Origin of the sequence: Tateyamaria sp. (assembly GCF_039945315.1) — a bacterium.
Taxonomy (GTDB): Bacteria; Pseudomonadota; Alphaproteobacteria; order Rhodobacterales; family Rhodobacteraceae; genus Tateyamaria.
On sequence record NZ_JBDUXB010000062.1, the window covers coordinates 1 to 57,525 of the forward strand.

Annotated in this window: 53 protein-coding genes and 1 tRNA gene (1 of these 54 only partly in view); 29 read left to right on the forward strand and 25 right to left on the reverse strand. The window is 58.2% G+C overall.

The features are described 5' to 3' along the window. On the forward strand, positions 1–123 hold a 123-nt coding region (locus ABJD00_RS20465), incomplete at its 5' end, for an IS3 family transposase (RefSeq protein ID WP_413830632.1). Positions 124–811: 688 nt separating this feature from the next. Here the strand turns inward: ABJD00_RS20465 and ABJD00_RS20470 are convergent. The 4 genes from ABJD00_RS20470 to hisF all read right to left on the reverse strand — a co-directional run bounded on the left by ABJD00_RS20470 (position 812) and on the right by hisF (position 5,941). Next, positions 812–1,258, reverse strand: a complete 447-nt coding sequence (locus tag ABJD00_RS20470) for a hypothetical protein (protein WP_413830642.1) — start codon at positions 1,256–1,258, stop codon at positions 812–814. Between the two features lie 14 nt (positions 1,259–1,272). Then, a complete protein-coding gene (locus tag ABJD00_RS20475; protein ID WP_413830913.1) occupies positions 1,273–4,719 on the reverse strand; it encodes a pyruvate carboxylase in 3,447 nt (1,148 codons plus the stop codon). Between the two features lie 155 nt (positions 4,720–4,874). Beyond that, positions 4,875–5,183 carry a phosphoribosyl-ATP diphosphatase gene (locus tag ABJD00_RS20480; RefSeq protein ID WP_413830644.1) on the reverse strand — a complete coding sequence of 103 codons (309 nt, stop codon included), beginning with the start codon at positions 5,181–5,183 and terminating at the stop codon, positions 4,875–4,877. Next, entirely contained in the window at positions 5,180–5,941 is a 762-nt protein-coding gene (gene hisF, locus ABJD00_RS20485; protein WP_413830646.1) for an imidazole glycerol phosphate synthase subunit HisF, read from the reverse strand. The genes ABJD00_RS20480 and hisF overlap by 4 nt, the downstream gene beginning before the upstream one ends. Before the next feature lie 264 nt (positions 5,942–6,205). Between hisF and ABJD00_RS20490 the strand changes: the two genes are divergently transcribed. Beyond that, on the forward strand, positions 6,206–6,661 hold the full coding sequence (locus tag ABJD00_RS20490) for a DUF302 domain-containing protein (protein WP_413830648.1): 456 nt from the start codon (positions 6,206–6,208) through the stop codon (positions 6,659–6,661). 3 nt (positions 6,662–6,664) lie between these two features. On the opposite strand, the gene hisA is transcribed toward ABJD00_RS20490, so the two are convergent. Next, entirely contained in the window at positions 6,665–7,384 is a 720-nt protein-coding gene (gene hisA, locus ABJD00_RS20495; protein ID WP_413830650.1) for a 1-(5-phosphoribosyl)-5-[(5-phosphoribosylamino)methylideneamino]imidazole-4-carboxamide isomerase, read from the reverse strand. Positions 7,385–7,518: 134 nt separating this feature from the next. On the opposite strand from hisA, the gene ABJD00_RS20500 reads away from it, so the two are divergent. Further along, a complete protein-coding gene (locus ABJD00_RS20500) occupies positions 7,519–7,908 on the forward strand; it encodes a DUF2147 domain-containing protein (RefSeq protein WP_413830652.1) in 390 nt (129 codons plus the stop codon). A 69-nt stretch (positions 7,909–7,977) separates the two neighbouring features. On the opposite strand, the gene ABJD00_RS20505 is transcribed toward ABJD00_RS20500, so the two are convergent. The 3 genes from ABJD00_RS20505 to rlmB form a co-directional block, all read right to left on the reverse strand. Next, on the reverse strand, positions 7,978–8,451 hold the full coding sequence (locus tag ABJD00_RS20505; protein WP_413830654.1) for a CoA-binding protein: 474 nt from the start codon (positions 8,449–8,451) through the stop codon (positions 7,978–7,980). 221 nt (positions 8,452–8,672) lie between these two features. Next, a complete protein-coding gene (locus ABJD00_RS20510) occupies positions 8,673–9,011 on the reverse strand; it encodes a hypothetical protein (protein WP_413830656.1) in 339 nt (112 codons plus the stop codon). Further along, the gene (gene rlmB / locus ABJD00_RS20515; protein ID WP_413830658.1) at positions 8,989–9,765 is read right to left on the reverse strand and encodes a 23S rRNA (guanosine(2251)-2'-O)-methyltransferase RlmB; all 777 of its coding nucleotides are present in this window, start codon (positions 9,763–9,765) and stop codon (positions 8,989–8,991) included. Before rlmB ends, ABJD00_RS20510 begins: the two co-directional genes overlap by 23 nt. Before the next feature lie 121 nt (positions 9,766–9,886). Here rlmB and ABJD00_RS20520 point away from each other — a divergent pair. Next, positions 9,887–9,970, forward strand: a tRNA-Tyr gene (locus ABJD00_RS20520). A 312-nt stretch (positions 9,971–10,282) separates the two neighbouring features. On the opposite strand, the gene ABJD00_RS20525 is transcribed toward ABJD00_RS20520, so the two are convergent. From ABJD00_RS20525 to ABJD00_RS20555, 7 genes are all read right to left on the reverse strand, one after another. Then, positions 10,283–11,764, reverse strand: a complete 1,482-nt coding sequence (locus ABJD00_RS20525; RefSeq protein ID WP_413830660.1) for a mannitol dehydrogenase family protein — start codon at positions 11,762–11,764, stop codon at positions 10,283–10,285. Then, positions 11,764–12,528 carry an L-iditol 2-dehydrogenase gene (locus tag ABJD00_RS20530; protein WP_413830662.1) on the reverse strand — a complete coding sequence of 255 codons (765 nt, stop codon included), beginning with the start codon at positions 12,526–12,528 and terminating at the stop codon, positions 11,764–11,766. The genes ABJD00_RS20525 and ABJD00_RS20530 overlap by 1 nt, the downstream gene beginning before the upstream one ends. Beyond that, on the reverse strand, positions 12,525–13,529 hold the full coding sequence (locus tag ABJD00_RS20535; RefSeq protein ID WP_413830664.1) for an ABC transporter ATP-binding protein: 1,005 nt from the start codon (positions 13,527–13,529) through the stop codon (positions 12,525–12,527). The genes ABJD00_RS20530 and ABJD00_RS20535 overlap by 4 nt, the downstream gene beginning before the upstream one ends. 20 nt (positions 13,530–13,549) lie before the next feature. Beyond that, positions 13,550–14,383 (reverse strand): carbohydrate ABC transporter permease, encoded by an 834-nt coding sequence (locus ABJD00_RS20540; RefSeq protein WP_413830666.1) that lies wholly within the window; start codon positions 14,381–14,383, stop codon positions 13,550–13,552. A gap of 12 nt (positions 14,384–14,395) precedes the next feature. After that, positions 14,396–15,334 (reverse strand): carbohydrate ABC transporter permease, encoded by a 939-nt coding sequence (locus ABJD00_RS20545; protein ID WP_108837426.1) that lies wholly within the window; start codon positions 15,332–15,334, stop codon positions 14,396–14,398. A 174-nt stretch (positions 15,335–15,508) separates the two neighbouring features. After that, on the reverse strand, positions 15,509–16,789 hold the full coding sequence (locus ABJD00_RS20550) for an ABC transporter substrate-binding protein (protein WP_413830669.1): 1,281 nt from the start codon (positions 16,787–16,789) through the stop codon (positions 15,509–15,511). A gap of 908 nt (positions 16,790–17,697) precedes the next feature. Continuing rightward, positions 17,698–18,072: a hypothetical protein gene (locus ABJD00_RS20555; RefSeq protein WP_413830670.1), complete on the reverse strand. Its 375-nt coding sequence runs from the start codon at positions 18,070–18,072 to the stop codon at positions 17,698–17,700. Positions 18,073–18,150: 78 nt separating this feature from the next. Between ABJD00_RS20555 and ABJD00_RS20560 the strand changes: the two genes are divergently transcribed. The 6 genes from ABJD00_RS20560 (at position 18,151) to araD (ending at position 26,913) form a co-directional block, all read left to right on the forward strand. Further along, positions 18,151–18,915, forward strand: a complete 765-nt coding sequence (locus tag ABJD00_RS20560) for an alpha/beta fold hydrolase (protein WP_413830672.1) — start codon at positions 18,151–18,153, stop codon at positions 18,913–18,915. A gap of 67 nt (positions 18,916–18,982) precedes the next feature. Continuing rightward, the gene (locus ABJD00_RS20565; protein WP_413830674.1) at positions 18,983–20,230 is read left to right on the forward strand and encodes a class I SAM-dependent methyltransferase; all 1,248 of its coding nucleotides are present in this window, start codon (positions 18,983–18,985) and stop codon (positions 20,228–20,230) included. Between the two features lie 125 nt (positions 20,231–20,355). Next, positions 20,356–20,724: a hypothetical protein gene (locus ABJD00_RS20570; protein WP_413830676.1), complete on the forward strand. Its 369-nt coding sequence runs from the start codon at positions 20,356–20,358 to the stop codon at positions 20,722–20,724. 199 nt (positions 20,725–20,923) lie between these two features. Next, complete coding sequence (gene carB, locus ABJD00_RS20575) at positions 20,924–24,256, forward strand: carbamoyl-phosphate synthase large subunit (RefSeq protein WP_413830678.1); 3,333 nt, start codon at positions 20,924–20,926, stop codon at positions 24,254–24,256. 155 nt (positions 24,257–24,411) lie between these two features. Further along, positions 24,412–25,104, forward strand: a complete 693-nt coding sequence (locus tag ABJD00_RS20580; protein ID WP_413830680.1) for a dimethylsulfonioproprionate lyase family protein — start codon at positions 24,412–24,414, stop codon at positions 25,102–25,104. Between the two features lie 78 nt (positions 25,105–25,182). Further along, entirely contained in the window at positions 25,183–26,913 is a 1,731-nt protein-coding gene (araD, locus tag ABJD00_RS20585) for an L-arabinonate dehydratase (protein ID WP_413830682.1), read from the forward strand. A 6-nt stretch (positions 26,914–26,919) separates the two neighbouring features. Here the strand turns inward: araD and ABJD00_RS20590 are convergent, their stop codons facing one another. Next, on the reverse strand, positions 26,920–28,599 hold the full coding sequence (locus ABJD00_RS20590; protein ID WP_413830684.1) for an adenylate/guanylate cyclase domain-containing protein: 1,680 nt from the start codon (positions 28,597–28,599) through the stop codon (positions 26,920–26,922). Positions 28,600–28,815: 216 nt separating this feature from the next. Between ABJD00_RS20590 and ABJD00_RS20595 the strand changes: the two genes are divergently transcribed. The 9 genes from ABJD00_RS20595 (at position 28,816) to ABJD00_RS20635 (ending at position 38,125) form a co-directional block, all read left to right on the forward strand. Then, a complete protein-coding gene (locus ABJD00_RS20595; protein ID WP_413830688.1) occupies positions 28,816–29,718 on the forward strand; it encodes a peptidoglycan-binding protein in 903 nt (300 codons plus the stop codon). A gap of 136 nt (positions 29,719–29,854) precedes the next feature. Next, positions 29,855–30,226, forward strand: a complete 372-nt coding sequence (locus ABJD00_RS20600) for a hypothetical protein (RefSeq protein ID WP_413830690.1) — start codon at positions 29,855–29,857, stop codon at positions 30,224–30,226. Next, complete coding sequence (locus ABJD00_RS20605; protein ID WP_413830692.1) at positions 30,223–31,287, forward strand: Rieske 2Fe-2S domain-containing protein; 1,065 nt, start codon at positions 30,223–30,225, stop codon at positions 31,285–31,287. Before ABJD00_RS20600 ends, ABJD00_RS20605 begins: the two co-directional genes overlap by 4 nt. Then, the gene (locus ABJD00_RS20610; protein WP_413830694.1) at positions 31,284–32,054 is read left to right on the forward strand and encodes a hypothetical protein; all 771 of its coding nucleotides are present in this window, start codon (positions 31,284–31,286) and stop codon (positions 32,052–32,054) included. The genes ABJD00_RS20605 and ABJD00_RS20610 overlap by 4 nt, the downstream gene beginning before the upstream one ends. Continuing rightward, entirely contained in the window at positions 32,051–32,314 is a 264-nt protein-coding gene (locus ABJD00_RS20615) for a hypothetical protein (RefSeq protein ID WP_413830696.1), read from the forward strand. The genes ABJD00_RS20610 and ABJD00_RS20615 overlap by 4 nt, the downstream gene beginning before the upstream one ends. A 70-nt stretch (positions 32,315–32,384) precedes the next feature. Further along, a complete protein-coding gene (locus ABJD00_RS20620; protein ID WP_413830698.1) occupies positions 32,385–33,395 on the forward strand; it encodes a hypothetical protein in 1,011 nt (336 codons plus the stop codon). Positions 33,396–33,513: 118 nt separating this feature from the next. After that, positions 33,514–33,942: a hypothetical protein gene (locus tag ABJD00_RS20625; protein ID WP_413830700.1), complete on the forward strand. Its 429-nt coding sequence runs from the start codon at positions 33,514–33,516 to the stop codon at positions 33,940–33,942. 151 nt (positions 33,943–34,093) lie between these two features. Then, complete coding sequence (locus tag ABJD00_RS20630; protein ID WP_413830702.1) at positions 34,094–35,386, forward strand: O-acetylhomoserine aminocarboxypropyltransferase/cysteine synthase family protein; 1,293 nt, start codon at positions 34,094–34,096, stop codon at positions 35,384–35,386. Positions 35,387–35,494: 108 nt separating this feature from the next. Next, positions 35,495–38,125: a hypothetical protein gene (locus ABJD00_RS20635; protein ID WP_413830704.1), complete on the forward strand. Its 2,631-nt coding sequence runs from the start codon at positions 35,495–35,497 to the stop codon at positions 38,123–38,125. Between the two features lie 51 nt (positions 38,126–38,176). On the opposite strand, the gene hppD is transcribed toward ABJD00_RS20635, so the two are convergent. Continuing rightward, complete coding sequence (hppD, locus tag ABJD00_RS20640) at positions 38,177–39,271, reverse strand: 4-hydroxyphenylpyruvate dioxygenase (RefSeq protein WP_413830706.1); 1,095 nt, start codon at positions 39,269–39,271, stop codon at positions 38,177–38,179. A gap of 139 nt (positions 39,272–39,410) precedes the next feature. Here hppD and ABJD00_RS20645 point away from each other — a divergent pair, with 139 nt between their 5' ends. Both ABJD00_RS20645 and ABJD00_RS20650 read left to right on the forward strand, forming a co-directional pair. Next, entirely contained in the window at positions 39,411–39,866 is a 456-nt protein-coding gene (locus tag ABJD00_RS20645; RefSeq protein WP_413830915.1) for an Lrp/AsnC family transcriptional regulator, read from the forward strand. Between the two features lie 149 nt (positions 39,867–40,015). After that, positions 40,016–41,905, forward strand: a complete 1,890-nt coding sequence (locus ABJD00_RS20650; protein ID WP_413830708.1) for a cation:proton antiporter — start codon at positions 40,016–40,018, stop codon at positions 41,903–41,905. Positions 41,906–41,974: 69 nt separating this feature from the next. On the opposite strand, the gene cobT is transcribed toward ABJD00_RS20650, so the two are convergent. Beyond that, positions 41,975–42,982, reverse strand: a complete 1,008-nt coding sequence (gene cobT, locus ABJD00_RS20655; protein WP_413830710.1) for a nicotinate-nucleotide--dimethylbenzimidazole phosphoribosyltransferase — start codon at positions 42,980–42,982, stop codon at positions 41,975–41,977. Between the two features lie 74 nt (positions 42,983–43,056). Here cobT and cobS point away from each other — a divergent pair, with 74 nt between their 5' ends. After that, positions 43,057–43,821 carry an adenosylcobinamide-GDP ribazoletransferase gene (gene cobS, locus ABJD00_RS20660; protein ID WP_413830712.1) on the forward strand — a complete coding sequence of 255 codons (765 nt, stop codon included), beginning with the start codon at positions 43,057–43,059 and terminating at the stop codon, positions 43,819–43,821. A gap of 129 nt (positions 43,822–43,950) precedes the next feature. On the opposite strand, the gene ABJD00_RS20665 is transcribed toward cobS, so the two are convergent. The 5 genes from ABJD00_RS20665 to ABJD00_RS20685 all read right to left on the reverse strand — a co-directional run bounded on the left by ABJD00_RS20665 (position 43,951) and on the right by ABJD00_RS20685 (position 49,033). After that, positions 43,951–44,463: a CarD family transcriptional regulator gene (locus ABJD00_RS20665; RefSeq protein ID WP_413830714.1), complete on the reverse strand. Its 513-nt coding sequence runs from the start codon at positions 44,461–44,463 to the stop codon at positions 43,951–43,953. Between the two features lie 304 nt (positions 44,464–44,767). Then, positions 44,768–45,103: a ferredoxin FdxA gene (gene fdxA, locus ABJD00_RS20670; RefSeq protein WP_413830716.1), complete on the reverse strand. Its 336-nt coding sequence runs from the start codon at positions 45,101–45,103 to the stop codon at positions 44,768–44,770. 52 nt (positions 45,104–45,155) lie between these two features. Then, positions 45,156–45,542: an RNA-binding S4 domain-containing protein gene (locus tag ABJD00_RS20675; protein ID WP_413830718.1), complete on the reverse strand. Its 387-nt coding sequence runs from the start codon at positions 45,540–45,542 to the stop codon at positions 45,156–45,158. After that, positions 45,543–48,356 (reverse strand): helicase-related protein, encoded by a 2,814-nt coding sequence (locus ABJD00_RS20680; protein WP_413830720.1) that lies wholly within the window; start codon positions 48,354–48,356, stop codon positions 45,543–45,545. 32 nt (positions 48,357–48,388) lie between these two features. Continuing rightward, positions 48,389–49,033, reverse strand: coding sequence for a tetratricopeptide repeat protein (locus ABJD00_RS20685; RefSeq protein ID WP_413830722.1), 645 nt, complete (start codon positions 49,031–49,033; stop codon positions 48,389–48,391). 14 nt (positions 49,034–49,047) lie between these two features. On the opposite strand from ABJD00_RS20685, the gene ABJD00_RS20690 reads away from it, so the two are divergent. The 7 genes from ABJD00_RS20690 (at position 49,048) to ABJD00_RS20720 (ending at position 56,365) form a co-directional block, all read left to right on the forward strand. Continuing rightward, positions 49,048–49,338, forward strand: a complete 291-nt coding sequence (locus ABJD00_RS20690; protein ID WP_413830724.1) for an SCP2 sterol-binding domain-containing protein — start codon at positions 49,048–49,050, stop codon at positions 49,336–49,338. Further along, on the forward strand, positions 49,338–50,279 hold the full coding sequence (locus ABJD00_RS20695) for an alpha/beta fold hydrolase (RefSeq protein ID WP_413830726.1): 942 nt from the start codon (positions 49,338–49,340) through the stop codon (positions 50,277–50,279). The genes ABJD00_RS20690 and ABJD00_RS20695 overlap by 1 nt, the downstream gene beginning before the upstream one ends. Positions 50,280–50,317: 38 nt before the next feature. Further along, a complete protein-coding gene (locus ABJD00_RS20700) occupies positions 50,318–51,316 on the forward strand; it encodes a ligase-associated DNA damage response exonuclease (RefSeq protein WP_413830728.1) in 999 nt (332 codons plus the stop codon). Next, positions 51,313–52,905, forward strand: coding sequence for an ATP-dependent DNA ligase (locus ABJD00_RS20705; protein ID WP_413830730.1), 1,593 nt, complete (start codon positions 51,313–51,315; stop codon positions 52,903–52,905). The genes ABJD00_RS20700 and ABJD00_RS20705 overlap by 4 nt, the downstream gene beginning before the upstream one ends. Then, entirely contained in the window at positions 52,898–53,755 is an 858-nt protein-coding gene (locus ABJD00_RS20710; protein ID WP_413830732.1) for an amidohydrolase family protein, read from the forward strand. The genes ABJD00_RS20705 and ABJD00_RS20710 overlap by 8 nt, the downstream gene beginning before the upstream one ends. 159 nt (positions 53,756–53,914) lie before the next feature. Next, a complete protein-coding gene (locus ABJD00_RS20715; RefSeq protein WP_413830734.1) occupies positions 53,915–55,735 on the forward strand; it encodes a M3 family oligoendopeptidase in 1,821 nt (606 codons plus the stop codon). A gap of 453 nt (positions 55,736–56,188) precedes the next feature. After that, the gene (locus tag ABJD00_RS20720) at positions 56,189–56,365 is read left to right on the forward strand and encodes a hypothetical protein (protein WP_413830736.1); all 177 of its coding nucleotides are present in this window, start codon (positions 56,189–56,191) and stop codon (positions 56,363–56,365) included. 47 nt (positions 56,366–56,412) lie between these two features. Here the strand turns inward: ABJD00_RS20720 and ABJD00_RS20725 are convergent, their stop codons facing one another. Both ABJD00_RS20725 and ABJD00_RS20730 read right to left on the reverse strand, forming a co-directional pair. After that, a complete protein-coding gene (locus ABJD00_RS20725; protein ID WP_413830738.1) occupies positions 56,413–57,318 on the reverse strand; it encodes a Hint domain-containing protein in 906 nt (301 codons plus the stop codon). Positions 57,319–57,322: 4 nt separating this feature from the next. Continuing rightward, positions 57,323–57,525, reverse strand: the final stretch of a protein-coding gene (locus ABJD00_RS20730; RefSeq protein ID WP_413830740.1) for a toxin-activating lysine-acyltransferase. The gene runs 313 nt beyond the window's last position; only the last 203 of its 516 coding nucleotides appear in the window; its start codon lies off the right edge, out of view — the gene reads right to left on this strand; it ends in the stop codon at positions 57,323–57,325.

Consider the following 57,525-nt stretch of genomic DNA (forward strand, 5'->3'; position numbering starts at 1 on the left):
CGGGACGTGTTCGAATACATCGAGATGTTCTACAACCCGACACGCAAGCACACCAACAACGGTATGCTGTCGCCGGTTAACTATGAAATCAAACAGAAGAAGATGAACGAGGCAGGCGTCTAGGAAACTAGGGGCACCTCAATGGTTGGCTCAAACTCAAAAGAGTTTGGCCGACTTTCTCAATATGGCAGGACAAGCCGCCCTCATATCTAAGCTGGTTAGGCAGACTGGTTTAGTGGTTCCTTTTTGGGTGGGGGGTCTGTCTGATCACGAGGCGCGGCAACGGCAACTCGCCCCAGATGTTTGCTGCCCGCGTCTCGACTGCAAACCGAATGAAGGGGACCCAAGATGAAACTGGAATATAAAACTTCCAAAGAAATAATGGAAATGTATCAGAACCGGATCGGTTCATCGGTTGATACACTAGATTCCAATGGGTGTTTGACCCCCACCTACAAAACGTCAGCAGAGTTACTGAGAGACATTCATCGTCGCGCGGCGTAGCCTGTGCAATGGATTTTCAGTTTCGCGTAGCATCGGTGCACTTTGGGCCCTGAGTAATAATTAGCTACAGCTTGCATAATCGTCTTCGAAGGGCTCCACTCAGACATCTGAGCGTGTGTCTCTGACTACCGATTGGCCGCGCAAGTCGGTCACCATTCTTCATCCGGGTGAGATGTTTGGCAGCGAATAGCCGCTTCCACTATCAAAGTACGTGCACCAAAATTCAGGCTATCGCCAAAATACCGGCCAAAAGTCCGTCAACTTAAGAGACATAATGTGCGGGGCATTTGAGCCTCCGCCCATCAGGTCAACGCATAGCGCTCAAGTTGGCAATAAGCATGTCGCGCTTTTGATCCATCTGCTCTTGAAGCTTGTGGACTAAGTCTGCCTCCGGACCGCAACATACGACGGCGGTTTCCTTCAATTCGCGATGCGTTCGGTGAGAAGTGTCGAGCATCGCCTTTTTGACGATCCCCAGGATCTCCCCCTTCTCATCCACCGGAAGATCGGAAAGAGCCTTATCCATTTCCTTCGTCACTCTCTCAATAAGATTTTCCAAATTCATCGAGTGGTCTCCAGTCTCTGTCAGGGTTATTCGGCGCGATTGCAGCCGACAGTGTTGCACCTGCATATCCCATCCACCCGGACTCGCCAACAGCCAAGGCAACTCGGCCTGATTGCGTGGATGCGGGTTTTGAGAAATGGCGAGAATCGCTTTAGGCTCACAGCCGCGTTGGGTTGTGTATCCCCACAACGCCTCTCTTCACTTCACTCCAACTCGACAAGCAGGTCCTTGGCATCAATCTGCCCACCGGGGCCTACGTGCACAGCCTTGACCGTCGCATCGCGTTCGGCATGGATCCCGGTTTCCATCTTCATCGCCTCGATGGTCAGCAGCAGATCGCCCTCGCTGACTTTCTGGCCCGCCTGCACGCCCACGGACGCGACCACGCCGGGCATCGGCGCACCAATGTGATCGGCGTTGCCTGCTTCGGCCTTTGGACGCTGCACCGTGGTTGATTTCACCATACGGTTGGGAACGCGAATGACGCGCGGAGCGCCGTTGAGTTCAAAGAACACCTTGGCCTCGCCGTCCTCGTTGGTCTCCCCCACGGCTTGAAGGCGGATTTCGAGGGTCTTGCCGGGGTCAATCTCGGCCGTGATTTCTTCACCGGGCTCCATGCCGTAAAAGAAGGTCTTGGTCGGTAGTACCCGGACGGGACCGTAGGTACGATGGCGGCCCATGTAATCAAGGAACACCTTGGGATACATGAGGTAGCCCGACAGGTCCTCATCATCGACCTCCCTGCCCTCCAACTGTTTTCCGAGGTCTGCGCGCGTGTCATCCAGATCAACTGCCGGAACATCGGCACCGGGGCGTTGCGTATTGGGCGCTTCACCTTTCAGGATTTTCAGCTGGATCTCAGGCGGGAAGCCTCCGGGAGGCTGACCCAAATTGCCGCGCATCATGTCCACAACACTGTCGGGAAAGGCGACGTCTTTTTCCGGGTCCTCGACCTCGTCCCGGGTGAGGTTCTGGCTGACCATCATCAAGGCCATGTCCCCCACAACTTTGGAGGATGGGGTCACCTTGACGATATCGCCAAACATTTGGTTCACGTCCGCATATGTCCGCGCCACCTCATGCCAGCGTTCTTCCAGACCCAGCGAGCGCGCCTGCGCCTTGAGGTTGGTGAACTGACCGCCGGGCATTTCGTGCAGGTAAACCTCGGAGGATGGAGCCTGCATCCCGCTCTCGAACGCGGCATAATGATCCCGCACCGACTCCCAGTAATCCGAGATGTCGCGGATCGCATCGACCGACAGGCCTGTGTCACGGTCTGTGTGCTGCAAGGCGCCGACGACGGTGCCCAACGTTGCTTGAGACGTGTTGCCCGACAGGGCGTCCATGGCACAGTCCACCGCATCTACACCCGCTTCAGCCGCCGCCAGAATGGTGGCACAGGCGATGCCTGCGGTGTCATGGGTGTGGAAGTGGATGGGCAGGCCCACCTCTTGCTTAAGCGCCTTAACCAGCACGCGTGCGGCGGCGGGTTTCAACAGGCCTGCCATGTCCTTCAAGCCGAGCACATGCGCGCCCGCGTCCTTCAGCTGGTTTCCCATGTCGACATAGTATTTCAGGTCGTACTTGGCGCGATCCGGGTTCAGGATGTCACCGGTGTAACAGACCGTGCCTTCACAAATCTTGTTGTTCTCTATGACCGCGTCCATGGCTACGCGCATGTTCTCGACCCAGTTCAGGCTGTCAAAGACGCGGAACACATCGACTCCAGTGGTGGCGGCAACGCGGACAAACTCCTGCACGACGTTGTCAGGATAGTTGGTGTAACCCACCCCGTTGGCGCCGCGTAGCAGCATCTGGGTCATAAGGTTCGGCATCCGCTCGCGCAGATCGCGCAGGCGCTGCCAAGGGCACTCCTGTAAAAAACGATAGGCAACATCAAAGGTCGCCCCGCCCCAACACTCGACCGAGAAGAGCTGTGGCAAGTTGGCCGCGTAGGCTGGGGCCACATTGATCATGTCATGGCTGCGCATCCGGGTGGCCAGCAGCGACTGATGTCCGTCGCGCATGGTGGTGTCGGTAATCAGCAACTGTGGCTGTGCCTTCATCCAGTCGGCAACAGCTTGAGGGCCCTTCTGTTCCAGCAGGTTGCGGGTGCCCATCTGGTGCGTCGGGTCAGCTTGCAAAGCTGGCGGTTTGGGCGCCTTAAGGTCCGCACGCGGTTTGGGGCGGTCTTTGACCTCCGGGTGCCCGTTCACGGTGATGTCTGCGATGTAGGTCAGCACCTTGGTGCCGCGGTCGCGCCGCTTCTTGAAGGTGAACAGGTCCGGCGTCTCGTCGATGAACTTGGTGTGGTAAGTATTGTCGAGAAAGGTCGGGTGCTTCAGCAGATTCTCAACAAAGGCGATGTTGGTGGACACGCCACGAATACGGAACTCGCGCAAGGCGCGGTCCATACGGGCGATGGCCATCTCAGGCGTCGGGGCCTTGGCCGTCACCTTGGTGAGCAGGCTGTCGTAGTAGCGGGTGATCACACCACCCGCGTAGGCCGTACCGCCATCCAGACGGATGCCCATGCCGGTGGCTTCGCGGTAGGCGGAAATGCGGCCATAATCGGGAATGAAGTTGTTTTGTGGATCTTCGGTTGTGATCCGGGTTTGCAGGGCGTGGCCCGTCAACACTACGTCCGCCTGAGACGGCTTACCGGTGGCGTCAGCGATGGTCTTGCCTTCGGCTATCAGTATCTGAGCCTGCACTATGTCGATGCCCGTCACCTCTTCGGTCACGGTGTGTTCGACCTGCACACGCGGGTTCACTTCGATGAAGTAGAATTTGCCATCGGCCATATCCATCAGGAATTCGACAGTGCCCGCACATTCATAATTCACGTGCTTGCAGATCTTGTGGCCCAGCTCGCAGATCTCGGCCCGTTGTTCTTCAGTCAGATACGGTGCGGGCGCACGTTCCACCACTTTCTGGTTGCGCCGCTGGACCGAGCAATCACGCTCAAAAAGGTGGTACATGCCACCATGCTTGTCGCCAAGAATTTGCACCTCGACGTGGCGGGCTTTGAGGATCATCTTTTCCAGATAACCTTCACCGTTGCCAAAAGCCGCCTCAGCCTCGCGCCGCCCTTCCAGCACTTTTTCCTCGACCTCGTCCTCGGACATGATCGGGCGCATGCCACGCCCGCCTCCGCCCCATGACGCTTTGAGCATCAGGGGATAGCCAACCTCTTTGGCCTCTTTTTTGATCGCCGCCATGTCATCGCCCAGCACCTCGGTTGCGGGGATGACAGGTACGCCCGCTTCGACCGCGACGCGGCGGGCGGACGCCTTGTCGCCAAGGGCGCGCATCGTTTCAGCGCGCGGACCGATAAAGGTGATGCCGTTCTTCTCGCAGGCATCGACAAAATCAGGGTTTTCCGACAGCAGACCATAGCCGGGATGGATCGCGTCTGCGCCACTTTCCCGGGCGACGCGGATCATCTCTTCGATCGAGAGGTATGCAGCCACTGGCCCGAGACCTTCACCAATGCGGTAGGCTTCGTCCGCCTTAAAACGGTGTAGGCCCAGCTTGTCTTCTTCGGCAAAGACAGCAACCGTCTTTTTCCCCATTTCATTGGCCGCGCGCATAATGCGGATGGCGATCTCACCGCGGTTTGCGATGAGGATTTTCTTGAAATCGGGCATGGCAGGGTCCCCCAGGGCAGTCATTTGGCAGCCCTTGGGGGCTGCATTGTGCAGTTGCAGCAATTCATATGACGTTTGGGTGACGTGAACAACACGTAGTTCTGGGTAGGGCGCATCTGGATGCGCCTTGCTGTGAGGCGAACGGGCCGTGCGGCCTAGCTGCGCGCCGCCTTTTCCGCCAAGCCCGAGGTCCCCTGCCTACGCGCAAGTTCATCCAGAACATCGGACAATTGGACATCTCGCGCAGCGAGCATCACCAGCAGATGATACAGCACATCCGCAGCCTCGCTTGTCAGGCCGGCATTGTCGCCTTTGACGGCCTCAATTATGGCCTCGACCGCCTCTTCGCCAAACTTTTCCGCACATTTCTCAGGTCCCTTGGACAGCAATTTGGCGGTCCAGGATGTGTCAGGATCAGCGCCTTTGCGGGCCTCAATCGTTGCAAACAACTCGTCCAGTGTCATGTCAGCCTCATCGGTATGCCAGCAGCGGCCATATGGGCCTTGGCTTCGGCAATCGTGTAGTCACCAAAGTGAAAGATGGATGCAGCCAACACAGCGGATGCACCGCCTTGGGTCACACCATCCACAAGGTGGTCCAGCGTGCCGACCCCACCTGACGCAATGACCGGGATCGGCACCGCGTCCGATATGGCGCGGGTCAGAGGCAGGTTGAACCCTGCCCGCGTGCCGTCGCGATCCATAGAGGTCAGCAATATTTCCCCTGCCCCTTTGGCCGCCGCCGTGCGCGCGAATTCGACTGCATCGATCCCCGTTGGCTTGCGCCCACCATGGGTGAAAATTTCCCAACGGCCCGGCTCAACGGTCTTGGCATCAATAGCGCACACAATGCACTGACTGCCGAACTGATCAGCGGCACGCGCCAAAACGTCCGGGTCCGCCACGGCCGCAGAATTAAACGAAACCTTGTCCGCGCCTGCCAGCAAAAGGGCGCGCACATCCGCCACGGTGCGCACCCCGCCCCCGACGGTCAGAGGAATGAAACATTGCTCTGCCGTGCGTTGCACCAGATCGAACATGGTGCCGCGGTTTTCGTGGGTGGCGTGAATGTCGAGAAAGCACAGCTCGTCTGCACCTGCCGCGTCATAGGCTTGCGCTGCCGCGACCGGATCGCCTGCGTCGATCAGGTCGACAAAGTTCACGCCTTTAACGACGCGGCCATCGGCCACGTCCAGACAGGGGATGATGCGGGTCTTGAGCATACACGCCTGATAGTGCGCTTTTCGGGCTTAGGAAAGGGGCTGTGCCCCTCGTGCCGGAGGCGCGGCTAAGGAAATGAGGGGCGCTGCCCCTCGCCCTGCGGGCTCACCCCGGGATTTTTAAAATCAGAGAAGAAGATTGGCTTGGGCCATTGTGAAAAGTGAGGACATGCCCACAATCGGCGCCGTTCCACCGATCACGGGAAGTTTTCCGGTGCCAGTCGCGGGATGCGCCATCATCCGAAGCACTTCAGGAGGAATGGATGTATGAAATTATTGGCAACGGCGGCAGTAATTGTCGCGATGGCGGGGGGCGCTATGGCCGGTGACAGCGGCATTGTCCGCAAAGAGGCCACAGGCGGCGTAACGGAAACCGTCGACGCTTTGGTGGCGACACTGGAAGGCGCAGGCCTGACCATCTTTGCCCGAGTGGATCACGGCGCCGGTGCGACATCGGTGGGCGAGGATGTGGGCGCGTCGCAACTGCTGATCTTTGGCAGTCCCAAAGTCGGTACGCCCGCGATCAAGGACGACCCGGTGTCGGGTCTCTACTTACCCCTCAAGGTGCTGGTCTATGAAGATAGGACCGGCAAGACCATGATCGCCTATGAGGACCCGACTGAAATGCTGTCGCCGTTGGGCGGTGTGTCCGAGGACGCGCCCTACCTCAAAGTCATGACAGGGGCGCTCGCCAAATTCACCGGGACGGTGGCTGCCGAATAAGGTCTAGCCTTTGAGCATTGAAAGCGCGGCGGCCAGATCAATGGCCCCGTCATAAAGAGCGCGGCCCGAAATAGCGCCCGAGATTACGCCCGTGTCCTTCAGGGCGGTGAGGTCGTCCAGCGATGAAACGCCTCCCGAAGCAATCACGGGGATCGTAACTGCCTGCGCCAGTGCCTCAGTGGCCGGGATGTTTGGGCCGCCCATGGCGCCGTCACGGTTGATGTCGGTGTAGATTATCGCCGCCACCCCTGCGTCCTCAAACGATTTGGCGAGGTCTGTGGCGTCGACATCCGTCTTGGTCGCCCAGCCCTTGGTCGCCACCTTGCCATCGCGTGCGTCGATGCCAACCGCGACATGGCTGGGAAAGGCGCGCGCGGCTTCACGCACGAGGTCCGGGTTCTCCACAGCAACCGTGCCAAGGATCACCCGCTCCAACCCTTTACTCAACCACATCTCGATCGTAGCCATGTCGCGGATGCCGCCGCCCAGTTGTGCCGGAACAGGACAGGCCTTGAGGATCGCTTCAACCGGGGCGGCGTTGACAGGTGTGCCCGCAAAAGCACCGTTGAGGTCAACCAGATGCAGCCACTGGCAGCCGGCGTCGACAAAGGCACGCGCCTGTGCGGCAGGGTCATCGTTGAACACGGTGACCCGGTCCATATCTCCGTGCACAAGGCGCACTGCCTGTCCGTCTTTGAGGTCGATTGCGGGGTAAAGGATCATTTTAGGGGCCTCATTCAGTGTCGTGCGGCATCTGTCACCTTGCGTCACAAATTGCAACGCGACCTTGCGTCAGTATTGTGTGGGCAAGGTGGAATGCAGCACTGTCCGGCTCATACCTAGGGAGGACACCAATCATGAAATTCACATCGACACTCGCGTCGCTTCTGCTACTCGCCAGCCCGGCGCTGGCCGATCCTGTGCATGGCACCTGGAAGACCGCGGCAGATGACAATGGCAACTATGGTCATATCCAGGTGACAGATTGCAGCGGCAAAGTCTGCGGGACACTGGTGAAGTCATTCGATTCAAGTGGTGCTGTTCTGGAGTCTGAAAACACAGGCCGTCAAATCATTTGGGATATGGAATCCGATGGCGGCGGCGCCTATTCGGGCGGCAAGGTTTACTCGCCGGACCGTGACAAAACCTACAACTCAAAAATGAAGCTCAACGGCAACCAACTGGCCGTGTCCGGTTGCGTGCTGGGGATTTGCCGCGATGGTGGCACATGGACACGGTTGAACTGAGTAAGTCTGACCAAAGCTGAGACCAAAGCCCGCGCCCAAAGCGCGGGTTTTTCGTTTTGGGCAGTGCGCCTAAAGCCTCGACGAAATGATACCGGTGTTAAAACCGCCCATGCGCAACTCTCCAAACAGACGCTGATACTCGATCTTGGGGCAACGATCCTGCACGACGGTCACGCCCCGCGCGCGGGCTTTCGCCGCAGCCTCGGGATGGGTGACGCCAATCTGCATCCAGATGGTCTTGAGGTCAGGCAAGGCGTCCAGGGCTTCATCAACCACTTCCCCAGCCGCCTCCGAGCGGCGGAAAATATCGACCATATTCACCGGCACTGGCAGGTCGGCAAGGCGAGCCACCACAGGCGCGCCGAACAACTCCTGCCCTTCATAAACGGGGTTCACAGGATACACTTGGAAGCCTTTGAGGCTCAGATAACGCGCCACAAAGTAACTGGGTCGCACGGGATTGGCCGACACGCCGACCAATGCCACGGAAGACGTCGCGCGCAGAATGTCGCGCAAATGCTGGTCTGAATAGGTCTCGCTCATGGATGCCCCCTTGTCTCAACGGACGCCATGACAAAAAAACGCCCCGATCGCAAAGCGAAAGGGGCGTTCAGGTGCGGAACGAGGGACAGTGCTTAACCTGCAGGAGTTCCAACCCTGCGGTTCACAACACGAGATAAGAGTTTCTCGCCTCGGAAAAAGGTGTCTCTCAAATCTGTGAACGAATCTATAATGCGGGTCGGCAAAATTCCGCGCGCGGTAAATCAGTCGAAAATGTCTTCGATGATATCAAAGGCGTCTTCAAACAGATCACCCCAACGCGATTTTTTGCGCTTGGCCTTTTTCTTGGCAGGCTTGGGCAATTTGGTTTTTTTGGACCCCTTTTGGCGTAAGGCAGACGGCTTCACCAATTCGCGATCCCCACGCGTGTCACGCGGGAGCATTTTGAGATCATGCAGTGGCGCACCACAATTGGAACAGGCCAGCTCGTGACGGCCATCCCGGGCCATCACCAAAGCCGCACGGGTGCCGCAATAACAGCAGGTCGCAATTTTGGTTGGATAGGCGATGACTGGCCCCTTAGCTGTGGTCGTTCGATGCATATAGGGCAATTGCCGCAGCATTTGAGACGTTGAGTGACCCAAATGCACCGCCCGCGTCAATCCGCACCAACATGTCACATGTCTGCCGGGTCTTTTCGCGCAATCCCGGCCCTTCGGCTCCCAGAACCAAAGCCACAGGGCGATCCTTTTGTCCCTGAAGAGCAGTTTCGATGGTCTGTTCGGCCTCTCCGTCCAGACCCAGCACAAGATAGCCCATGCCCTGCAGCTCGATGATGGCATCCGCCAGATTGCGCACACGCAAATAAGGCTGACGTTCCAGAGCGCCCGAGGCGGTCTTGGCTAACGCGCCTGTCTCGGGGGCCGCGTGATGGCGCATCCCGATCACAGCAGATGCCCCCAGCACCTCGGCCGAGCGCAGGATGGCACCAACGTTATGCGGATCGGTGACGCGATCCAGCAGGACGAGGCGCGGTGTGTCAGCCCCGATCACCACATCCGCCAGGCTGCCCCACTCGAGCGGTTTGACTTCCAATGCCGCCCCCTGATGGACCGAGCCCGGATCAAGCGGTGCATTGAACTTGCGTGCATCGACAACGTCCGGGGTGATTCCAGATGCTTCGATTGCGTCCGCCAATTTGCCTTGCGCGTTCAGAGTGACGATCAGTTTCAACTTGGTGCGGGCCGGGTTCATCAACGCATCGCGCACCGCATGCAATCCAAAGAGCCAAACGGTGGCGGACGCATCTGCCTTTTTCGCCTGCTCTTTCTGCACAACCCATTTGGGTTTTTTCATGCTGGCCTCATCTTGGTTTTGCGCAGGTTGGGTTTGCGCGAATTTTCTAGCTTGACCCTTGAATTGGGGGGCGATACTCACGCGCTCACGCTGCTTGGGGCTTTGTCCTTAATGGCGCAGTGGGCGACAGGCCGCAAGGTGTGGCAGGGGACTGTAACTCCCTCGCGGAGACGCACGCCTGGTTCGATTCCAGGGTCGCCCACCACTCTCTTCCTTTCCAGTTTAGTAGCATATGCGTTGTTCGTGCGAACGAACGTCCGACGCAATCGATACCGCAGACCAACCGTGCCGGCAAAATACGTGGCAGCAGCCACCAACCGTTCCCTCGCCAAGACGCACGCCCAGTTCGACTTCAGAGTTGCCTACGATTCATTTCAATGTTTCAAAACAGAACCATCCGCTGGAAGGTTCAAGGAATTTGGATGGCATTCGAACCCGCGGCGGACACACCACCGCTTAACGCAGTGCTGACACACATGCTCTGATCGACCGCTCACATCATTCCGCGTACAATCCGTTAGTCGCGCAGATATTCCCGCAATGCCGCCTCAACGCCCTCGCCCCAGATCAAAGTCAACTGTCGCTCGAAACTCTCTCTAAAGACTGCGTTTTCCGCCAGATCGCCATAAAGATCGCGCTGCGCCAACCATGCGCCCGGATCAGTTCGCGCGGTCTTGGCCACTGCGTTCAAACTGTCCCAGATCGGATCGTTAGGGGCGATGGAAGACCCGTCCTGACGGGTGCCTTCGCACATGCGTGCCCAGATCGCCTGAGACAGGGCCAGTCCTTCGACAGGCGCTCCATTGGCAAGCGCATCCCGCAGCGTGGGCAGAACGAACCCGGTTTGACGAGATGAGCCGTCAAAAGCCACGCGGCGGACCGTGTCGATGATCTCCGGGTTGGAGAACCGCCGGTCAATCAGATCGACGTAATCCAGCGGCGCCATACCGGGCACGGGCTGCACTTGTAGGGCAACCTCGGACTTGGCCACTTTGCGGAAATAGTCGCCGATCAGCGGGTGCGCCATACAATCCGCGATGAATTCCACAGACAAAACCTCGCCAGCATCCGCAATCAACTGGTGACCGCCATTCAGAATGCGCAGCTTCACCGCTTCAAAGCCGTGAACATTGTCCGTGAAGGTCGCCCCTGCCTTGTCCCAATCCGGACGGCCAGCGCAAAAATCGTCTTCAATCACCCATTGGCGAAAGTTCTCATGCGTGACGGGGGCAGCGTCCTCAATGCCAAAACTTTTGACCAGCTCAAGCTCTTTGGGCCCGGTCGCCGGGACTATGCAATCGACCATTGCATCCGGGAAGGTACAGCTGGCGTCAATCCAGTCGGCCAGATCCGGGTCGGACAGACGCGCAAGGGATACAACGGTCTGGCGCAGAATCGCGCCATTGCCCTGCAGGTTGTCGCAGCTTTGCCCCGTGAACGGCCCCGTTCCAGCGTCGCGGCGCAGACGCAACGCGGCGATCATCGCACCAAAGGCACTGCGCGGCGCGTCCGGATGGGCGGCATCATAAACAATATCCGGATGGTTTGCGTCAAAGGCCTTGGTAACCGGGTCGATGTAGTACCCCCCTTCTGTCACCGTCAGCGCCACGATGCGAATGTCGGGGTCCGCCATCTGCGCGATCAGGGCTGCGTTGTTCTCTTCAACCGGGACAAAGCCGATCATCGCACCGGTCACTTCGGCAGAGCGGCCCGCCGGATCCAACTCGATCAGCGTGGTCAGATAATCCTGCGCAGCCAGACGCTTGCGTTGGGCCTCATCCCCAGCGCGTACGCCCGCACCGATGATGCCCCAATCCATGGCGTCACCCTGTTGCATCAGCCGATGCAGATACCACGCCTGATGGGCGCGGTGAAAATTGCCAAGTCCGATATGCACGATTCCCGGACGGATCGCACTTCGGTCATATCTGGGGCCAGTTACACCTTCGGGCAGATCGCCCAGGGCCGCGTTTGAGAGTTTTAGTACAGCGTCCAACATCAGTTCATCCAATTGCCGCCATCGACGTTCAACGTCTGGGCGGTGATATACCGGGCCGCGTCAGAGGCAAGAAACACAACCGGGTCGGCGACATCCCGAGGATCGCCCATGCGACCCAACGGGACAGCCTGCCCCACTTCACGTTTCTTCTGGCCCAACGGCTTGTTTTCATAGGTTGCAAATTGCGCGTCCACCACGTCCCACATGGGCGTGTCGATCACTCCCGGTGCGATGGCGTTAACGCGAATGTTGTCGCCTGCCAACTCAAGGGCAAGCGACTGGGTGACGGATATGACGGCGGCCTTGGTCGAACAATAGACAGCGATGTTCGGCTCGCCCCGACGCCCCGCCTGCGAGGAGAAGTTGATGATTGAACCACCACCGCGCCGGATCATGGAGGGAACCACGGCCTGACAGGCAAAGATCGTGCCGCCCACATTCACATCATACTGGCGGCGGTAGTCTTCCGGCGTGATCTTGTCGATCGAAGCCATATTAAAGATGCCCGCATTGTTCACCAGTATGTCGACGCCACCAAGGGTTCGCTCAACTTCGGCCACCCCCGCCGCGATATTGGAAAAGTCAGTCACATCCATCTCAACGGCAATGCCGCCGATGGCCTGAGCGACCTCGCCAGCATCGGAGCGACTCAAATCGGCGACCGCGACCTGCGCGCCCGCCTCTGCCATTGCAACGCAGATCGCGCGGCCTATGCCGCGCGCTCCACCTGTTACGATGGCAACTTTTCCATCCAGCGGTTTCATTCCATTCGCAACCCGTCTGCACCAAACTTGTGGATCTGGGTCGCATCAGGCGTGAGGTAGATGGTGTCGCCGTGGCGCACCTCGACATCACCACTGGCACGCACCGTCATCGGATCACAGCCATCAATGCCGTGGATGTGGATGAAGGTATCAGACCCCAAACGTTCGGCCACACCGACCGTGCCCTGCCACAACCCCTCGGTGGTGGAAACCTCGATATGCTCTGGACGAATGCCGATGGTATGAGCGTCATGTTTGGCGGCCTCTGCGCCCTCGATGAGGTTCATCTTGGGGCTACCGATGAACCCGGCAACAAACTTGTTGCGCGGCCGGTGATACAATTCCAGCGGGCTGCCCACCTGTTCAATCACACCAGCTTGCAGAACGACAATCTTGTTAGCCATGGTCATAGCTTCGACCTGATCGTGGGTCACATAGATCATCGTGGTCTTCATGCGCTCATGCATCTCGGTGATCTCAAGGCGCATACCAACCCGCAAGGCGGCATCGAGGTTCGACAAAGGTTCGTCAAACAGGAACGCCGACGGATCGCGGACAATCGCGCGACCGATTGCAACCCGCTGACGCTGACCACCCGACAACTGGCCTGGCTTGCGATCCAGATAGTCGGTCAGGTTCAGTGACGCAGCTGCAACCTCGATGCGCTTGTTCTGCTCATCCTCAGGCATTCCAGCCATCCGCATCGGAAAGGCGATGTTTTTGCGCACAGTCATATGCGGATAAAGCGCATAGGATTGGAACACCATGGCCAGCCCGCGTTTGGACGGCGAAATCTGGGTCATGTCCTCACCGTCGATGAAAACCTTACCCGATGTGCAGTCTTCTAACCCTGCAATCACCCGCAACAATGTCGACTTGCCGCAACCGGAGGGGCCGACAAACACGGCAAACTCGCCGTCTTCGATGGTCAAATCCAAGGGCGGGATCACTTGTGTCTCGCCGAAACTCTTGGTCACATTTTCAAGTACAATACGTCCCATGATCTTTTCCTATTCTTGAATTACTTGACCGCACCAAAAGACAGGCCTTGGACCAGTTGTTTTTGACAGAACCAGCCCAACACGACGATCGGGCCAACAGCGGCCGCCGAGACAGCAGAGAGGCGTCCAAAGAACAGACCTTCCGGCGCACGGTTACCTTCGATGAGCTTAGAGAGCGTTGCCGCTTCCGTGGTGGTCAGCCGTACAGTCCAGTAGGCCTCGTTCCAGCAGAAGATAAAGCAAAGCAGTGCGGTCGAGGCGATGCCGCCCCAGGCAAGCGGGATGAGGATTTCCTTGATCTCGCCCCATGTGTTCACGCCGTCCATCTGACCGGCCTCGATGATCTCTTTCGGAATCTCCTTGAAGTAGGTGAAGAGCATCCAGATCACGATCGGCAGGTTGATAAGACACAAAACCACAATGACCATAAAGTGGGTGTCAAAGAGACCGAGGCTCTTTGTCAGGAAGGTCATCGGGTAAAGAACAGCCGCCGCTGGCAACATCTTGGTCGACAGCATCCACATCAGCACGTCCTTGGTCGCCCGGCTTGGGTTGAATGCCATGGCGTAAGCACATGGGATACCAACTGCGAGCGCAAAGATTGTGGCAAAGACCGACGTAATGACCGAGTTGGTCGCAAAGCGCCAATAGTCATAGTTCTCGGTCATGTTGGTGTAGTTCTCTAGCGTAGGCGTGAAGAAGAACAGAAATTCCGGCTTCACCGCGTCTGCATCCGTCTTAAAGCTGGTCAGGACGAGCCAGAAGATCGGAAAGAAGAACAAGAGACCAACTGCCCAGGCCAGGATGGTGCGGCCCGTTTGTCCATATTTTGAATTTTCAGCAACAATTGCCATTGGTTGGTCCTCCTATTCCATCAGTGTCTTGCCAATCATGCGCAGCAGAAAGATTGCTACGATGTTGGCAAGGATGACTGCGAAGATACCGGTGGCACTGGCAGCACCGATATTGTTGTTGGCGAATTCGCCGATCAGATAGGGCAAGTTCTTGTTGCCGTTGCCACGGCTGACAATCTCGATCTCGGCATAGAGCGACAGGTGGAAGATCGCCTGGATCATCACCACAATTGCAATAGGCCGTCCCAGATGCGGTAACGTCAGGAACCGAAATTGCGACCAGGTACTCGCACCATCAAGGATCGCCGCCTCTTTCTGCTGCTGATCCTCTGATTGCAAAGACGTCATAAAGATCAGGATTGCAAAGGGTGTCCATTGCCAAGTGACCATGATGATCACGGCATAGGCAGAGGTTTGCGTCGCTCGGAAAGAAATCGGATTGAATTCGGGCCAAAGTGAGAAGAACCCGCCTAATACCGGCATCTCTCGCAACCCGGCCACCATCTCGTTCAGACCAGCGACGGCGATACCTTGCAGACCCAGAACCGGGTCAAGGATCATGTTGATCCACAGGACCGCATTCACCGCCGGCATCACGAAGAAAGGCGAGATCAGAAGAACCCGGACGATTCCTTGGCCCGGGAATGACTTGTTGATCAACACAGCGATCAGAACGCCTAGGATCACGGTTAGGAAAAGAATGCTGCAGACAATCAGCAGGCTGTTCTGAATGGCAAAAAGGAAATCTTTAGACTTGAGAACAAACTCGTAGTTGCCAAAGCCGCGCCAGTTGCTCAGTGCAGGTGTCGTCCACTCTGGTCGGCGCAAATTATTCAAGACGTATCGGATGAACGAAAAGTAAAGCGTCATCGATAGCGGTACCAGCATCCAGACAAGCAGCAGCAAGACTGCGGGTGACTGAAGCAAGCGAGGCAGTGTTCTATTAGACATGACTAGAGACCCCCTGCGAAGCGCAATGCTCGCAAAATTTCCAATTGAATTACGAATGGTCGGTGTTGGAGCCGTCGGCAAGTAGGCGTTTCAGAAACGGCCGACCCGGCAATTTCAGTAGTGGGGTGGAAGGCCCGCTGGGATCGGGCCTTCCGTTACTACCGAAGCGTTAGCTTAGTAGCCTGCTTCTTCCATGATTGAGACGGCAGCTGCTTGTGCGGCAGCCAGAGCGTCCTCAACCGATTTAGCACCAGACAGTGCTGCGGACATTTCCTGACCGAAGGCGCTGCCGATTTCCGGGAATTCCGGGATCGCTACGAACTGCACACCAACGTAAGGCTTCAGATCGGTTGCCTCAGGTGCCGCGGAGTCGATGGCGGCCATTTCGGCATCAGCGAATTTCGCAACGGCCTTAAATTCAGGAATTGCGTATGTAGAGGCACGCTGACCAGTTGGAACTTTGGCCCAGCCGAAATCGGGATGGTTTCCAACGGCCTGAACGTAGTCTTTGGAAGTAGCCCACTCGATGAACGCTTTAGCGCCTTCGGCATTCTCTGTACCTGCTGGTACTGCCATGGCCCATGCCCACAACCAGTTCGCACCGACTGGGTTACCAGCATTCGGGGACTGAGCGTATGCAACATTCGGGTTTTCGAGGAAAGACGCGGCGATTGTCGCATCGATCCACAGGCCGCACTTGTCTTCGTTGTACAAAGCAAGGATCTCGTTGAAGGAGTTACCCTCAGAGCCCGGAGGGCCATAGGATTGCAGCAGGTCTACATAGAAAGATACAGCGGCGTTCCACTCTGCGGAGTCCAACTGCGGCTTGTAGTCAGCGTCAAACCAGCGTGCGCCGAATGAGTTGGCAACTGTTGTGATAAAGGCAGCATTGTCGCCCCAACCCGGCTTGCCGCGCAGACAGGCGCCATAAACGCCGTTGTCGGGGTCGTGCATTGCAGCCGCAGCTTTTTTCACGTTTTCCCAGCTGTCATTGTCAGCAATGGTCACGCCAGCCGCATCGGCCAGATCCTTGCGGTACATGACCATCGAGGACTCACCGTAGAACGGAGCCGCATAAAGAGTGCCTTCATGGGACAGTCCGGCGCGCATTGCGGGCAGAATATCTTCCACGTCGTATTCTGCAGAGAACTCAAGTGGCTCGATCCAGCCTGCAGCACCCCAGATTGGAGCTTCCTGCATACCGATGTTGATGATGTCGTACTGGCCACCACCGGTTGCTGTGTCGGACGTGACCTGCTCGCGCAGAACTCCTTCTTCCAGCGAAACCCAGTTAAGTTCAACACCGGTTTCTGCGGTGTAAGCTTCTGCAACTTTCTGCATGTTGATCATGTGACCGTTGTTAACGATCGCGATGGTGAGTGATTCAGCGGATGCGAAACCGGCTGTCAGGCCAAGCCCGACTACCGTACTCATCAGAGTGCGTTTGATAGACATGAGTGTCCTCCCTTTTTTACACACGGAAACAATTGCCCATAGATCGCGTTACGTCAACACTTTTTCTTAACGCTTAAAAAGCGTGCATCAGAGGGCATTTCCCGCCCAGCCTCCAAACAGAGTTGAGTCCTTGATTTCAAAGGCAGACTTCGGCAACAGCGCTACGATGCGGACCAAATTTTCGCCGCCGGTTGCCAACGATGCACCCGGCACTGCAAACATGCAAAGATCGGGCTATTTACCATCGCGAATCTGTCGCCTACTCGCAAAATTACGCAATATGTGAACTCAAAGCGCATACTTGATGGCCAAGCCGGACGCCAATTGCTCTGTCCGGCATACACGGAGCGAACACCCCTGCCCCATTCGCAGATCGCCCATTATTCATGCTGCGTCGCAGCGAAAACTGGGGCTGGCGGTAGAATTCACATGTTTCGCTGCGGCAAAATCGAGCCGGTACAGGCCAAACGTCTATGGCACTTACTGCTTCTAAGCCGGCCAAAGGACTCTCACTGCGTCAAAATCTGGGTCGTTTATTTAACGTGTGTAATAAATTTGGAAGTTAAAATCTAACGGCATGCCCCGCCGGAAAGAACCGAAGGGTGCGAGGGCCACATCGCATCGCTCAAATCTGTCCCGCGAGATGCTGCGCCGCCGCATCATCACTAGGCCAGAACCGAGTTTCTGCTCTGTGTACACCCCGGGCAGCAAGCCATGCCGTTAAACCTCCGTTCGAAAAACCCACCGCACGCCGCGTTAATCCACGACGTGGTGCACCGACGGTGCACAGGGTGTGCACGCGCTGTGTACGCATGGTGCACAGTCCAAAACCCATATTTCTATGATGTTAACGCCTTGATTCGGCCCTGCCATCCGAAACTCCAGTAAGCCGTTGCACAGCGGTGCCGTCAGATCCGCCCGGTCCACCACATCCATGTGACTACACCGGCGATGGCTATGAGCAGATAAAAGCCGACCATCGCCCCTGCCCAGATCCAGAACCCGCGCCTCCGATCAGCACGGTCAACCGTATCGAGCCAGCTGACGACATCTTCTTCAGCTCGCGCAATGGCCGCACCATCTACGCGGCGCAGAAGGTTAGGATTACCGCCGAAACCCTGCGCATCCACGATCAACCTTGCTTGGGCATGCAGACGCTTGGGCATCCGCCGACCCGTCTTGCGCAATGCCTTGTCCAGCGTTTTGGCGCGCACACCAAAGGCCCCGTCTAGGGCGCTTTGCACGCGCTTGCTACGTTCTTTTATGGTCGCTTCAGTCTCCATCGTCGTCGCCTTACCCCAGCGTGGGCTGAGAATTCAATCCCTCTGGTCCACCACCCCAATCCGGGCTAAGCACCCGCCATGCTTGCCTATACCACCCACGGGCGCGGGCCCGGAACGCCGCTATTGATCGCCCACGGCCTTTACGGGTCCGGGCGCAATTGGGGCGTGATTGCCAAACGCCTGTCTGACACCCGCACTGTTTTCGCAGTCGACATGCGCAACCATGGGTTCAGCTTCTGGGACGATGACAACAGCTACGCTGCGCTCGCTGGCGACCTTGCCCAAGTGATTGATTCCATTGGTGGCCCGATAGATGTCGTGGGTCATTCCATGGGTGGGAAAGCCGCGATGATGCTGGCGCACACTCGCCCCGACACCCTGCGCCGACTTGTAATCGGCGACATTGCTCCGGTCGGATACACCCACACTCAGATGCAGTTCATCACCGCGATGCAGGCTGTGGACCTGTCTGTGGTCACCCGCCGATCCGATGCAAACGCGCAACTCGCGGCCCTCGGTGTTGAAAACGCCCTGACCAGCTTTCTTACCCAGTCATTGGACGTCAGCGAAAAGCGCTGGAGGCTGAACCTCGACGCGCTTGCTGACAATATGGCCGCCATCATCGACTTCCCCGCGCTGACCAGCACTTATCCCGGCCCCACCCTGTTTCTGTCGGGCGGGACTTCGGATTATGTCAAACGCAGTGACCGCTCGACCATCCAGACACTGTTTCCCAACGCCCGTTTCGCCAAGATCCCGGGTGCCGGGCACTGGCTGCATGCGGACAATCCACGGGCATTTGAAGCCAATGTGAGGGCTTATCTGGACGCCGAGACTGTCTGAGACTTGACGTAAACACCCCTAAAACTCCACTTTTGCTGGGTAAGACCAAGTTAAAAGGGGGTGCGTCATGTGGGAAAAACTACTGGACCGGTTCCTGACCGGAATGATGGTCGAAGATCGCCTGTCGATCACCTACCCCGATGGCACAACGCGCGACTATGGACCGGACACGGGTGAGTTCGCGCATCTGGCGATCGCTGACACGAACACGGTTCGCGACATCATCCTCAATCCCGACCTCGGCTTGGGTGAAGGGTACATGGACGGTCAGGTCACCCCTCGAAACTGCACCTTGGACCAACTTTTGACGGTGATCATCCGCAACCGTTTCAAAGGACGCATGCCGCCATGGCTGTTGATGGCAAACCGGGCCCGGTTCCATGCCCGCCGTTTTATCCAACGCAATGCACCACGTGCTGCGCGGCGCAATGTGGCGCATCACTATGATATATCGGATGACCTCTATCGACTGTTTCTGGACGAGGACATGCAATATTCCTGCGCCTATTTCCGCGATGACGCCATGACATTGGAACAGGCACAAGTCGCAAAGAAAGCACATATTGCCGGCAAGCTGTGCCTAGAACCGGGAATGCGGGTGCTGGATATCGGCTGTGGCTGGGGGGGCATGGCCCTGACGCTTGCGCGCGATTACGGCTGCGAGGTCACCGGTATCACCCTCAGTGAAAACCAACTTGCGACGGCTGAACAGCGGGCCGAGACCGCAGGCCTGTCCAAACGCATTCGTTTTAAGCTCCAAGACTACCGTTATACGACGGGAACCTTTGATCGCATCGTGTCTGTGGGCATGTTGGAGCATGTCGGAGTCCCCAACTTCGGCACCTATTTTGGAAAGGTAGCCGAACTGCTGCACAAAGACGGTGTGGCTCTGATCCACACCATCGGGCGCTCTGCCCCGCCGATGGCACATTCAAGCTGGATCAACAAATACATCTTCCCCGGCGGCTACGTCCCGTCCATGTCCGAATTGGCCCCCGCGCTCGAAACCTCTGGCCTGTGGCAGACGGACATCGAAATCTGGCGCTTGCATTATGCAAAGACCATCCGACACTGGCGCGACCGCTTTGACGTCAACCTGCCACGGATAAGAGAGATGTATGGCGAACGGTTTATCCGCATGTTCCACTACTATCTGACAGTTTGTATCCTCGCATTCGAGCATCAGATGCAGGCGGTTTATCACTTGCAACTCGCCCACAGGCGCGATGCTGTCCCGCTGACGCGAGACTATCTTTATGGCAAAACGGCAGCACCGATCGCGAAACTACCTGAGCGGGAAATGGCCGATCATTGAGGCTTTTGCTGTAAGGGGCACGCAGAAACCCCGATTTGACCACAGAATTGCCTTGTTTCGCAGCCATCGTCGATTCAACGGTCCGGCTCTCCTCCGGAACCGGTCCAGAATAGAGGCTGATAAACATGGAATACGGTCAACGTCAGGAACTGCGCAGCGAAGACGCCAGCGAGCGTACAACCCGCATGATGCGCTCGGTCCGTGAGATCCTTGCCGAGCAAGGACAAGAGCACCTTTTGGATGCCGCCAATTTCGAATCGGCAAGTGAAGCAGTCACGATGCCGCCCCGCCCAATGCCCGGTGCGGTCACAGCCGCAAGCGCTGCTGAAAAAGGCGGCGTTCAACGCCCACCACACATGAGTGGCACTGTCACCACAGCCAGGCCCAAGCCGATGCCTGTGAAAACCGCGCCTGAACCTGCGCCCGCAGAAGAACGCGTCGCACTGGCGCCGGAAAAGTCCCCTTCGCTTTTGTCCCGCCTGATTGGGCGCTAAGCCCGTCACTGGCAAACTTTAACAGCGACTGAAAATGAGGGGCCCTCGGCCCCCTTTTTGTTTGTTCAGGACTTGATATGGTCCGGCAAAGCGCGAATGCGCCCGCCCCCCCTTGCACCTGCCTGCACCATGCCTATAACGCAGCAAATTTGCCTGCGCGGCTTGCCGCAAAAGGCATGTCACAAACCGGGGGGCCCAGATGCCAAAGCGTACCGACATAAAGTCGATCATGATCATCGGCGCGGGTCCCATTGTTATCGGTCAGGCGTGCGAGTTCGACTACTCTGGTGCTCAGGCCTGCAAGGCGCTACGCGAAGAAGGCTATCGCGTCATCCTGGTGAATTCGAACCCCGCCACCATAATGACCGACCCCGGGCTGGCTGATGCCACCTATATCGAACCCATCACCCCCGAGGTGGTGGCCAAGATCATTGAAAAGGAGCGCCCCGATGCGCTGCTCCCGACGATGGGCGGTCAAACAGGTCTGAACACATCATTGGCGCTCGAAGAGATGGGCGTGCTCGACAAGTATGGCGTCGAGATGATCGGGGCCAAGCGCGCCGCCATCGAGATGGCCGAAGACCGCAAACTGTTTCGTGAGGCGATGGACCGTCTGGGCATAGAAAACCCGCGCGCAACCATCGTAACGGCCCCGAAAAACCCTGACGGCAAGAAAGACCTCGATTCAGGGGTCTCCATTGCGCTGGAAACCCTCGAAGATATCGGTTTGCCTGCCATCATTCGTCCCGCCTTCACTCTTGGTGGCACAGGCGGCGGCGTCGCATATAACCGCGACGACTACATGGCCATATGTCGTTCTGGCATGGATGCCTCGCCGGTCGGCCAGATCCTTGTGGACGAAAGCCTGCTGGGTTGGAAAGAATACGAGATGGAGGTGGTGCGCGACACCGCTGACAACGCCATCATCGTCTGCTCCATTGAAAACGTCGACCCAATGGGTGTGCACACCGGCGACAGCATCACCGTGGCGCCGGCTCTGACGCTGACCGACAAAGAATACCAGATCATGCGCAATCACTCGATCGCTGTCCTGCGCGAGATTGGCGTGGAAACGGGTGGCTCGAATGTGCAGTGGGCCATCAACCCGGTTGACGGGCGCATGGTCGTTATCGAGATGAACCCACGCGTTTCGCGGTCCTCCGCTTTGGCGTCCAAGGCGACAGGCTTCCCCATTGCCAAGATCGCCGCCAAGCTTGCGGTGGGTTACACGCTTGATGAGCTCGACAATGACATCACCAAGGTGACGCCTGCATCATTTGAGCCGACAATCGACTATGTCGTCACCAAGATCCCGAAATTCGCATTCGAAAAATTCCCGGGCTCGGAGGCGACACTGACCACCGCGATGAAATCCGTGGGCGAAGTCATGGCCGTCGGCCGTACCTTCCACGAATCCTTGCAAAAGGCGATGGCATCCATGGAATCCGGCCTTACCGGATTGGACGACATCGACATCCCCGGCGCACCCGATAACGCCGCCATTGTAAAGTCTATCGCGGCTCAAACACCGGACCGTCTGCGCCTGATTGCTCAGGCCATGCGCCACGGACTGTCTGATGACGAGATTCACGGGGTCACGATGTTTGATCCGTGGTTCCTCGCCCGCATTCGCGAGATTGTGGACACCGAAACAGACATCCGCGCGCAAGGGCTACCCGCCGACGCCGCCGGTCTGCGCGCGCTCAAGATGATGGGCTTTAGCGATGCACGCCTCGCTACCCTGACCGGAACATCCGAAAAAGCTGTCCGCGCCTTGCGCCATGATCGCGGTGTCACCGCCGTCTTCAAACGGATCGACACTTGTGCTGCCGAGTTCGAGGCGCAAACGCCCTACATGTACTCCACCTACGAAACCCCGGTCTTTGGCACGGTGGAATGCGAGGCGCGCCCATCCGACAAAAAGAAAGTCGTGATCTTGGGCGGCGGTCCCAACCGGATCGGGCAAGGGATCGAGTTCGACTACTGCTGCTGCCACGCTTGCTTCGCATTGACCGATGCGGGTTACGAGACGATCATGATCAACTGCAACCCGGAGACGGTGAGCACGGATTACGACACCTCGGACCGGCTCTATTTCGAACCACTGACCTTTGAACATGTGATGGAGATCCTGGCCAAAGAGCAGGAACAGGGCACGTTGCACGGCGTCATAGTGCAGTTCGGCGGGCAGACCCCGCTGAAGCTTGCCAATGCGCTGCAAGAGGCTAGCATTCCCATCCTCGGCACCACACCAGACGCCATTGATCTCGCCGAAGACCGCGAGCGGTTCCAAAAGCTTGTGCAAGACCTTGGCCTCAAACAACCCAACAACGGCATCGCACATTCCGACGAAGAAGCGCTTGAGATCGCAGGAAAAATCGGATTTCCACTGGTCATTCGCCCCTCTTACGTTTTGGGTGGGCGCGCGATGGAAATCGTGCGGGATCAGGCCAGCCTTGAACGCTACATCTCCGAGGCCGTCGTGGTCTCTGGTGACAGCCCCGTCCTTCTCGACAGCTACCTCGCCGGGGCCGTAGAACTGGATGTGGATGCGCTCTGTGATGGCTCCGACGTCCACGTCGCAGGTATCATGCAGCACATTGAAGAAGCAGGTGTGCACTCGGGTGATAGCGCCTGCTCCCTGCCACCCTATTCTCTGTCCAAAGAGGTGATCGCAGAGGTCGAAGTCCAAACGCACGCCCTTGCCCGCGCTCTCAATGTGGTCGGGTTGATGAACATTCAATTCGCGGTTCAAGGCGATGATATTTACCTCATCGAAGTGAACCCACGCGCCTCGCGCACCGTGCCGTTTGTGGCCAAGGCGACGGACTCTGCCATCGCCTCGATCGCTGCGCGGATCATGGCCGGTGAGCCGCTGTCCAACTTCCCACTGCGCGCGCCCTACGACGCCTCCGCCAACTACGAAGCCGTGCTGCCTCTGGGCGATCCGATGACGCTCGCCAATCCCGACATGCCATGGTTCTCGGTGAAAGAGGCTGTCCTGCCCTTTGCCCGCTTCCCTGGCGTGGACACAATCCTCGGGCCCGAAATGCGCTCAACTGGCGAAGTCATGGGCTGGGACCGCACCTTCGCGCGCGCCTTCCTCAAGGCTCAGATGGGCGCAGGCATGGTGCTGCCGGGCGCGGGCTGTGCCTTTATCTCGATCAAGGACGCGGACAAGACTCCGGACATGCTGGAAGCAGCACAGATCCTGACCGGGCTCGGCTTTACCCTCGTGGCAACGCGCGGGACCGCCGCGTGGTACGAAGGCCAAGGCGTGCCCTGCGGCACTGTCAACAAAGTCTATGAGGGACGGCCAGACGTCACCGACATGATGAAGGATGGGCGTATTCAGCTAGTTCTGAACACGACCGAAGGGGCACAGGCCGTCGAGGATTCCAAATCCATCCGCTCCATCGCGCTTTATGACAAAATCCCATACTTCACGACAGCCGCCGGGTCCTATGCTGCCGCATTGGCCATCCGCGAACAGGCGCAAGGTGAGGTAAGTGTGAAGGCGCTGCAGGGATAAACAGCACAGGCCTTGATCTTCGGTGGTAAGGAAATGGGCAAACGCTGTCGGTTCCCTTGCCAGCCGGGCAGGCAGGATACGATCCTATTGCGCGGCTCCACCCCCCAAGCTACCCGTCAACAACAGGCTTCTGACTTTCCGCGGGAGATCGCGCAATGACCGACATGAACACGCCCATGGCAACAGCGCGCCTGATGGACTCTCCCAACTGGCTCTATCTGCTACGCGAGTTTGACGCGCTGTACCGGTATGGCTCTGCCGGGGGCAGCCCAGCCATTCGAGGCCACCGCAAACGCGTGCGTGACCGATTGTCGGCTGCAATGGCTAAAAACCCAGACGTCCTACAAACCGGCGGCGTCAGCAAACCGGTAATCGCCCACTTTCCACGTGCCCTTGATCTGGGCGAACGGGGCGCGATGCAGGGAATGGCGCGCGCCTTGCGCGAGGTACGCGATGCGCTGACATGGGAATACGGCTACGAAAAACTGTCCAAAGCACTTGCCCAGAAATACGCTTATTGCGAAGTGCTTGGACCCAAAGGACCGGTGCAATGCGACACGCTGATCCTTGGCTTCGTGTTCTTTGCCCCAAATACAACCTATCCCCAGCACTCCCACCTCGACATTGAAGAAAGCTATATCTCGGTTGCCGGCGCATGGTCAGAGAACAATGCAGCCGTCTTTGCACCCGGTTCTCTCATTCTGAACCGGTCGGGGGATGAACACCGCATCACCACAGGCGACCGCGACCCGTGCCTGCTGGCCTATGCTTGGTGCGGGCCCGAAGACCGACTTGCCTCTCCCAACATGAAGCTGACGGCGACACGGAAAGCGCGCCGCAACGCCTGAGTACGCACCAGTGGTGCGGTTTGGATTGCAGTGCTAGGCTCGGCCGTGATCCCTGCCCTAATCCGGACCCAGTCTCGCATGACCAAAGACCCCAAAGACCTTCGCTCCGCCCGCTGGTTTGCGCCTGACGACCTGCGCTCGATGGGCCATCGCAGTCGAGCGGCCCAAATGGGTTGGACTGGCGAGGATTGGGACGGCAAACCCGTGATCGCGATCATCAACACATGGTCTGATCTATCGCCCTGCCACCACCATCTGCGCGACCGCGCCGAATGGGTGAAACGTGGCATCTTGCAAGCCGGAGGCACGCCCGCCGAACTGCCTGTGCATGACTTTGCCGAACAGTTTCTGAAACCGACCTCAATGCTCTATCGCAACCTCGGTGCGATCGAGGTCGAAGAAACGCTGCGCAGCCACCCCGTCGACGGCGTCGTCCTGATGGGCGGCTGTGACAAGTCCACCCCGGCACTGGTGATGGGCGCTGTGTCCATGGGCCTGCCGATGATCTTCATGCCAGCAGGGGCAATGCTGCGCGGCAATTATGCGGGGCAAAAACTCGGCTCGGGCACGGATGTCTGGAAATACTGGGATGAGCGGCGTGCAGGCAACATAGGTGCCGCCGAATGGGAAGGCGTACAGGGTGGCATCGCACGCTCGTATGGCACCTGCATGACCATGGGCACTGCTTCCACCATGATGTCGATTGCCGAAGGGTTCGGGTTGTGCCTGCCGGGGGCCTCGTCGATCCCGGCCCCGGATGCTGGGCACAAACGTATGGCGGCAGCCTGCGGGCGACGCATCGTCGACATGGTGTGGGAGGACCTGACCCCAAACAAGATCATCACCCCTGCCGCAACCCGCAACGCGGTCACGGTGGCGATGGCCACGGGCTGTTCCACCAATGCGATCATCCACCTCATCGCCATGGCGCGTCGCGCAGGCGTTGACCTGAACCTCGACGACATTGATGCCGTTGGACGTACCACACCCGTAATCGCCAATATCCGACCCTCCGGTACCGAGTACCTGATGGAAGACTTTTTCTATGCGGGCGGACTGCCTGCCTTGATGCAGGAGTTGGGAGACAAACTGGATTTGAGCGCAGCCACGGTGACAGGCCAGACGCTTGGCGAGGACATCGCAAGCGCGCGTAACTTCAACACTGACGTCATCCGCCCTCTCTCGAACCCCGTCTATTCCGAAGGGTCCCTTGCCGTGCTGCGCGGCAATCTTGCCCCCGACGGAGCGGTGATCAAACCGGCGGCCATGGACCCCAAATTCCAGACTCACAAAGGCCCCGCCATCGTCGCCGACAGTTACGACGCACTTAAAGAGATCATCAACGACGAAGACTACCCCATGACGCCAGACAGCGTTCTGGTGCTGCGCAATTCAGGCCCACAAGGGGGGCCGGGCATGCCAGAATGGGGCATGATCCCGATGCCCAAGGCACTACTGAAGCTGGGCCTGCGGGATATGGTGCGACTGTCAGATGCGCGAATGTCGGGCACATCTTACGGCGCGTGCATCCTGCATGTGGCACCCGAGGCGTACGTGGGCGGCCCCCTCGCACTGATCAAAACCGGGGATATCATTGAAGTGGATGTGCCGGGCCGGTCGCTTAACGTGCAGCTGTCCGACACAGAGCTCGCTGAACGCCGCGCGGCGTGGGTCGCACCCGAACCACGCTACCAGCGTGGCTATGGGTGGATGTTTGCCCGCCACATTCAGCAGGCAGACAAAGGATGCGACTTTGACTATCTCGAAACCGGGTTTGGCGCGCCGGTCCCCGAACCCGACATCAATTGAACCGCCCTATTCGGGCATTCCGGCCAGCCGTAGCCCATCCAGATACCGATTGTCATAATCATGATCGGCGAACAGATTACGGGCGCGGATCACGCGGATCGAATCCTGCGGATCAGCAGCCAGAGCAGCGGCCAATGCCTCACTCGCCGCGCTCATGTCCCCAAGATGCGCGTGCGCCGCGGCCAGAATACGGTGCAACGTCGCATAGTCCGCACTTGTCTCCAGCCCTTCGCGGGCATGGGCAATCGCCGCCGCATCATCACCCGTCTGAAGCAGAGCAAAGGCCAATCCACCCTTAATCGCCAGTGCCCACGGGCTTTGCCGCCCAAGCGTCCACGCCTTGGACAGGCATTCGGCCCCTGCCCCTTGATCACCAATCCAGACATAGGCCCATCCCGACAACGTAAGGGTCAGGTAATCTGAAGAGGCCTGGCGCAACGCCTTTTCGATGATCTTGCGCAAGGTCACAGGGTCGCGGGCCTCGGCATAGGCGGTCACGCCCAGCACGAGATGCAAATGAGTGTGATCGGGCGCAAGCGGAATCGCCGCAGCGCACCATTTCGGGACCGACCGGGCGTAGGGTTCGGTGACGGCATGATACCCCATGACCGCCGCCGACAAATAGGAGACCAGCGCAAGGGCAAGCGCTTCGGGCGACTGTGGGTCCTTTTCAATGGCCGCACTGGAATAGGCCAACGCTTCGTCAAAGGCGTTCGGGTCCAGACGATCCAACGCCAGTTGCCCACGCAGCTCACACTGGTTGGAGTTCATCTCCTCCAGCGTCAGCTTGTCCAGGACACGGCGTTCAGCGTCGAATACTGCCGCCAGAACGTGACTCACCAGCGTTTCAGTGGACGTATCCTGCCAATCAAACGCATCATCCATATCGCCGTCGATTTTAGTGGCCCACAATTCAGTGCCGGTTGGTCCAACGAGGCGGACCTCAAGGCGCAAGCGTGTTCCACTGGCCCGGAGGCGCGAGGTGAGCGTATAGGCCTGACCGCGTACCGCCCCACTGGTGACAGACAGCCAATGCGTGGCCCCCAGATAGGTCAGCACATCGCCCGTCATGGCATCTGCAAGCTCGATCACATCGGTGCGAGGATCCGATGTCTGGACCGGCAAGATAGCCACATGCGGGCGATCCACAGAGGTTTGAACGGCAAAAGACGCTTCAGGCGCCTGCCCGCCCGTCCACACCCGTACAGGCTTGGAAATGTTCTTGAGCATCCGTTCGCCAGCGTCATCAAAAGACGGGCGCAACGTACCATCCAGACTGCCAAACACAGCATCGGAAATTGCGATTGTGCCGGGCCGGGCGATCTCTTCCAGTCGGGCGGCCACGTTCACTCCATCGCCAAACACATCCTCCTCATCTTCGATAACGTCGCCCACATGCAGGCCAAGGCGCAGGCGCATTTTGGGATCATCATGGGTAGGATCAGTGGCCAGCAAATCCTGAATCTGCAACGCGCAGGTCGCCGCGTCGGCGGCGGCCGAAAACAATACGATCCATCCGTCGCCCATGCTTTTGACAACGCGGCCATGGCGCGAAGCAACGGCGGGGCGAAATATCTCGGAGCGCAGGCGCTTGAGCGCATTCAGCGTCGCCTCAGCGTTATCACCCATCAATTCAGAATAGCCTGCCACATCCGCGACAAGAACGGCAGCCAGACTGCGTTGCATTTCATACCCCCGGTGCCAAAGCGCGTTTGGCTGTATCAATACTCTGCAGACTGACGATTTTTGCGATGTGGCGCAAGTTCTTAGGCGATGGTTCCATCCACTTGAGAAGATCAGCAACAACCTCTGCAAAAGAAGACTTTGCACCCATACGTTGCGTTACGTCAGGACCCTTCCTAGTGTGATCCACATCCGATCTGCAAACCGAGGCTATCTCACGTGGCAACAAAGAACTGGGCGAAAATTCAGCGTGAACTGAAAAGGCGCGGATTTGCACCTGGACCCGTTGATGGAGTTCGTGGCGGCAAAACCATCGAGGCCGTCCGCGCGTTTCAGCGAAAGTACGGGCTAGTCGCTGACGGGATTGTTGGCAACAAGACGTACCGCGCCCTTTTTGACACGAGTGCTGCTGCAGGGTTGTCGATCATGACCGCCGCACACATGATCGATACGGCTTACCATCTCGACCCCCTCAGACCGACAGCAGGGGATATGAAACTGAACAGCGAATTTGATGTCTATGTGGCCAAGCGGTGTACAGTAAAAGGCGTCGAAGCATACATGCTGAGCAACAACTGTCTGTTGATACCGGGCAGCAATGGGCTGAACGACTACTTGCGTTTCAATTTGCGCCTCTGGGGGGTTGGCAGGCGACGGCTGAGTTTCCGGGAAGAGGCCAAGAAACAGGATGTCGAGACCGGAACTCGACTTGGGTTTTCTCGCACATTCTGGCATCAAGGATTTCTGTCGCACGCAAAGAAAATCCACGAATGGGTTGGACCAGACGCCAACGATTGGCCCGAAATGATTATCGGGCATTCTCTTGGGGCGGCAGCGGCACAGATTTTGTCAAAGACATGGGCAGCCCCTGCGATCGGCTTTGCCGCTCCACGCCCACGCAAATCCCAGGGTGCAGTCGAGCTAAGCAACCTGTCGCTGTCGATTTGTCGCAAAGATGATATCGTCTGCTATTTGCCCAACGCGTTTCACCGGGTAGGCCAGACCCGCATCCTGCGTCACAAACGGCCAAAGGCCGGGCTGAACCACGATATGGAAGCCTACATCGACGCACTGAAAAACCGCAAACTTTTCTCGGGAATTCCGACCACATGGAATCCCTGAGGGATTCGACTCCGGTCGCCGAACACCGCTCTTGATCACAATTTCGCCCGGTCACGGAAATTGGGCACTTTGTCCTTGGGTCTGCGCCAGCCCCTTTGTAGGGTCGGATAACATCGGGACGAACAGAAGGCGCATCATGGATATTGCACAAGCCCTCGTTATGGGGATGCAAACATGGGGCCTCATCGGCGCGATTGTTGCAACCGTGTTTCTGACCATCGGCATGGACCGCATCGACGAAGACGCGCGCGGCGCCTACGTTTTCCGCCCTCTGCTGATCCCCGGGGTCATGTTGATCTGGCCCCTTGTGCTGTGGCGCTGGTGGCAGATCGAGACCGAGACCGCCCCGTGGGCCGCCCGTTACCAAGCTGTCCGCGGGTGGTACGGTGCCGCAGTCATCGCCATGAGCATTGGGATCATTGTTGTTGTCGCGATGGGGCTTTCGGTGCGCCAAACTTGGCCCGCAGACGCTGTGCCTGTGCAACTGAGCACCGGAGCGGATCAATGAGCGTCAAGTACACTCCCGTTCAGTGGAACCGAAACAAATGGATTTATGACGGAGTGATGCTGGCCGGCGTGGCCGCATTCCTGTGGATCTTTCTCTATGTCACGCCGCAAGTGCTGTCCCATGAACGGGCCATCAACCCACAGATCCACAACGCCCGCGCCTTTGGGGCCTGCGCATTTGTGATGCTTACGATCATCCTTTGTATTGGCCCCGCCGCGCGGCTGGACAAGCGATTTCTGCCACTACTTTACAACCGCCGCCATTTCGGAGTCATGACCGCCTTTGTGGCCCTCACCCATGCCGGTTACATCCTGAACTGGTACTTCGCCTTTTCCAGTGCGGACAAGTATGTCGGTCTCCTCTATGCCAATGTCAGTTTTGGGCAGGTTGCAGGCTTTCCCTTTGAAGTCTTTGGGATATTTGCACTGTTCTGCTTGCTGATCCTTGCCACCACCAGCCATGACTTCTGGCTCAAGTTCCTGACACCACCTGTATGGAAGCGCCTCCACTACCTGATCTATGCAGCCTATTTTTCGGTCGCGGCACACATCAGCCTTGGCATCCTGCAAGACCAGCAGAACCACATCTTTACGGTACTGTTTATCGGCGGAGCCGGAGCGGTCATCGTGTTGCATCTCGCCGCGTGGTGGTTCGAGAGCAGTGACGCCGGGGGCAAGGATGGGGCATGGATCGAAGTGGCGGTGCCGGATGACTTCAAAGAAGGGTTCGCAAAAATCACCCGCCTGCCCAACGGGGACCGCGTGGCGGTCTACCTGATGGAAGGGCAACTGTCGGCCATCTCCAACGCCTGCGCCCACCAAAATGGCCCGCTGGGAGAAGGGCGGGTGATCGATTGCCTCGTCACCTGCCCGTGGCATGGGTTTCAATACGATGTGCGCTCTGGCCGCTCGCCCGCGCCGTTCACCGAAAAGGTGCCGACCTACCGATTGCGCCTAAAAAACGGGATGGTCGAGGTGCACCCGGATGCCAATCCTCCCGGCACGTATGTCGATCCGCTACCACTGCCTGAAATCCAACAGCCCCAAGGAGAACCCGCATGAGCGACGACTCTGAGAAAGGCGGGCCCTTCTTTGTCGGCTATCTGCCCGCGCCCGGCCCGCTGCGCGTGTTTTTGCTGTCTATTTGCCTTATGGTCATGGGCGGTTTAGCGGCTGCGGGCTACTTCATGGGCACCGCGCAGGACGACCCCGGCCCCGGTGCGTTCCGTTTCGATTATGGCCGACAGACAGTGACCGGCGTCGTGGAAATGACCCCCTATCCGGTGATCCATGTGACCGAAGGAAATGACCGGATCAAACCCGGCGACAGTTTTTTGATGACGGCGGCGGGTAAATCTGGTGTCGACAGCCGCGCCATGCCGCTCAATGGGCAACTGGCTGAGGTGTCTGGCGTCGTGCTGGAACGCGGGGACCTATACATGTTGCAACTGCGCGGCGGGCGCAACGGTTTGAAAGCGGCCGAAGGCGATGCACCCCAGGTGCCGGCCGAACCTCAAGGGCGTTGGCAGCTGACGGGCGAGATCTGTGATGGCAAATGCCTCGCAGGGGCCATGCGCCCGGGTCGCGGTCTGGCCCACAAGGCCTGCGCCAACCTGTGCTTGCTGGGAGACGTTCCGCCCATTTTCGTCTCGTCCCAGCCTGTGTTGGGTGAAGAATTCTTGCTGGTGACGGGACCGGACGGCACCCGCCTGCCCCGTGCCGCCTACGATCACGTGGCCCAATTCATCACAGCTGAGGGCGAGATCACCAAACGCGGTGATCTTCTGGTCTGGGAAATTGACGTCGACACGATCGAGGTGACGCCATGAAGCGGATCACCTGGCTGGTCGTCGTCGCTTTGGTCGCAGCTATCTTCTTTTATCTGTCACGCTTCTGGACCCTCTCGCTCTGGTCGCGCAGCGGTCTGTTCGGGATCGAAGAATTGCGTCCCCAAGGCAGCCTCTTGGGTCAATGGGTGCGCGGCACGGACTTTGCCCCGTTCGAACTGCTGATGTGGGCAATCGGAGTGTTTTTGATCCTTACTTTATTGCAAAAACTCTATGATCGGCTGAACCGACCGCCAGAGTGACGATCAGTGCTTTATCGAACGCAGTTTCCTTCTATAGTTGTGCTAAGAAAAAAGATGCAAAGCAGGCACAATGGCACGCAAACCCGCAAAACAGGCGGAACAGCTCTTTAACATCGCCCTTGTGGGGCAGTCCGGGCGGCTGGAGTACGAAGCTCTGTTGTTTGTTGCCTCGCTGCGCGCCAAAAGCCCCAATTTCAAAGGCCGCGTGCTGATCGCAGAACCCCAGCCCGGCTCGTTATGGCCCAAGGATCCGCGGATCGGAACCGCAGATGTACGGGCGGCCCTCGCTGACCTAGGCGCCGAAACAGTCCCCTTTGAATCGAAGCATTTCGGCCATACTTACCCGCCCGGAAACAAGATCGAGATGCTGCAGGCATTGCCCAAAGGCGAGCCGTTTGTGTTTTTTGACAGCGATACCCTAATCACGGGTGAACTCAACGACGTGCCCTTCGACTTTGACTATCCCAGCGCATCGATGCGGCGCACCGACACATGGCCGCAACTGGAACTCTACGGGCCCGGCTACACTGACATCTGGAAGTCGCTCTATGATGCGTTTGATCTAGACTTTGAAAGCAGTCTCGACCTGAACGAGCCTGACGAGTACTGGAAACGCTATCTCTACTTCAACGCAGGCTACTTTTTCGGATCATGTCCGCATGCATTCGGGGAAAAATTCCTCGCATACGCTTTGCACATTCGTGACACTCCACCGCCAGAGCTTGTGTGCCAGTCATTGGATCCGTGGCTTGACCAAGTGGCCCTGCCCCTTGTGATCCACGCCTTGGGTGGTGGACGCAATAGCGCTGTACATGCACATCTCGACGGGCCGGTGAGCTGTCATTACCGTCTGCTCCCAATGCTTTATGCCCGGGAAAACCAAACGGTCATAGACACACTCCAGGAGGTATGCAGCCCCAACAAGATCAAAAAAGTGCTTAAAGGGTACGATCCGATCAAGCGCATGGTCTTTCAGGGGCGTGGCGAAAAAGTGCGCGCGTTGTTTGATCAAAATGATCTACCCCGCAAGGAACAAGCGATCCGGAATCGGATCAAATCCAACGGTTTCTGGATGCGCTAGTTCCTGACGCTACGTTACTTTGAAGCTGCACTAAAAAAGGGGTGGTACGTCCGTAAATAGGGCGTAACGGCATAGCCATTGACCATCTGGTCAAATTTTCAACAAAAGGAGCAGGTACATGTCTGATGCCACTTGCGGATTTTTGAGCACCCTGAGTCAAAACTTCATGCGGGGCCGGCTTGACGCGGTCGTCGAACACTTTGTTTTTCCAATTCCGCTTTATGCCGGGGACTCGCTGCAAGTCTTTGGCGCACCGTGCACGTTCAAAGAGGTCCTGACGATGTATCGCGACGCCACGCTGCACGCCGGTATCACCCAACTCGTGCCGCGCATTCTGGCCAACGGTCTCCCCGTCAACGGCTACAGCAACGTTTGGGTGGAATGGGATCACCACGACGCTGACGGGACGTGCCTAAAAACAAGCCAGGTGCACTACGTGTTCTTTCATGCGGCTGCCGCGCAGCTTCCGAAGATCGAAATGATTGAATACACCGAACTGGCTTTCCCCGAAGTTCCAGCGAGCTTTTCTATGGCCAAGATCGCCTGATCCCGATCATTGGCGTCTGTGCAAGATGCGCAGCCTAACCATCCACCCGTGATCGCGCAGGTGCTAAAAAGTCCGGATCGCCTTGCCCGCGGGCCCTCCTTTGCCTATCGATAGCGCAACCACAGCGCCTTAAGGCAAAGGAACCTCAAAAATGACCAACGGCCCAAAATACGGTTTTGACACCCTTCAAATTCACGCAGGCGCTCGGCCTGACCCAGCCACGGGTGCACGCCAGACACCGATCTATCAAACCACAGCGTACGTGTTTCGTGACGCAGAACACGCCGCAGCTCTCTTTAACCTGCAAGAGGTCGGCTACATCTATTCCCGCCTGACCAACCCGACGGTCGCTGTGCTGCAGGAACGGATCGCCACTCTAGAAGGAGGCGTCGGCGGAGTATGTTGTTCATCAGGACACGCGGCGCAAATCATGGCGTTGTATCCGCTGATGTCACCCGGCAAGAACGTGGTCGTCTCAACTCGTCTCTACGGTGGCACCGTCACCCAGTTCAGCCACACCATCAAACGGTTCGGGTGGGAGGCCACGTTTGTCGACTTTGACGATCTGGACGCGGTGAAGGCCGCCATCGATGACAACACCCGCGCCGTGTTCTGCGAAGCGATTGCCAACCCGGGCGGATACATTACAGATCTGGATGCGATTGCCAAAATTGCCGACGGTGCAGAAATTCCACTGATCGTAGACAATACAACAGCCACACCCTACCTGTGCCGCCCCATCGAACACGGAGCGACGCTGGTAGTTCATTCCACAACCAAATACCTGACGGGCAACGGCACAGTCACCGGAGGCTGCGTCGTAGATTCCGGCAAGTTTGACTGGTCAGCCAACGATAAATTCCCAGCTCTGTCACAACCCGAACAGGCCTACCATGGGCTCAAATTCCACGAAACGTTCGGCCCCCTTGCCTTCACCTTCCACGGGATCGCAATTGGTTTGCGGGATCTGGGCATGACAATGAACCCGCAGGCCGCACACTACACGCTGATGGGGACAGAAACCTTGTCACTACGTATGGATCGACATGTCGAAAACGCAGTCAAGATCGCCAACTGGCTCGAAAAGGACCCACGCGTTGAATACGTGACCTATGCAGGTCTGAAATCCTCGCCCTACTACAAACGAGTGGCCAAGATCTGTCCACGCGGTGCAGGTGGGCTGTTCACCTTTGCGGTAAAGGGGGGCTACGACGCGTGTATCAAACTGGTCAACGCGCTTGAGATTTTCAGCCACGTGGCGAACTTGGGCGATGCCCGCTCGCTCATTATCCACTCGGCCTCCACCACCCACCGCCAGCTGACCGCAGACCAGCAGCGTGCCGCCGGGGCTGCGCCTGAAGTGGTCCGCGTATCCATCGGAACAGAGGATGTGGATGATCTGATCGCCGATCTGGATCAGGCGCTGGCCAAGGCATCAAGCTAGGGCCAGTCCCCACGCCGCTTTTACTTTGCATGGGCAAAGTCCTGCTTTATCCTACCTTGCACAGATAGGTGCGTTCCACCGACGTGCCGAACTTGCTAAAGGCCTAGTATGAAGCCGAACTTTGCCCTGTCCTTGTCCTTTGACGGGATCCGCCTGCTGCAACGCGCTGCGGGCGGGTGGTACCTGTTGGGCGAGGTGTCGGTCTCGAATCCTGACCTTGCGGGGTCACTGGCAACACTGCGCATCGCAGGCGAGGCGACAGACAGCGGCCCGCTTTATACCAAGCTGATCATACCGGACGAACAAGTCCGCTATCTCAGCATCCAGACACCGGGACAGGATGATGCCGCGCGCAAAGACGCTTCGCACTCGGCTCTTGATGGCGCCACCCCCTATTTGGTCGATGCCCTCGCTTTCGACATTTCGCCGGATGGAGACACGACCCATATCGCCGCCGTGGCCCGCGAAACGCTGCAAGAGGCCGAAGACTTTGCCCGTCAACATGGCTTCGCCCCCGTTAGTTTCGCTGCTGCTGGGACGGGCGCAGATTTCCTTGGCGAGCCGTTCTTTGGACCGACTGCCCACGCCAAGACCGCACTCCCTCCCGGCACCGAAGTCGAACCCGATGGCGTCCGCGTTGTCATCGTGGAGAAACCGGCGGAACCAGATGAGCCTGTCACTGTCCCGGTCGTCGAGGAACCAGCCAATGAAACGGCGCAGCCTGACCAGATGGAGGAAGAGGCAGAAAGCCTCGAAGCCACGGCAGATGCACCGGAACTAGAAGCAGATGCAGAAGCACCCGAGCAAATCGAAGAGACGCCGACAAGCATCGCCGACGCGAAAATTCCAAAGGCTGAGCAAGGAGACGTCTTTGTCACCGGAACGCAAGTCATTGATGCAGACGCCATTGCCGAAGACATTGACATAACACAAGACGCGCCGCTCGAAACTGAACAGACCACTCCACCGCTGCTGGGTTTTGCCACGAGGCGCCGACAGGATCCGTCTTCTAATGCGCCTCCACTGCGTCTGGGTGGCGTGTCGCGCGCCACAGAAACGCCTTCCAAATCGACGCCATCCCCTTCGCTCAAGTCAGAAACACCTGATCCTGGCGAGGTGAACCTGACGGCGCCACCAAAATCTGCCGCAGACAGCCTGCGCCCAACTGAACCACCGCTTGTGGCAGCAATCGAAAAGAACCCTGCCCCTCTTGTCGCGCCGGTCAAGGAGCGACCCAACGGGTTCCTGTCGCGGCGCAAAGCGCCGGTTGCACTCGACGCAGACGCACACCGCGCCACGGCCCGTGTTCCGATTCCTGCCCAAAATTTGGAGCAAGACCCAGAAGCGATCGAAACAGAACGTATGACGGTGTTTGGCGCACGCAGTGACGGCACAGTGCGCGGCAAACCGCGGTTTCTGGGGCTTATCCTGACGGCCCTCCTGATTGTTTTTCTTGCAGGTGTTGCGGCATGGGCCTCAGTCTTTCTTGATGATGGACTGGCGCGCCTGTTTCCGCCGCGCGAACGTACGCTGGCGTCTACATTGCCCGATGACACCAGTGCCGCACTGGCAGAAGATGTCGGCGCCACCACTGATCTTGAACCCGATCCAGAGGCCGAAGCTGACGGCGTCGTCGTCGCAGCCCTCAATGACAGCCTTAGCGAAGATGGGTTGAGCTCCGAAGACGCCGCCGTTCTGGACGCCTTGCGCGACCCACTACCAGAACCGGTGGCACCAGAAGAACTTGACGCAGCCGCCCTTGAGGCACGCTATGCCGTGACCGGCATCTGGCCTAAGGCGCCGGATGTTCCGAGCCCCGTGGGTCTTGTGAACCTCGAAGACCTCTATGTCACCGGGATCGACCCGGTCAGCCCCGCACTTGACGCCGTGGCCCTACCGCGCTCGGCATCCTTTTATACCGACAGGCGACCCGCGCTGATCACTTCACCCGCTGCACCGGGCACGAACTTTGCCCGCGACGCCCAAGGACGCATTGTCCCAACAGTCGAGGGCGCGCTAAGCCCGGATGGGTTCACGGTGTTTCTGGGCCGACCACCCATCGTACCGCCCGTTACACGTGCCCGACTTGAGGTCGACGAAGAGGCGAACCCAAATACGACGACGACTGCGCAAATCCGCCCACGTGCAAGGCCCAACGATCTGATCGAACAGAACGAACGCGCAACTCTTGGAGGGCTTTCGCGGAGCGAACTTGCAGCTTTGCGCCCCCGCCTGCGCCCACAAGCACCCCAGGAAATCGAGCAACAGAACCAGGAAGAAACGGCAGAAGACGCGCCCATCTCCGAACTGGCTACAGCTACCTCACTGCGTCCCGCATCTCGTCCGCGTAATTTTGCGCGCACCGTGGCGCGAGCCACACCAGCGCCAGCACCAGCAACGACGACGACGACGACGACGGCGGCAACAGAATCTGCACCTAAGCCACAGCGTACGGCCTCTGTTGCACCGCGTACCGTTACCCCCAAGATTCCGTCCTCAGCATCCGTGACCCGTGAGGCCACAATGCGCAACGCGATCAACTTGCGCCGTGTAAACCTGATTGGAGTCTATGGTACGCCGTCCAATCGGCGCGCGCTGGTGCGTCTGGCCAACGGGCGCTACCAAAAGGTCGAAGTGGGCGACCGCTTTGACGGTGGGCGCGTATCGGCCATCGGGGATTCAGAACTGCGATACCAAAAAAGTGGTCGCAACGTCGTACTGAAGATGCCGAAAGGCTAACAGAAGACTATACGGTTTCCGTCCCGTTTGCTGATCTTGGAAATTGGCGTCTTACCCAGCCGCCAACTCTCCACTGTCGATTTGTTCTTGCTCGATACTTTCAAAGAGGGCTTTGAAGTTCCCTTCGCCAAATCCATCGTCGCCCTTGCGCTGAATGAACTCGAAAAAGATCGGCCCGATCACGGTTTTTGAGAAGATCTGCAACAGGATCTTGGTCTCACCTCCGTTTACCACGCCTTCGCCATCAATCAGGATGCCGTGTTTGCGCATCCGCTCCAGAGGTTCGTCATGGCCAACGACACGCTTCTTGCTCAAGTCATAGTATGTGTCAGGTGGTCCGGGCATGAACTTCAGCCCATTGTCTGCAATCGCATCCGTACTGTCATAGATGTCGTCCGACCCCACAGCGATGTGCTGAATGCCTTCGCCTTTGTACTTCTTAAGATAGGCAACGATCTGCCCGGTTTCGCCGCGGTCCTCATTGATCGGGATACGGATGCGTCCGCAAGGCGAGGTCAGCGCGCGGCTGAGCAGTCCGGTGAACTTGCCCTCAATGTCAAAGAAACGGATTTCCTTGAAATTGAACAAATCCCCATAAAACCGGAACCATGTGTCCATGTTCCCCTTGTGCACATTGTGCGTCAGGTGATCCAGGTAGAAGAAGCCAACACCGCGCGGTTTGGACTGCTCCAGCCAATCATACTCATCATTGTAAGGTGAGGTGTCATAGTACTGATCTACAAAGTAAATCAAGCTACCGCCGATACCGTAGATGGCAGGTACATCCAGAACCTTGTCCGTGCCTTCATACGGTTTGGCCCCCAGCGACAGCGCTCGTTCGAAAGCGGCCTGCGCATCGACAATCCGCCAGCCCATGGACGGCGCACAGGGCCCATGCTCTTCCACAAACCGCGCGCCAAAGCTGCCCGGTTCGGCGTTCAGGACGTAAGTGATGTCGCCTTGCTGCCACAACTCGATCTGTTTGGAGCGGTGCCGCGCCACCTTTTGGTAACCCATACGCGTGAACAGTGTGCGCAATTCTTCCGGGTCAGGATGGGCAAACTCGACAAATTCGAAGCCGTCTGTGCCCATCGGGTTGGCATCGGTGATTTCAGATTTCGGGGCGTCGTGGGGGAAAGGACCCATGCTGCAACTCCTAGCAAAATTGATTTACCTGCCAGATACAATGGAGCCGATGCGCTTGGCGCGTGATTTCCATGGCATTTACCCCCAATTTCGCGCAAAATGCGCGCCAGAACTATCCTCCATGCAGAAAATGACGCACATGCTTGATTCCATCGATATCCGCCTACTCGACGCCCTGCAGCAAGACGCGCACCTCTCTGCACAGCAGCTCAGTGAAAAACTGAACCTGTCAGCCAGCCAGATCGGACGGCGCCGCCAGCGGCTCGAAGCGGATGGCTACATCGAAGGCTATGTCGCGCGCCTTGATCCGGCGCGGCTTGGTCTCAGCGTTCAGGGCTTTGTTCAGGTGCACCTCAGCATCCACGGCCCTGAACATTCAGCCAGCTTTGCGCGCCTGCTGGACACATCGCCAGAGATTACAAGCGCATGGGCGATGACCGGAGATGCGGACTATCTTCTGCGCGTCTATTGTGCGGACCTGAGTGCGCTGAACGCGTTGATCCACGACGTCTTGCTGCCACATCCTTCTGTCGCACGCGTCCACAGCCAGATCGTCATGGACCAGCTCAAGCGTGACAGCCCCCTGCCGACCTGAGGCAAACTGCGAAGTGATCGCAGCGCTTCAGGACCGCTTATCCGGCATCTCTGCTGGGATTTTCGCTCTTTGTGCGGCTTTGGTGCTGTTGCCGGTTGTGCTTGCGGCCAAAGCCCCACATTCTTGCCTCACCCTCAAAAGGCATCGTCATGGAAAGCTTCCTTTACCAAGCCTCCATCTACCTCGCAGCAGCCGTACTCGCGGTGCCAATTGCTGCGCGCTTGGGTCTGGGGTCAGTGCTGGGATATCTTGCAGCGGGCATTCTGATCGGTCCGGTTCTGGGTCTCGTCGGTGCAGAAACTGAAGACCTTCAGCATTTCGCTGAATTCGGCGTAGTCATGATGCTGTTTATCATCGGGCTGGAACTTGAGCCGCGCACTCTGTGGGACATGAGACACAAACTGCTCGGGCTTGGCGGGGCGCAGGTCGCGCTGTCCACCCTTGCGATGATGGGTGTGGCCATGGCGTACAACCAATCCTGGAGTGTCGCGCTGGCGATCGGGTTGACGCTGGCTCTGTCCTCGACAGCCATCGTACTGCAAACGCTGACTGAAAAAGGGCTGATGAAGACAGGCGGTGGGCGCTCGGTCTTTTCCGTGCTGCTGACACAAGACATCGCGGTGATCCCGATCCTAGCCTTCCTGCCCCTGCTGGCTGTTTCAGTCCCGGTCCAAATCAGTGCCGACGGTTCCATTGACAGGTCGCATGGCGATCACGCCGACGAGCACGGCGGCGGGCATGCTGAGTTTTCTCTCAGCCTTGTGGACGGGCTGCCGGGATGGGGCGTGACACTCGTGACCATTGGCGCCATTGTAGCTGTCGTTCTCGCAGGTGTTTTCCTGACCCGGCCCGTCTTCCGCTTTATCCACGCTGCGCGCCTGCGCGAGATGTACACCGCACTTGCACTGCTGATCGTGGTCTCAATCTCATTCCTTATGATGCTGGTGGGGCTGTCACCTGCGCTAGGGGCTTTCCTCGCCGGAGTGGTGTTGGCGAGTTCCGAATTCCGTCACGAGCTGGAAACCGACCTCGAGCCATTCAAAGGTCTTCTGCTGGGGCTGTTCTTCATCACGGTCGGCGCTGGTATCAATTTCATCTTGCTGTTTGATCGCTGGCCAGCACTGCTTTCGATGGCCATCCTTGTGATTCTGCTCAAGGGACTTGTGCTTTATTGCCTTGCCGTGGCGTTCAGGATCAAAGGCCGGGATCGCTGGCTGTTCACGCTGGGCCTGGCACAAGCGGGCGAATTTGGCTTCGTGCTGGCCGCGTTTTCGGTCGGTCAGGGCGTCATCCCGCGATATGTCGGGGAAACCCTGCTGCTTGTGATCGCTCTGACAATGCTGATCAGCCCGCTCTTGTTTATCCTTTACGAGGTAATCTCGCGGCGTATGGCAGAATCTAAAGGCGACGTCGAAGCCGATGAAATTGATGACGAAGGGCCCGTGATCATCGCAGGAATTGGGCGCTTCGGGCAAATCGTGAACCGCTTACTGCAAGGCACAGGGTTCAAAACGGTCGTGCTGGATCACGACATGGAAACGATTGCGCTGATGCGCCGGTTCGGTTTCAAAGGCTTTCTGGGTGATCCCAGCCGCCCTGACATCCTGCACGCCGCAGGGATCGACACGGCACGTATTCTTGTCGTGGCGCTGGATGATCCAAAGGCGGCGATCAGCCTAGTGACCTATGCGCGTAAAATCCGCCCGGATATCCACATCATTGCCCGCGCCTATGACCGAGTGCATGTCTACAATCTCTATCAGGCCGGCGCAGACGACATCGTCCGCGAGATGTTTGACGCATCTCTGCGGGCCGGACGCTATGCACTCGAAAATCTGGGGCTCAGCGAATACGAAGCCGCCGAGGCAGAAAACCTGTTCTACGCGCATGACCGCGTGGCCGTGCGTCGTTTGGCCGAACTTTACGACCCGAATGTTCCGACCTCAAAAAACGATGAATACGTGGCTCTGGCCCGCGAGCTTGAAAAAGACCTCGAAGTGTCACTTTCAGCACGAGGTGAAGAACCCCGAAGGGCGTGATAAGCGCAATGTCGAGGGTCGGCAGGCGGGCGCCTTTCGGCAAAGCCGAAACAGAACTGCCCGATGACCTCACCCGTCTGCGACACCCGCCTCAGAAAATGTCGCCATGCCCGAATGACACGCCATAGCGCCTTTCAGAATACCGATCGCCAGCGCCGCACCTGACCCTTCGCCAAGGCGCAGGCCAAATGACAAAAGCGGCTCCTTGCCCAAAGCCTCGAGCATGCGCGCATGCGCCCCTTCCGCGCTCTGGTGCCCAGCGACAACGTGATCGAGTGCGCCCGCTACAGTATGCTCCAGACATGCCGCCGCAGCCGTACAGATAAAGCCATCCATAATCACCGGAATAGACAGGGACCGCGCCCGCGCCATCGCCCCAGCCATACCCGCCAGTTCGCGCCCACCAAGACGCATCAGCACGTCCAGACCATCGCCCGCTTCAGCGTGTGTCGCGAGTCCATCAGCCACCACTTGGGTTTTCAAAGTGAGAGCATCGCCTTCAACACCTGTGCCGCGACCGGTCCACATCACCGCGTCACCGCCAAACAGGTGCGCCGCAATCGCAGCCGCTGATGTGGTGTTGCCGATCCCCATCTCGCCGACCACCAATAGGTCCGCCGCAGGATCAACGCCGTCCCAGCCAGCACGCAACGCAGCAACCACTTCAGCCTCGCTCATAGCAGGCCCTGCAGTAAAATCAGCCGTCGGGACCTCAAGGTCCAACGGCACAACGTCCATGCGCGCGCCAAAGGCCTTCGCAAGCTGGTTGATCGCAGCACCACCATGCTCAAAATTGGCAACCATCTGCACAGTCACTTCAGGCGGGAACGCCGATACGCCGCGCGCTGCGACCCCATGATTGCCCGCAAACACAATCACTTGCGGTGCATCGATGGCCGGGCGCGCATCGCCACGCCAGCCGGCATACCAGATCGCAAGATCTTCTAACCGCCCCAGCGCACCGGGTGGTTTGGTCAGTTGCACGTTACGCGCGGCGGCGCCTTCCAAAGCGGCCGCGTTCGGGCCTGGCATCTGTGTCAAAATCGCGCGCAATGCGTCCAGTGTCTCAAAGCTCATATCGCATCTTGTCCTTGCCTGTTTCTCCCATGCTCTTTACCCAATGCGACACGCGCCGCAAGTCAGGACCGGACATGGCAACCGATGAAACCGACACCTCACTGAAACAGCGCCTGTGGGACGTGCCCGCAGCGCTGGTTTTGTTGACGCGTCTGCCCGTGCCACGCCTGCCAGACCACGCCTTTGCAAATGGAGCACAGGCAGTCTGGGCCTACCCCGTGGTCGGCCTCGTACTAGGCCTTGTAGTTGGCACTGTGGCGTGGCTGGCCAGCCTTGTGTCGCTGCCCGCCCTGTTCGGTGCCGGGCTGGCTCTCGCCGCCTTAGTCATGCTGACAGGCGCGATGCACGAAGATGGGCTTGCTGACACTGCAGATGGGCTCTGGGGCGGGCATGAACCGACACGTCGACTCGAGATCATGAAAGACAGCCGGATCGGTGCTTATGGCGTCCTTGCGCTTACCCTTGCAATGGGTCTGCGCTGGTTGGGTTTCGCAGAGGTGACTATGGCCGGATTGATCGCCGCTCTCGTGATCTCGCGCGCAATGATGGCACCGCTCATGTGCGCCCTGCCCCATGCACGGGATAGCGGGCTTTCTCATAGCGTCGGGCGGCCCGGGATGCCGGACGCGCTCGCCGGACTTTTCATCGCCGCCGTTTGCGCAGTTCTGTTATGTGGCGCGCCCGGCCTTCTTGCGCTGATTGTAGCGGGAGGCGTCGCGGCAGGCATCGGCGCAACAGCAAAGGCCAAAATAGGTGGGCAAACAGGCGACATTCTGGGGACGACACAAATCTGCACCGAAATCACTGTCCTGATTTCACTCAGCGCTACGCTTACCTGACACGCCTTAATCTTCCTGCTGATCCTTGGCGCGCATTTCAGAAGCAGGGGCCAAGACCCTCCTGACTACACAACAAAAAACCGCGTCCCCTAAACAGGAACGCGGTTCAAAAGCTCAGATGCTCTTAAATCAGGCGGCAATCCGGCTGGTCAACACGTCGCCCACTTCCTTGGCAGCAGCCAACTCATCGCCACCGGACACAGCCGCCACTTCGCGGGTCAACCGCTCAAGGGCCGCTTCATAAAGCTGGCGTTCAGAATAGCTTTGCTCGCGCTGATCGTCTGTGCGGTGCAGGTCGCGCACCACTTCAGCGATGGCGATGAGATCGCCGGAGTTGATCTTTTGCTCATATTCCTGTGCACGGCGCGACCACATAGCACGTTTGACCTTGGCTTTGCCCTTCAGCGTCTTCATCGCATGAGCGATGACGTCTGGGCTGCTGAGCGCCCGCATCCCGATGTCGGTCGCCTTGTTGGTAGGCACGCGGAGCGTCATCTTGTCCTTCTCGAACGAGATCACAAACAGCTCAAGCGTCAGCCCTGCCACTTCCTGACTTTCGACCGAAATGATCTGGCCCACACCATGTGCTGGGTAAACCACAAATTCATTGGGGCGAAAGTCGAGTTTCTTAGATTTTGTCATTCGGTATCCTCATAAGACGTGCCGGACATGGCCCATTTTCGACAGTCAAATCCGCATCAGCCGGGGCAATCATGCCACGCCTAAGGTGCGGTTCAGGTCGAGATTTCAGGTGAGCCAGCGTCGTTATCGACCGGCCCCTTTGGGTGTCCGTCTGTCAGTTGTAACGAAATCATAACACAAAAAGCGCGGATTCGAAAGCTACCCTTAGGACAAGCGCAACAAGGGTGCGTTTTTTCAGTCTCTTAGACGGTGCAGTTCATGCCGCAGATGCGAAAAGTCGACAGGCCAGGTGATTCGTAAACCCTCAGCCGCCTTCGCCCGGAGCCTCGGAGAACAGCTCCATCTTGCCGGGCTTGCCATCCATATCATCAGCCGTGGGCAGCGGATCTTTCTTGGTGATGATGACCGGCCACATCTCCGAATACTTGCGATTGAACTCCACCCACTTTTCCATGTCCGGTTCTGTGTCCGGGCGGATCGCGTCGGCCGGGCATTCAGGTTCGCACACGCCGCAATCGATGCACTCATCCGGATGGATAACCAGCATGTTCTCGCCTTCGTAAAAGCAATCCACCGGACATACTTCGACGCAGTCGGTGTATTTGCAGGCAATGCAGGAATCGTTGACGATATAGGTCATACAGGGGCTCGTGTGATGCGGTTCAGCGGCTTAGGTAAATGAGCATGACGTATCATTCAAGGTGGCGGGCGCGGGAAAGATCACCCTGTCGCCGCTCGCGCTTGGTCGGACGTCCTTTTCCCTCAAATTTCGGGTTCTCGGGAACAGGTGTTTCGCGAGGGGTAGGTTCTGGGGACATGTCGTTGTACAGCGTTTGGGCCTCGGGCGCCGGACCACGTCGTGTACCGATGGCCAACACCTCGATAATGCGCACATCGCGACCAATGGCGAAAGTCAGAACATCACCTGCCTGAATGGTGGTTGCGCGCTTGGTAACCCGCTCCCCGTTCACGCGCACGTCGCCAGCAGCCACCCGCGCCGCTGACAGCGATCGCGTCTTGAAAAAGCGGGCAAACCACAGCCATTTGTCCAGCCGCAGCTTGTCGCCCGCCGCGTTCAATTACTTGTTGTCCTTCAGACCCATCAGTGCAGCGGCGAAAGGGTTATCCGGATCAATGGCTTTTTCTTTGCGCGGTGGACGCGCGGAAAAGTTCTGACCCTTGTCGCCATCCTTACGCTGGCCTTTGCCTTTGCCCTTTGGCTTGCCGCCCTGCCCGCCCTTGCCCCGCGGCTTACCGCCTTGAGCAGGTCGACCGCGGTTTACCGCAGGCACGCGGCCCCACGTAAACGTGTAAAATACCTCGACCTCTGGCGCATCTTCGGCAGAGGTATCCGCGTTCTGTTCCCCCTCGGGCGCGTCTGAGGCGTCGGGTGCAGGTTCGGACGCTTCCGGTTTTTCTGTGGCTGGCGCCTCCGGCGCGGCCTCAGTCTCGGCACTGGCCGCGTCCTCCTTGACCTCGGCCTCTGCGGTGTCGCCTGTCTCAGCGGCGAGAGGCTTGACCTTCGCCCGCTCACCCTTCTCGGCCTTGTATCCAAGGCCCGTCATCAGGGCTGCAAACTGTTCAAGTGTCATGCCCGTGATCGACAGCATATCAGCCTTGGCCTCAAAACCACCGCGCGAATCCTCAGCGCGCAGCATGTCAGCAAGACGCTCCAGCATATCGATACGGATGGCGCGCTCGCCCGCGTTGCGATAGCCCGCCATCGTGTCCACACCGTCGGCGGCGCCCGTCATGGCTGGTATCGTGACCAGACCGGGGGGCGGAGATTCGGGGAACTCGCCTAATCCCTTGGACAGCGACCACAGCACCAGACGCAACCGCGTCGGCGCAGGTTTCAGCAACAATGGCATAAAGATTGTGAACTGCCCAAAGCGGATGCCATGCTTGCGCAGCGCGCCGCGCGCATCCTGATCCAGCGCCTTGACCTCATCGGCCACAGCGGCACGCGGCAACACGCCCAGCGCTTCAATCAAACGAAAGGCAAAGCCTTTTGCCAAACCGGTCAAAGCCTCGTCGCGCTCCATGTTCAGCAGAGGCTCAAACAGGGCGGCCACCTTGCGGTCGATGAAATGCTGCGCGCGGCGCTGCACCTTCTGGGCAACCTCCGGACCGGCAACATCGTCCACAAACACTTCAACCTGTGGCTTCAAGGCTTCAGACCCCGCGACCAGCTTGCCCACGGCAGAGGAGCCCCACATCAGGCCACCCTGCTCGGTGAAATCAATCTCTGTGTCGGGGGCGTTGTAAAAACGATCCGCGCGCAGATGGAAATGCGGGGCAAGCGCCTGCAAAGCCGCTGACTTGATTGTCTTGGCCTCCGCCGCGCCTGTCCCTTTGTCCTGAGAGAACCGGAACCCGTCCAACTTGCCGACGAACTCGCCTTCGACAGTCACTTCACCATTGTCATTTACTTCGGCCACCATGGCCTCCTTCTGGCCTAGCCGGCGCAACAATACACTGGTGCGCCGGTCTACAAATCTTTGTGTCAGCTTTTCATGAAGAGCATCTGACAAGCGGTCTTCTACATGGCGCGTCTCGCTGCGCCAATGGTCTATATCGTCCACCCACCCTTTGCGCTGCGCCACATAGGTCCATGTGCGGATAAATGCCAACCGTTTGCTGATGGCATCGATATCGCCATCCGTGCGGTCAATGCGTTTGATCTGGCGCGCCATCCAATCGTTGGGGATGGACCCGCGTTCATGCAGATACCGAAAGATAACATCGAGAAGGCTGGAGTGTTCCTGATGGCTGATGCCGCGGAAATCCGGCACCCGGCACACATCCCACAGCAACTTGACTGACGGCCCGTTGGTGCAGCGCGCCACCACCTCGGCGCTTTCGCCCAGCGATTTCAGCGCCATGACATCATCAGCTTCGCGCGCCCGCACGAGAACCTCGTGATCAGGCGGGGCCTCCAATGACCGGACAAGCGCGTCAATCGTGCCAAATTGTAGCGCATGATTGCGCCATTGTAGCTTGGACACAGGAACAAAGCGGTGGTCCATGATCGCCTGTGCCGTTCCCTCATCCAAGGGGCGCACGTCTCCGGTAACCCCGAAGGTCCCGTCCTTCTGGCCGCGTCCAGCGCGCCCCGCAATCTGGGCCAACTCATTGGGCGCAAGGGGGCGCATGCGCCGCCCGTCGAACTTGGTCAGCGATGAAAACGCCACATGGTCGATGTCGAGGTTAAGGCCCATCCCGATCGCGTCCGTCGCGACCAGAAAGTCAACTTCACCGTTCTGATACATATCCACTTGGGCATTGCGGGTGCGCGGGCTTAGTGCGCCCATGACGACGGCCGCCCCGCCCCGCTGGCGCTTGATCAGCTCGGCAATGGCATAGACGTTATCAACCGAAAACCCGACGATGGCCGAGCGGGGGCGCATCCGCGACACCTTTTTCTGCCCCGAATAAACCAGTTGGGACATCCGCTCGCGGCGTATGTATTGCACGCCCGGCACCAAGGCCCCGATCGGACCACGCATGGTATCAGCCCCAAGAAACAGTGTTTCATGCAGACCACGTGCGCGCAGCAAGCGGTCAGTAAACACGTGGCCGCGTTCAGGGTCGGAGCACAGCTGGATCTCGTCAATCGCAAGGAAATCAACCCCCATGCCCTCGGGCATCGCCTCGACGGTACAGACCCAGTACTGGGTGCGGGGGGGCACAATGCGCTCTTCACCGGTGACAAGAGCGACGACCGACGGGCCGCGCAACGCAACAATTCGGTCATACACCTCGCGCGCGAGCAGACGCAAAGGCAGGCCAATCACCCCTGTGCGGTGGCCCAGCATCCTTTCGATGGCGTAAGTGGTTTTACCTGTATTGGTGGGGCCTAAAACGGCCACCACCCGCGCGTCGCCCGACATGGGCCGTCCCCCGTTTCACCCGGTGCTTTGAATCAAAGCTCGCGGCCTATGCCTCTGGATTTAAGCTGCTCACGCGCCGTGTTGGCGTTTTCGTGGTTCGGATGCAAGTCGAGAACCTGATCAAAGGCGTCCCGCGCGCGTTCATAGTCGCCAAACTCTTGCAACATAACTCCAAGACCAAAAATGGCGTTGTAGTTGTCGGGGTTCAGGATCAATGCGCGCTGCAAATCATCAAGTGCAGGGCCATAAAGATCCTTCATGTAAAATGCGGTCGCGCGGGCGTGCCAGCCTTCAGCAAACTCGGGGGCATGATCAGTCACGGCGGTAAAGTGTTCGATCGCGGTATCGATCTGCTCTTCCTCCAGCGCTTCACGACCCCGGCGCAGCAGCATATCCAGCGACGTTGAGCCTGACCTGGCCCACTCCCGCTCGATCTCACGGCTCAGGCGCGTGGCCTCTGCCGGTTCGGCCTCACGCAGCGCGCCCATCATCTCGGCCAATTTAGGCTGCGATCCGGTTGGATCGACGGATGATTGTGCATGCCCAGGTAAGGAATTCCCCACTGTCAGTAAAAGTGCCGTGACGACAGGGTAGAGTTTACTCAGATGTGTGCCCATAACAGTGAATGTAACAGGCCGCTCAGCAAATTCCAGAGACGTATCCGCGGCCCAAGCCAAAAAGGGCATCAAAGATGAGTGAAACCGTGAACGAAGCCGTTGCCGTGCTGAATGAAAAACTCAGCGGCGCCGATTTTTCAGGCACTGCCAAATTTGACATCGAAGGCGAAGGCGCTGTGATGATGGACAGTTCGGGCGCGCGCGCCGCAGACGAGGCCGCGGACGTGACCCTTTCGGCCGATGCCGAGACCTTCAAAGCCATCTTGTCGGGTGAGACCAACCCGACATCCGCCTTCATGACCGGCAAGCTCAAGGTTGACGGCGACATGGGTATGGCAATGTCACTGGCCTCCGTTCTGGCCTGATGACCCTCGACGCGGCCCCTCTCTTTACAGATGTGTGCCCCGCACCACTGGACGGGGCCGCATATTGGGCACATGCCAGTGATGGCGTGCGTATCCGGCTGGGCGTCTATCGCCCGGACGACGCAAAGGGGACAGTTCTGCTGTTTCCCGGGCGCACGGAATACGTCGAAAAATATGCGCCTGCAGCCGGAGATCTAGCCAAGCGCGGATTTGCCTCCATCATTGTCGACTGGCGCGGTCAAGGCCTCGCGGACCGGCTGCTTGATGATAACCGCATCGGTCACGTTGGCCTCTTTGCTGACTATCAGCTGGACGTGCAGGCGATGGTCAAAGCGGCCGAGACACTTGGTTTGCCGAAACCCTTCTACCTGCTTGGGCACTCCATGGGTGCCTGCATCGGACTGCGCTCACTCTACGAAGGGGTCGACGTGGCAGCCGCCGCCTTTACAGGCCCCATGTGGGGCATCCGGATTGCCGCTGCCCTGCGCCCTGTGGCATGGGCTCTGGGCACAGTCATGCCAGTGATCGGCCATGGGCACCGCCTGCCCCCAGGACGCGTGTTGGAATCTTACGTTCTGACAGCCCCTCACGAAGACAACCTGCTGACGAGCAACCTCGAAATGTACGACATGATGCGCAAGCAACTGCTGGCACATCCCGAACTTGAACTGGGTGGTCCGAGTTTCCTGTGGCTGCGCGAGGCATTAGCCGAAACACTGGCTTTGTCACGTATGCCTCCACCCAATGTGCCCGCGGACGCGTTTGTTGGAACAAACGAGCGGATCGTGCATGTCGGACGGATAGAGGCCCGCATGCGAGACTGGCCCAACAGCGGCCTGCACGTGATTGAAAATGGTGAACACGAGGTACTGATGGAGGGTCCAGCCGAACGCCAAACCATCTTTGACACCATCGCAGACCGCTTCTACACCGCAGCCTGAGGCTGGCGCGAAGACATTTCCCTGCTACGTTCGCCTTCATGGCGACGCTCACCTTTACCCCTTCGGGCATCTACTGCCCGGCTGGCGATTTTTACATCGACCCATGGCGGCCCGTGGCCCGCGCGCTGATCACGCACGGGCACGCGGATCATGCGCGCTCTGGGATGGGGGCATACCTTGCCACAGACATCGCCGCGCCTGTCATGCGGCACCGGCTCGGCGAAATTCCCCTCGAAACCATCTCTTATGGGGAAACACGGCAAATTGGCGGCGCAACGGTCTCGTTTCACCCGGCAGGGCACGTGCCCGGCTCTGCCCAAATCAGGGTCGAAGTTGGAGGCGAGGTCTGGGTGGCCTCGGGCGACTACAAAGTGGTCGACGATGGCCTCTCTACCCCGTTCGAGCCAAAGCAATGCCACCACTTCATCACCGAAAGCACATTCGGCTTGCCCGTCTTCCGCTGGCAGGATCAGCGCAACATCGCGGCAGACATAAACGACTGGTGGTCCTCTTGCGCAACAGCGGGCAAAACCGCCTTCTTAGGCTGTTACGCACTGGGCAAGGCCCAGCGGTTGATGACGCTGCTGAATCCGGACATTGGGCCGATCCTGACCCATACGGCCATTGAAAACACCAATGCCGTGATGCGCGCGCAAGGGATCACCCTGCCCCACACGACCCAAGCCGGACCTGACATTGTGCCCAAAGATCACCCTGGCGCGATCGTTCTTGCACCGCCCTCCGCGCTCGATTCCGCATGGGCGCGCAAGTTTGGCCAGCGCGAAACCGGATTAGCCAGCGGCTGGATGGCCCTGCGCGGGATACGGCGCAGACGGTCTGGCGATCGGGGTTTTGTAATCTCAGATCATGCCGACTGGACCGGACTGCTTGACGCCATCAAACAAACCGGCGCCGAAAACATCTATGTCACGCACGGCTACACAGACATCTTCGCACGCTACCTCACCGAGGTCGGCTTCAACGCCCAGGTCGTCCCAACCGAGTTCGGCGGCGACGAAGCCGAAGACGCCGCATGAAGTCCTTCGCCGCCCTGTTCAACGCCATCGACCAATCGACCAAGACGACGGTCAAGGTCGCCGCTCTTGCGGACTATTTCGCAACCGCCCCCGAAAGCGACCGGATCTGGACCATCGCCATCTTTTCAGGACGTCGCCCAAAGCGCGCGGTGACCACAACAAAACTGCGCGAATGGGCGGCTGAATTCGCCAGTATCCCGCTTTGGCTGTTCGAAGAATCCTATCCCATCGTAGGCGATCTGGCAGAAACCATCGCACTGGTTCTGCCGCAACCCAACTCAGATTCTGATCATGGGTTATCACACTGGATCAAAAAGTTACGCGACCTTTCAAAAGTAGAAGAGGACGCACGCAAGGTGCAAGTCCTCGCCGCATGGGATAGCCTCGACACCACCCAACGTTTCCTCTTCAACAAATTGCTGACAGGAGGCTTTCGCATTGGGATCAGCCAAAAACTGATGACCCGAGCACTGGCCCGCGCGACGGGGCGGGACGAGGCGGAAATGGCCCACCGCCTGATGGGCGATTGGGACCCGGCCACAACCACATGGGACACCCTGATCGCAAGCGATGACCCAACGGCCAATGCCTCGCGCCCTTATCCGTTTTACCTGGCCTATGGCCTTGATGATGAGGTCGAAAATATAGGTAATCCAACGGATTGGCAGGCAGAGTGGAAGTGGGACGGCATCCGCGGCCAACTGATCATTCGCGACAAGTCACACTTTGTCTGGTCCCGCGGTGAAGAGTTGATGACCGACCGCTTCCCAGAATTTGCCCGCACTCCAGATTTTGTCCCCGACGGCACGGTGCTGGACGGCGAGGTGTTGGTCTGGGGCGACGAAGGCCCGCAATCCTTTAACGTTTTGCAAAAGCGGATCGGGCGCAAGACGGTGCCGAAAAAGCTTTTGGCCGAGACACCCGTCATTCTTTACGCCTATGATCTGCTGGAATGGAACGGCATCGACATCCGCCACCTGCCACTTTCAGAACGGCGCACAACCCTCAGAAATTTGTGCAAAACCCTCCCCAGTGAGGCCCCAATCAAACTCTCCCCGGACGTCGATTTCAAGACATGGGATGCGCTTGCGGACATCCGCAGCACAGCGCGCACAGCCAGCGCCGAAGGGCTCATGCTCAAACGCCTCGACAGCCCCTATTTGACAGGGCGCAAGAAGGGAGACTGGTGGAAATGGAAACTCGATCCGCTGACCATCGACGCCGTCATGATCTACGCCCAGTCCGGGCATGGACGGCGCGCCAACCTCTTCACTGATTTTACCTTCGCAGTCTGGAACGGCAACGAACTGGTCCCCTTCACCAAAGCCTATTCCGGCCTGACAGACGAAGAATTTCGCAAGATCACCGCTTGGGTCAAAAAGAACACGCGGGAACGGTTTGGGCCGGTACGCAGTGTCACGCCCGAACACGTGTTCGAGATCGCGTTCGAGGGCATTCAAGCCTCGCCCCGCCACAAATCCGGCGTCGCACTGCGCTTTCCGCGCATGTTGCGCTGGCGTCATGATAAACCAATCAACGAGGCCAACAGCCTCGAGGACCTGAACGAGATGCTTGCGATCTATGGATAACTCAAACCCGCCTTTCCCGCCGACCCCGCCCACGACACAGTTTCCCAACGGAGCGTGGGACGCCCACGTCCACCTGCTCGGCGGCCCCGAACACCCCCTGTCTCCCACCCGCATCCAGAATCCAGCACCGGGGCTCGATTTCGACGATTGGGTGGCAATGTACCGCGCGCACCTGTCCGCCTTGGGATGCAGCAAGGGGTTGATCGTACACACGATCCTCTATGGCGCCGACAACACTGTAACCCGGGCCGCGATCAAGGCAATGGGGGACGGGTTCAAAGGCGTGGGCCTGCTGCCCGACGGGGCAAGCGCTCAGGACATCCAAGACTTCGCGCGGGCAAATATTGTCGCTGTGCGCCTGAACTACGTCCACGGCGGCGTGCTGACATGGGACGGGGCACTGGCCATGGCCCCTGCGCTGGCGGATCAGGGGATGCACATCCAGATGTTGCTGCACGCCGACAAACACATCGAACAGATCGCCGCCGATGTCCGCGCCCTGCCCGTGCCACTGGTGATCGACCACTGCGGCTGGCCCACAGACCTCAACCCCAACACCCCGGCCATCGACACCCTGTGCGCCCTGCTGGCCGAGGGACAGATCTACGTCAAACTCTCCGCCCCCTACCGGCTCACCAACGACTGGGAGGCCGCCACCCCCCTCATCCGGCGCCTGATCGACACAAACCCCGATCACTGCCTCTGGGGTTCGGACTGGCCCTATCTGATGCTCGCCGAAGCGCCCATGCCCCATGCAAGCGCGCTGGCCAACAGTTTTAGTGCGATCACAAGCGCCCAAGAACGGCAAAAAATCCTGTGCACAAATCCTGACCGGCTCTTCCTTCCTTAACCTTCTTCTGCTGAAAAACACGGGCCGACGGCCACCATCGACCGTCTTGGGTCCGCGTGACATTGGCGACCGGGCTGGCCTTCCAGTCAGTTGCCACAAACACTTGCCCTCCCCCTACGACCGCCATACCTATGGCCCGTCACATCAATGAGGTTCTCCATGTTCCAGCTGCCCTTCCCCGTCCGCGACATCAACGCATCAAGCGGGGACGACTCTCTCGGCAACTTACCCGAATGGAACCTCGACGACCTCTACACCGGACAGGACGCGCCCGAACTGAAACGCGACCTCGACTGGCTCGAAAATGCCTGCACAAGCTTTGCTGATGATTACGAGGGCAAGCTCGACACGCTTGATGCCCCCGGCCTGCTGGCCTGTATCCAGCGGCAGGAACGGATCAATCAGATCGCCGGGCGGATCATGTCCTTTGCGGGCCTGCGCTACTACCAGCTCACCACAGATGCGGAGCGGGCAAAATTCATGTCCGACGTGCAGGAAAAGGTGACGAACTTCACCACACCGCTGGTCTTCTTCACACTCGAACTCAACCGGCTCGAAGACGACCACCTGACTGGGCTTCTGGCCCAAAACGCAGACCTCGCGCGCTACAAGCCAATCTTTGATCGCATCCGCGCCATGAAACCCCACCAGCTCTCCGACGAGATGGAGAAATTCTTACACGACCTCGGTGTGGTCGGGGATGCATGGGAACGGCTCTTTGACGAAACCATCGCCGGGCTCACCTTCGACATCGACGGCGAGGCGCTCAATATCGAAGGCACGCTGAACTTCCTCACCGACCCTGATCGCAAGAAACGCGAAACCGCAGCGCGGGAATTGGCCGAGGTGTTCTCAGGCAATATCAAAACCTTCGCCCGCGTGCACAATACGCAGGCTAAGGAAAAGGAAATCATGGACCGCTGGCGTGGCATGCCAACCGCTCAGACAGGTCGCCACCTTTCCAATCAGGTCGAACCCGAAGTGGTCGAGGCCCTGCGCAACGCTGTGGTCGCCGCCTACCCCAAACTCAGCCACCGCTATTACGAGCTCAAGCGCAAATGGCTTGGCCTCGAAACCATGCAGGTCTGGGACCGTAACGCACCGCTGCCAATGGAAGACACCCGGACCGTGGGCTGGGATGAGGCGGAAAAGACGGTGATGGACGCCTATAATGCGTTTGATCCGCGCATGGGTGCAATCGCAGAACCCTTCTTTAACAAAGGCTGGATCGACGCAGGTGTAAAGCCCGGCAAGGCCCCCGGAGCTTTTGCCCACCCAACGGTGACGGATGTGCACCCTTACGTCATGCTCAACTACCTCGGCAAACCGCGCGACGTTATGACACTCGCCCATGAACTCGGCCACGGCGTGCATCAAGTTCTGGCGGCCGAACAGGGCGAGATGCTCTCCTCCACCCCTCTGACACTGGCCGAAACGGCGTCTGTCTTTGGCGAAATGCTCACCTTCCGCAAGATGCTCGATGGGGCCAAGGACGATGCTCAGCGTAAGGTCATGCTGGCGGGCAAAGTCGAGGACATGATCAACACCGTTGTGCGCCAAATCGCGTTCTACGACTTTGAATGCAAACTGCATGAGGCCCGTCGCGCGGGTGAATTGACGCCAGACGACATCAACGCGCTGTGGATGTCAGTGCAGGCGGAAAGCCTCGGGCCTGCCTTCGAATTCATGGACGGCTACGAAACCTTTTGGGCCTACATCCCCCACTTTGTCCACTCGCCCTTCTACGTCTACGCCTACGCTTTTGGCGACGGGCTCGTGAACGCGCTCTATTCAGTTTACGCCGAAGGAGCTGAGGACTTCGAAGAGAAGTACTTCGAAATGCTCAAGGCAGGTGGATCCAAACATCACAAGGAATTGCTGGCTCCCTTCGGTCTGGACGCCTCGGACCCCAAATTCTGGGACAAGGGACTTGCGATGATCTCAGGCTTTATTGATGAGCTGGAGGCGATGGAGGGGTAAGGCACCTCTCCGTCGCCATTCCGCGGATTGGGCACTACGCCCATAAGGATCAGCAAGATACCAAACCAAAAAAGGTGGTGAATTGTTCCTGTGCCACGGCAGGAATGCGTGTAGTTCGACGCGGATGTAACCGGAATCGGCTACAAACCTAATTTAACTAGCAACAATCAAAGCATATCGGCCAGTTAGTTTCCCGCAAAGAGGGTAATTCAATCACCCATTGCAGTTGCATCTGTGATGCCAAAATAAACGAATTTAATCAATTTCACGCCGAGCAAGCCCCCGACTAAAATAACTTACGGACTATTAACTAAACCGTGTGAGTATGTTGGCCAGACATCACCCAGTCAGGTCAGCTGTATGGATGTTAGCGAGTTTGGACCGTGCGATTGTTCTCCGCACGGTCTTTTTAGCCCCGACGCTACAGTCTGGGCGCAGTGATGGAAGAACTAAATGAAAAGTGCTCAAAGACTTGGCTTTGCCGAAAACCACCAATCCTCAGAAACTCACTTCATTGAAGAGCTTTCAGAGAAGATGTTAGAAGAGCGGAGCGAGCGAAGAAAAAAGATCGTATATGGGTGTTTGATTGCCATCTGTATTCTGTTGATGTCACGGCTTGTGATCGGTTGATAATAATCAACCTTCTCATCATTTTTGGCCCGATCTGAATCTGTTTGTTACGCAGCCAACAGTGCCTTGCATTCGAATGATTTGAGAATCCGACGCGCGGCTTGACCGTAGCTGGCAGGACAGCTGCGAAGATCCGGGAACAGTTCAAAAATTTCTTCCTGCGCATTTTCGCCAAATCGGTATAGGCCCTCGCGACCCGGGAAAAGACTTTCGCTTTCACATCCCTCCGCCAAGATAAGGCTATGTTCCTCAAGCATAATATGGAAGTATTCGACCTGTGTAACTTGAGCCTGAACTATCGTGTTGTCATTCAACAAAGTTTTTGCTGCGCATAAAACTTCTCGCTCACCAAACAAAAGCTGCGCTTCGGGTCCACGCCACAAGACGCGGTGCAGGGGTGAGACTGTTAGTGGACGCGAAGGCACGCCCGGTCCCAGTGCGTCCGGGTGGATTGTAATCGGTGCTAGAGCCCCTTGAAGCGTGGTTTCCCCGTTCCCGGTTCGCTTCGATCCGATCCACGTAATTCTTGTTGGGCCGTTATCGGTTGTCAGAACTTCATCTCCCGCGCGCAGATCTTCAATCGGGCGCGGTCCGGCCGGGGTATCGATCAAAGTTCCTCGAACGAAACAGGGGGGCTCGTCGACACCAAAAACTGTGATCGTAACGGTCGAGTTGCCATTTGCGGACGTGACTGAGTACTCAAAGATCAAGCTCTCACCTGAATTCAGCGCTTGAATACCGGGATCGTCATTGTCGACGAAAAAGTCCCAGTTTCCGTCCTCGTCCATCGAAAAACCGCTGCCAAAGCCCAGGCTCGTGTCGTTGGAAACGACGGTCCACTCCCCTGTGTCATCCCCGAGAAAGTAGTTGATATCACCACTTGTCGTTAGAAGACCGCCGACGACATCAGTGTCTTCCGTGACAGAACCCGTATCTGGGATTGGAACGCCCATTTGCCTACGCTCTATCTAGCCCAGGTGGGTCAATGAAAGAGGATCGAAAGGCCCGGTTTGTTCGGCCCCCACTTTTGACCTCAACGAGCTTTCTGATTTTCCTGTCCGTGCCGATCCGGGCAAAAGAAAACGCCTCGCTTGGTGGGTTTCGCACCAGATTTCGTGCGATGTCTTTGCCGTGCCCGAATGGTGCAATAATGTCCAAAA

Excerpts from the sequence above, each read along its gene's own strand:
- ABJD00_RS20475 (WP_413830913.1), bottom strand. The coding sequence starts at position 4,719 with ATGCCCGATTTCAAGAAAATCCTCATCGCAAACCGCGGTGAGATCGCC.
- ABJD00_RS20480 (WP_413830644.1), bottom strand. The coding sequence starts at position 5,183 with ATGACACTGGACGAGTTGTTTGCAACGATTGAGGCCCGCAAAGGCGCT.
- hisF (WP_413830646.1), bottom strand. The coding sequence starts at position 5,941 with ATGCTCAAGACCCGCATCATCCCCTGTCTGGACGTGGCCGATGGCCGC.
- ABJD00_RS20490 (WP_413830648.1), top strand. The coding sequence starts at position 6,206 with ATGAAATTATTGGCAACGGCGGCAGTAATTGTCGCGATGGCGGGGGGC.
- hisA (WP_413830650.1), bottom strand. The coding sequence starts at position 7,384 with ATGATCCTTTACCCCGCAATCGACCTCAAAGACGGACAGGCAGTGCGC.
- ABJD00_RS20500 (WP_413830652.1), top strand. The coding sequence starts at position 7,519 with ATGAAATTCACATCGACACTCGCGTCGCTTCTGCTACTCGCCAGCCCG.
- ABJD00_RS20505 (WP_413830654.1), bottom strand. The coding sequence starts at position 8,451 with ATGAGCGAGACCTATTCAGACCAGCATTTGCGCGACATTCTGCGCGCG.
- ABJD00_RS20510 (WP_413830656.1), bottom strand. The coding sequence starts at position 9,011 with ATGCATCGAACGACCACAGCTAAGGGGCCAGTCATCGCCTATCCAACC.
- rlmB (WP_413830658.1), bottom strand. The coding sequence starts at position 9,765 with ATGAAAAAACCCAAATGGGTTGTGCAGAAAGAGCAGGCGAAAAAGGCA.
- ABJD00_RS20525 (WP_413830660.1), bottom strand. The coding sequence starts at position 11,764 with ATGTTGGACGCTGTACTAAAACTCTCAAACGCGGCCCTGGGCGATCTG.
- ABJD00_RS20530 (WP_413830662.1), bottom strand. The coding sequence starts at position 12,528 with ATGAAACCGCTGGATGGAAAAGTTGCCATCGTAACAGGTGGAGCGCGC.
- ABJD00_RS20535 (WP_413830664.1), bottom strand. The coding sequence starts at position 13,529 with ATGGGACGTATTGTACTTGAAAATGTGACCAAGAGTTTCGGCGAGACA.
- ABJD00_RS20540 (WP_413830666.1), bottom strand. The coding sequence starts at position 14,383 with ATGGCAATTGTTGCTGAAAATTCAAAATATGGACAAACGGGCCGCACC.
- ABJD00_RS20545 (WP_108837426.1), bottom strand. The coding sequence starts at position 15,334 with ATGTCTAATAGAACACTGCCTCGCTTGCTTCAGTCACCCGCAGTCTTG.
- ABJD00_RS20550 (WP_413830669.1), bottom strand. The coding sequence starts at position 16,789 with ATGTCTATCAAACGCACTCTGATGAGTACGGTAGTCGGGCTTGGCCTG.
- ABJD00_RS20555 (WP_413830670.1), bottom strand. The coding sequence starts at position 18,072 with ATGGAGACTGAAGCGACCATAAAAGAACGTAGCAAGCGCGTGCAAAGC.
- ABJD00_RS20560 (WP_413830672.1), top strand. The coding sequence starts at position 18,151 with ATGCTTGCCTATACCACCCACGGGCGCGGGCCCGGAACGCCGCTATTG.
- ABJD00_RS20565 (WP_413830674.1), top strand. The coding sequence starts at position 18,983 with ATGTGGGAAAAACTACTGGACCGGTTCCTGACCGGAATGATGGTCGAA.
- ABJD00_RS20570 (WP_413830676.1), top strand. The coding sequence starts at position 20,356 with ATGGAATACGGTCAACGTCAGGAACTGCGCAGCGAAGACGCCAGCGAG.
- carB (WP_413830678.1), top strand. The coding sequence starts at position 20,924 with ATGCCAAAGCGTACCGACATAAAGTCGATCATGATCATCGGCGCGGGT.
- ABJD00_RS20580 (WP_413830680.1), top strand. The coding sequence starts at position 24,412 with ATGACCGACATGAACACGCCCATGGCAACAGCGCGCCTGATGGACTCT.
- araD (WP_413830682.1), top strand. The coding sequence starts at position 25,183 with ATGACCAAAGACCCCAAAGACCTTCGCTCCGCCCGCTGGTTTGCGCCT.
- ABJD00_RS20590 (WP_413830684.1), bottom strand. The coding sequence starts at position 28,599 with ATGCAACGCAGTCTGGCTGCCGTTCTTGTCGCGGATGTGGCAGGCTAT.
- ABJD00_RS20600 (WP_413830690.1), top strand. The coding sequence starts at position 29,855 with ATGGATATTGCACAAGCCCTCGTTATGGGGATGCAAACATGGGGCCTC.
- ABJD00_RS20605 (WP_413830692.1), top strand. The coding sequence starts at position 30,223 with ATGAGCGTCAAGTACACTCCCGTTCAGTGGAACCGAAACAAATGGATT.
- ABJD00_RS20610 (WP_413830694.1), top strand. The coding sequence starts at position 31,284 with ATGAGCGACGACTCTGAGAAAGGCGGGCCCTTCTTTGTCGGCTATCTG.
- ABJD00_RS20615 (WP_413830696.1), top strand. The coding sequence starts at position 32,051 with ATGAAGCGGATCACCTGGCTGGTCGTCGTCGCTTTGGTCGCAGCTATC.
- ABJD00_RS20620 (WP_413830698.1), top strand. The coding sequence starts at position 32,385 with ATGGCACGCAAACCCGCAAAACAGGCGGAACAGCTCTTTAACATCGCC.
- ABJD00_RS20625 (WP_413830700.1), top strand. The coding sequence starts at position 33,514 with ATGTCTGATGCCACTTGCGGATTTTTGAGCACCCTGAGTCAAAACTTC.
- ABJD00_RS20630 (WP_413830702.1), top strand. The coding sequence starts at position 34,094 with ATGACCAACGGCCCAAAATACGGTTTTGACACCCTTCAAATTCACGCA.
- ABJD00_RS20635 (WP_413830704.1), top strand. The coding sequence starts at position 35,495 with ATGAAGCCGAACTTTGCCCTGTCCTTGTCCTTTGACGGGATCCGCCTG.
- hppD (WP_413830706.1), bottom strand. The coding sequence starts at position 39,271 with ATGGGTCCTTTCCCCCACGACGCCCCGAAATCTGAAATCACCGATGCC.
- ABJD00_RS20645 (WP_413830915.1), top strand. The coding sequence starts at position 39,411 with ATGCTTGATTCCATCGATATCCGCCTACTCGACGCCCTGCAGCAAGAC.
- ABJD00_RS20650 (WP_413830708.1), top strand. The coding sequence starts at position 40,016 with ATGGAAAGCTTCCTTTACCAAGCCTCCATCTACCTCGCAGCAGCCGTA.
- cobT (WP_413830710.1), bottom strand. The coding sequence starts at position 42,982 with ATGAGCTTTGAGACACTGGACGCATTGCGCGCGATTTTGACACAGATG.
- cobS (WP_413830712.1), top strand. The coding sequence starts at position 43,057 with ATGGCAACCGATGAAACCGACACCTCACTGAAACAGCGCCTGTGGGAC.
- ABJD00_RS20665 (WP_413830714.1), bottom strand. The coding sequence starts at position 44,463 with ATGACAAAATCTAAGAAACTCGACTTTCGCCCCAATGAATTTGTGGTT.
- fdxA (WP_413830716.1), bottom strand. The coding sequence starts at position 45,103 with ATGACCTATATCGTCAACGATTCCTGCATTGCCTGCAAATACACCGAC.
- ABJD00_RS20680 (WP_413830720.1), bottom strand. The coding sequence starts at position 48,356 with ATGTCGGGCGACGCGCGGGTGGTGGCCGTTTTAGGCCCCACCAATACA.
- ABJD00_RS20690 (WP_413830724.1), top strand. The coding sequence starts at position 49,048 with ATGAGTGAAACCGTGAACGAAGCCGTTGCCGTGCTGAATGAAAAACTC.
- ABJD00_RS20695 (WP_413830726.1), top strand. The coding sequence starts at position 49,338 with ATGACCCTCGACGCGGCCCCTCTCTTTACAGATGTGTGCCCCGCACCA.
- ABJD00_RS20700 (WP_413830728.1), top strand. The coding sequence starts at position 50,318 with ATGGCGACGCTCACCTTTACCCCTTCGGGCATCTACTGCCCGGCTGGC.
- ABJD00_RS20705 (WP_413830730.1), top strand. The coding sequence starts at position 51,313 with ATGAAGTCCTTCGCCGCCCTGTTCAACGCCATCGACCAATCGACCAAG.
- ABJD00_RS20710 (WP_413830732.1), top strand. The coding sequence starts at position 52,898 with ATGGATAACTCAAACCCGCCTTTCCCGCCGACCCCGCCCACGACACAG.
- ABJD00_RS20715 (WP_413830734.1), top strand. The coding sequence starts at position 53,915 with ATGTTCCAGCTGCCCTTCCCCGTCCGCGACATCAACGCATCAAGCGGG.
- ABJD00_RS20720 (WP_413830736.1), top strand. The coding sequence starts at position 56,189 with ATGAAAAGTGCTCAAAGACTTGGCTTTGCCGAAAACCACCAATCCTCA.
- ABJD00_RS20725 (WP_413830738.1), bottom strand. The coding sequence starts at position 57,318 with ATGGGCGTTCCAATCCCAGATACGGGTTCTGTCACGGAAGACACTGAT.